The following is a 55,877-nucleotide window of genomic DNA, read 5'->3' as shown; positions in this document are numbered from 1 at the left end:
CCGCCATGAGGAGCGTCACTGATGGCCGTTCTTTGTCTGTTTTTGCTGCTGTTTGTGTTCATGTTTCTGGGTGTGCCGATTGCCATTGCCCTGGGCTTGTCGGGGGCGGTATCGATCCTGATGTTCAGTCCGGATTCGGTCAGTTCGCTGGCGATCAAGCTGTTTGAAACCTCGGATGCCTACACCTTCCTGGCGATTCCGTTTTTCCTGCTGTCTGGCGCATTCATGACCACTGGTGGCGTGGCGCAACGGCTGATCGATTTTGCCAACGCCTGCGTCGGCCACATCCGTGGCGGTTTGGCGATTGCTGCGGTACTGGCGTGCATGCTGTTTGCAGCGTTGTCCGGTTCATCGCCAGCGACGGTGGCGGCAGTGGGTTCGATTGCGGTGGCGGGCATGGTGCGTTCGGGTTATCCGAAGGAATTCGGTGCCGGGATTATCTGCAACGCGGGCACCCTGGGCATCCTGATTCCGCCGTCCATCGTAATGGTGGTGTACTCGGCGGCAACCGAGACCTCGGTGGGCAAGCTATTCATGGCCGGTGTGATTTCGGGGTTGTTGTTGGGCCTGATGCTGATGATCGCGATCTACATCGTCGCGCGTATCAAGAAGCTGCCAGCGCAGCCACGGGCGACCTTCCGTGAGTGGCTGACCTGCGCGCGCCGGGCATTCTGGGGCCTGCTGCTGTTGGTGATCATCCTTGGCGGGATCTACAGCGGTATGTTCACCCCGACAGAAGCCGCGGCGGTGGCGGCGGTGTATTCGGCGTTTGTCGCGCTGTTCGTCTACAAGGACATGAAGCTTAAGGACTGCCCGAAAGTGCTGGTGGAGTCTGGACGCCTGGCGATCATGCTGATGTTTATCATCGCCAACGCCATGCTCTTCGCCCATGTGCTGACCACCGAACAGATTCCCCAGGAAATCACTGCCTGGGTGATCTCCGAAGGACTGACGCCAATTGGCTTCTTGATGATGGTCAACGTGGTGTTGCTGGTGGCGGGCAGCTTTATGGAACCGTCGGCCATCGTGCTGATCCTGGCGCCGATCTTCTTCCCCATTGCGATGAAGCTGGGTATCGACCCGATTCACCTGGGAATCGTGATGGTGGTGAACATGGAAATCGGCCTGGTACATCCACCGGTGGGCCTGAACCTGTTCGTGACCTCAGCGGTGACCGGATTGACCCTGGGCGAGACTATTCGCGCGGCGTTGCCGTGGTTGATGATCCTGCTGGCGTTCCTGATTCTTGTGACCTATGTGCCGTTTATTTCACTGGCGTTGCCGGGATGGTTGGGGATGTAAACCCGATCCAGAGCGCACCAAAAAACAGTGTGGGCGTCGGGCTTGCCCGCGATGGCGGTATGTCAGTCAGTACATCTGGCGATTGACACGCCCTCATCGCGGCATAGGTATCTACACATCGTTGAGGCTGGCATTGCGTAGCAAGCTGTCGGCGTGCACGGTGTATCTGACACACCGAGGTATCAGGTTTACGACTGCTTCGTCGGGGCTTATTGGTCCAGCGCCTTCAAGATAGCGTGGGCCGCCTTCACCCGTTCCGCATTCGGGTAGTTCTTGTTCGCCAGGATCACGATGCCGATGCCTTTGCTTGGGACATAAGCCACGTAGGCGCCGAAGCCACTGGTGGAACCGGTCTTGTTGACCAGTGTGTCGGCCCGAGGGGGCTGCGGCGGTGTCAGCCAGTTGACCTTATGAGGTTCCAGGATCATGGCTGTCGAGTTGCCGGCGAGCAAGGCGTCCAGTGTGATCGGGTAGGGGTACATCTCCCAGCCCAGGCCTTGGGTGGTGCCGTCGACGGTATAGAAACCGGTGTGGGTGGCGGCGATGGCCTGTTGCAGCGGTTTTTCCAGATTGGCCGGGTGCATATTCACACCGACGTAGTGGATCAGGTCCGATGGGCTGGTTTTCATGCCATAGGCTTCGCTGTCCAGCGCGCCAGGGCCGACGCGCACCGGCTTGTCGTCCTTGCCATAGCCTTGGGCGTACAGGTTCATTTGCGCCTTGGGCACGGTGATGTAGGTGTGCTTGAGGCCCAGCTTCGGGAACAGGGTCTGTTCCATCAGCCGGTCGAACGGCTGCCCCAGGCTTTGCGCTGCCAAATAACCGAACAGACCCAGGCTGGGGTTGGAGTACAGGCGGTGGGTGCCAGGGGTGAAATCGGGCTTCCAGTGCTGGAAGTAGCTGATCATCCGGTCGGCGTTGTCGGCATCGCGAGGAAACTGCAACGGCAGGCCGCCAGCGGTATAAGTCCCCAGGTTGAGGACGCTGATGTGGTCAAATTTGCTACCGCGCAAGGCTGGTAAGTACTGGCTGGCCGGAGCCGACAGCTTCAGTTTTCCGGTGGCCTGGGCGTAGCCGGCCAGGGTCGCGGTGAAGGTTTTGCTGACCGAGCCGATTTCAAACAGGGTGTTTTCGGTCACCGGTTGCTGGCCGTCTTTTGACGCAACGCCGTAGTTAAAGTATTGAGCCTTGCCGTTCTGCACGATGGCCACTGACAGGCCAGGGATAGCCTGTTGCCGCATCAGCGGTTCAATGGTGTCATCCACCACCTTGCGCAGATCGGTGGCGGCCATGCAGTTGCCTGCGCCGAGCAATAAGGCGAAGATCGCGACGTTGTGCATCCGAAACAAAGTCTTTTCGTACATGATTGTGTCGCTTCCATGAGGTTGAACTTGAATACTGCTACCTGCGCAGGCGCTGCAAATCTAGGCACTTTCCCCCCGATCGACAAACGATGATATCTCGCATCAGCCATTAGAAAAATTTGGGGTTAAGTCATGCTTCGTTCTCATCTGCCCCTCAATGCCCTGCGAGCCTTTGAAGCCTCGGCACGGCATTTGAGTTTTACCCGCGCCGCCATCGAGTTGTGCGTGACTCAGGCGGCGGTCAGCCATCAGGTGAAAAGCCTGGAGGCGCAGCTCAATGTCATCCTGTTCAAACGCCTGCCCCGTGGCCTGATGCTCACCCGTGAAGGCGAAACCCTGTTGCCGGTGCTGCGCGAATCCTTCGACCGTATCGCCCACACCCTCGGCCAGTTCGAAGGCGGGCATTATCGCGAAGTGTTGACGGTGGGCGCGGTGGGTACCTTTGCCGTGGGCTGGCTGCTGCCGCGCCTGGGGGATTTTCAGGCACGCTACCCGTTTATCGACCTGCGCTTGTCTACCCACAACAACCGCGTCGATGTTGCCGCCGAAGGCCTGGACTACGCGATCCGCTTCGGTGCAGGTGCCTGGCACGGTACCGACGCGGTTGAGTTGCTGGAGGCGCCGCTCACGGTGCTGTGCGTACCGCAGATCGCTCGGCAATTACACACGCCCGCAGACCTGTTGAAGCACACCTTACTGCGCTCTTATCGTGCCGACGAATGGACTCAGTGGTTCCAGGCGGCGGGATTGCCTGCCGACACGTTAGTACCTCGTAGCGTCGTCTTCGATTCCTCATTGGCGATGATGGAGGCTGCGCTGCAAGGTGTCGGTGTGGCCCTTGCCCCGGCGATGATGTTTTCCAGGCTACTGGTCACGGATGCGATCCAGCAGCCGTTCGAGGTGGGGATCACCACGGGCAGTTACTGGCTGACGCGCTTGCAGTCACGGGCCGAGACGTCGGCGATGCTGGCGTTCAAGGAATGGTTGCAGGAGGTGGTAGAGGCGCCACTATAGGGACCCCAGAGCAATTTTTATGGCGAGCGTGCTTGTTGTGGCGAGCGGGCTTGCCCGCGTTGGGCTGCGAAGCGGCCCCAGTAAGGTCACTGCATTCCTTTAGACAGAACTAGGTGTCCGGTTTTAGGGCCGCTTCGCGCCCCAACGCGGGCAAGCCCGCTCGCCACAACAAGCCTGCCTGCCACAGATTCTGTGTCAGCATCTGATTGAGCCTAAACCAGGTACTTGCGAAACCACCCCAAGGTCCGCTCCCAGGCCAGGTTCGCGGCTGCTTCGTCATACCTGGGCGTGGAGTCGTTATGAAAGCCATGGTTGGCGCCCTTGTAGATAAAGGCTTCATAGTTCGTGCCGGCCGCTTTCAAGGCTGTTTCATAGGCTGGCCAACCCTCATTGATCCGCGTATCCAGTTCGCCGAAGTGCAACATGATCGGCGCCTTGATGTTGGGCACATCCTTCGCCTGCGGCTGGCGGCCATAAAACGACACCGCTGCCCCCAGTTCCGGATAGGCCACGGCCGCCGCATTGGTCACGCCGCCGCCATAACAGAAGCCGGTAATGCCGACCTTGCCGGTGCTGGTGTCATGGTTCATCAACCATTCGATGGCGGCGAAGAAGTCGTTCATCAGTTTGGTCGGGTCGACGGTTTGTTGCAGCGCCACGCCTTTTTCGTCGTTGCCGGGATAACCGCCTACCGAGGTCAGTCCATCAGGTGCCAAGGCGATAAACCCGGCCTTGGCCAAGCGCCGGGCGACGTCTTCGATGTAGGGGTTTAGCCCACGGTTTTCATGCACGACCACCACAGCCGCAAGCTTACCGGTGGTTTTTGCCGGGCGAACCAGGTAGCCGCGGACCTCGCCATTGCCCTTGGGTGAGGGGTAGGTGATGTAGTCGGCGACGATGTCCGGGTCAGTGAATTTAACCTGCTCGGCCAGGGCGTAATTGGGACTCAGGGAGGCGAGCAGGGCCGACGCGGTCAACCCGCCGAAGGTGAACAGCGCCGCACGGTCGAGAAACTCTCGCCGGTTGATCTTGCCGTGGGCGTAGCCGTCGTAGAGCTCCAGCAGTTCAGGGGCAAAGTCTTTGGCGGTCAGACGAGTCATCGGTGCATTCCTCTTCACAGGGACCGTTCAGCAGATGGCATTGAATGTAGACCACTATCAGGCTTGCCGAGCATGGGCCGCAGTTGCCAACTGTCCGGTATCGACCTGCACGAAGATTGAGTCACCAATCGCCGTCAGCACGCCATCGGCATACACCTCGCAGACCACCCGGCTCTTGCGCCCGACTTCGCCTTCGACTTTGGCCCGCAAGGTCAGTGGCACGCCCATGGGAGTCGGTTTGATGAACTTGATGCCGAGGTTGCCGGTCACGCAGTCGATGCGCGGCAGGCTGCCTGGGGCGCGATGTTCAGCCTGGTAGTGATAGGCCATGGCGGTCCAGTTGGAATGACAGTCCACCAGCATGGCGATCAACCCGCCGTAGACCAGGTCTGGCCAGCCGCAGTATTTGGCGTCGGGCTGGTGTTCGGCGATGACGTGGACGCCGTCTTCGTCCCAACGGCTCTTGACGTGCAGCCCGTGTGGGTTGCTGGCGCCGCAGCCATAACAGACGCCGTCCGGCGCGGTGGTGTCTTGCAGGGAAGGGGTGTGCATCGTGGTTCCTTGTTTTTGTGGGTGAATGTGACTCCCATCATCCGACGAGCCTAATGCCAGGCACTGGAATAAATCCAGCAACCTGAGCTAGCGGGCAAACTTCTTCGCCCCGGCCACGCACACAATCACCGCCACTGTCACTCCCAGCATGCCCAGGCTGACCTGCTCATGGAGCAAGGTGGCCGCCAGCGCCAGGCCGAAGAACGGTTGCAGCAACTGCAACTGCCCCACCGCAGCGATGCCACCCTGGGCCAGCCCGCGATACCAGAATACAAAGCCAATCAGCATGCTGAACAGCGACACATAGCCCAGGCTGAGCCAGGCCGGCAGGCTGATGCCCGAGAATGAGTCGGGTGCCAGCACGGCGGTCAGTGGCGCTACCACCGGCAGCGACAGTACCAGTGCCCAGCAAATCACCTGCCAGCCGCCCAGGGTTTTGGACAGCTTCGCCCCTTCGGCATAACCCAGCCCGCAGGCCAGTACCGCCAACAGCATCAGCAGGTCGCCGATGGGTGCCGCGCTGAGCCCTTGGGACACGGCGTAACCCATCACCAGCAGGCTGCCCAGTATCGAGAATAACCAGAACACCGGTCGCGGCCGTTCGCCGCCGCGCAGCACGCCGAATACGGCGGTGGCCAGGGGCAGCAGGCCGATAAAAACGATGGAATGGGCGGAGGTCACGTACTGCAACGCCAGGGCTGTCAGCAGCGGGAAACCTATCACCACGCCCAGGGCGACGATGACCAGTGGCATTAATTGGCTACGCGCAGGGCGCTTTTCCTTGAACAGCCAGAGCAGGCACAGCCCAAGCAGGGCGGCGATGGTCGCTCGGGCGACGGTCAGAAACACCGGATCGAACTCCAGCACCGCCACCCGCGTCGCCGGCAGCGAACCGCTGAAGATCAGCACGCCGATAAAGCCGTTGATCCAGCCGCGGGTGCTGTGTTCAGCGGTGCTCAGGTGAGAGGTACGTTCCATGGGAGTTGCGCTCGATAGGTGGGTTGCATTCAGTGCATCCTATGATCGAAGATTAAGACAATCAAAAAATTGTCATGGATACATCACCTATGCCTCGCGCTCGTTATAAGTCGTTGGTCGATACGTTTGCCAGGGATATCCGCAGCGGGCTCCTGGCGCCTGGCACCCGCTTGCCGACACATCGGCAGTTGGCTGCCAGCCATGGATTGGCCTTGGTCACGGCGAGCCGGGTGTATACCGAACTTGAGTCCATGGGCCTGGTCAGCGGCGAAACCGGGCGCGGCACCTTTGTCCGGGAGATATCGCTGTCGCCGGGGCAGGGCATTGGCCAGGTCGCCGTGGCAGCGGGCATGATCGACCTCAACTTCAACTATCCGTCGGTACCCGGCCAGGCCGATCTGCTGCGCACGGCGTTGCGTCAGTTGGCGCTGTCCGGCGACCTGGAATCCCTGTTGCGCTACCAGCCCCATGGCGGGCGGCCGCATGAGCGGGCAGCGATGGCGCGTCATCTGCGCAGCCGAGGGCTGACCGTTGCCGCCGAGCAGGTGCTGATCGTCAGCGGTGCCCAACATGGGCTGGCGGTGGCGATGATGGCGTTGCTCAAGCCCGGTGATGTGGTGGCGGTGGATGCGTTGACCTACTCGGGCTTTAAGGTGCTGGCCGAGACACTGCACCTTGAAGTCGTGGCCATACCAGTCACTGCGACGGGGCCTGATCTTGTCGCCCTGGAAAAGCTTTGCCGCACCCGCTCAGTGCGAGCCGTGTACAGCATGCCGACCCTGCATAATCCGCTGGGTTGGGTGATGGGGGTCGAGCCGCGTCAGCAACTGGTAGCTATCGCTCGCGAGCATGATTTGATCCTCATCGAGGATGCGGCCTACGCATTTCTGGTGGAGGATGCGCCGCCGCCACTGGCGCAGTTGGCACCGGAAAGAACGGTGTATGTCTCAGGGCTGTCCAAGAGCGTGGCCACCGGTTTGCGGATCGGGTTTGTCAGTACGCCTGCGCAGTGGGTGTCTGCTCTGGAACGCACCCTCATGGCCACCGTCTGGAATACCCCAGGGGTGATGACGGCCATTGCTGCCGCCTGGATTGATGACGGCACCGTCGCCCAGCTTGAAACGCATAAGCGCCAGGATGCCCAGGCCCGGCAAGCCTTGGCCGCCGAAGTATTGGGCGACCTGCATTACGTTAGTCATCCGTCCTCGTATTTTCTGTGGCTGCCACTGCCGGAAGACGCGCGGGCCGACCAGATCGCCATGGCGCTGATGCGCGAAAATATCTCGGTGTCGACGGCCGAGCCGTTTGCGATCTCGGCCCATGTGCCCCATGCACTACGCCTGGCGCTGGGGTCGGTGGGCATGGCTGCATTGCGAGAGGCGCTGGTAAAGGTGCGGCGGTTGGTGCAGGCGTACTAGGCCGTCTGCCGGCGTATCGTCAACAGCATCGTCCCGAAAAAGATAAAGGTGGAGCCGATCACGCGATTAACCCATTTCGAAAACTCCGGCCGGGCCAGCAGGCCTTTGGTTTGGGAGGCGAGCAGGGCGTACAGGGTCAACGACAGCGCCGACAGCGTCATGAAGATCAGGGTCAAAACCAGAAACTGCGGCACCAGGGTCGAGTGCCGGTCAATGAATTGCGGGAACAGCGCGGTGAAGAACAGCACCGCTTTAGGGTTGGTGGCGGCGGTTAAAAAGGCTGACTTGAACAACTTCATGGGTGACGGGCTGCTGACACGCATCGGGACTTGCGGGTTATCTGAAAGCGTCGAGTTTGTCTTCAACAGATTCTTCGCCCCCAGGTAAAACAGATAGCCGGCACCCAAGATCTTCACGGCACTGAAGATCCACTCGGAACTGACGATCAGTGCTCCCAGCCCCAACATCGCCGCCGCTGATATGCAAAACAGTCCGCTGACATTGCCCAGGGAAGACCACAAGGTGGATTTGGCTCCGTAAGTGAGGCTGTTATTGAGCGCCATTAGAGTCGCCGGGCCAGGGCTGGCGATGGCAATGCCGGCGACGAGGGAGTAGGTCAGTATCGAGTGAATGTCCATGTTCAGTCTCGTGGATGTTGAAGCGCAGATAGGAATAACAGATTGGCAGTATAAGTCCCTAAACGCCCCGTGGAAACGCTGTTCACTGCCCGGAGTTTCGCGTTCGTCGATATGCACGTGCGCTTCAGATCACTGACAACGCCTGCCAAAATAGCTGAGGCCGTCGTAGCGTGGGGTTAAGGCGTGTCCTTCACGAACTGCGTCTGCCCCTCGCTTTTGATTAGCCCGGCCTTGGGCACTTGCAGCGTGTGGAAGGACTGGCCCGACGGGTCTCCCGGTTCGCGTTTGAGCAGGTAGAACATGTCGTCTGATTCCGCTACCTGGCAGGCGGTGTAACGGTCCAGGTTACTGAAGGTCAGCGTGCGTTCCTGGCATTCTTTTGCTGTTTCTAGGGCTGCATTTTTACCCGACTCCAAAGGGACGCTGACGGTGAAGTACCAGGCGGAGTAAGCCACGGCGGCGAGGGCGACACACACCCCAAGGAGCTTGAAAGGTGTGCTCAATTCGCTGGCGCGTCGACGTCGGTTGTCGATCCATGTGGGCAAGGTTCTGGCCGGTGGAGGTTGTCTGCCGGGTTTTTCGCTCAGGGCGATGAGCATCGTCATGGCAAATACCAGAGCAATCATGAACAGGATGGCCGCGATGACTGAACTCAGCCCAGCGCCACCATAAACGGCCAGTTTTTGCGCGCTGAAGTTCAAGCGGTCAATGGGCACGTCCAGTACCAGGTAGTATTTTTCCAGGTGGGCATAGCCGTTCAGGATGAACGCGCCCAGCATGCCGGCGATCAGCAGCGCCGCCTCGATCTTCAGGTACTTTCTATAGCGAGCCAATACGGGTTCATCCGGACTGTCCATGTTTTTATCTCCTTGTTTAATCCGCTGGCTTGCGGCGCGCTATGATTGCCCGACTCAGGACGTAGCAGGGAAAAAAGATGGATTTTGACTGGCACAGCAGCTCTATCACTCGCGATACCGCGGTCTCCAAACACTATAAAAACACCCAGAATGTGCGCCGCTTCATGCTTGAACACTGCGGCGCAGGGTTCAAGTTCGACCGGGCGTTCATGGCGTGGATTGGCAACGATATCCCCAAGACCATGGGCGATGTCGTTGACGAGTGGCAACGGCGGAACGGCAGTCCACAACCGTCTGCTGGCCGGTAGTTCCGGCACAATCGGCATTGAGCACTCAGATTCGCAGGCTTGAAGAGTTGCTCGGCCAGCGGCTGTTGCGCAGAACCGCTGCTACAGAGTGTGTAGCAGCGGTGCCAGTCACGTTTAGAAGCTGTACTTCGCCGTCAATCCATAGCTGCGTGGGTTGCCGTAGGTTTCGGTAGACCCCCAGGTAGGGCTGGTGCCAATCGCTGCGTAATAGACGCGGTCGAAGATGTTGTTGGCGTTCAGTTGCAGGTCCAGATGCTTGTTGACCTGATAACCCGCCATCAGGTCGGCGACGGCGTAGCTGCCTTGTTCGAGGCGATAGGTGCTATCGGCCACGGCCACGTCGTTGTACATGCGGCTCTGCCAATAGACGTTGCCACCGATACGGAGTTTTTCCAGAGGGCCCTGGAGGTGGTAAACGGTCGAGACTTTGAACAGATGCTCAGGCGTGTCGGGGTCGAAACGCTGTTTGTTGTTGGCCGGGTTGGTGTCCTTGATGAAGTGGGCCCGGGTGTAGGTGTAGCCGGCACCGACTTGCCAGTTCTCGGTGAGCGCGCCTTGCAGCTCCATATCGATCCCTTGACTGCGGACCAGGCCGGACGCTTCGTAGCAGGTGAGCACCGGGCAGCCAAGCTGGGTAGCCGCTTCGGTGGCGCGGTTTTTCTGGTCGGTCTGGAACACCGCCAGGCTGGCGTTGAGGGCACCGTTGAAGTACTCGCCCTTGATGCCGATTTCGTAGTTTTCCCCCACGATCGGGTCCAGAATTTTTCCGGAGAGGTCCTGGTTTGATTGCGGCGTGAATATGTCGGTGTAGCTGGCGTACACGGAATGGTGATCATCAAGCTTGTAGATCAGGCCGGCGTAGCGCGTGAGGTTGCGGGTAACCTTGTAGTCGTTGTTGCCTGCGCGGTCATCGGAGTCATACCAGTCCAGGCGGCCGCCGAGTATCAGTGTGAGCGGGTCGGCCAGGCTCAATCGGGTCGTCAGGTAGACAGCGTCCTGGGTGGTGATGGTGTGGCTTTTACCGTCGCGCACGAAGTCCGGTTTCGGTGCGCCGATCGGCAATCCGGTGTCGTAAGGGCTGTAATCCTTGGTGGTGTTGTCGTAGATGCGCTTACTGGCGCCGACCACTACTTCATGGGTGCGACCGAGGGCTTCGACCGGGCCGCTGGCATAGGTGTCAAAAGCGCTTTGCTTTTCGTCTTGCCTCGATTGATAGGCGGTGGTCTGCATCGGGCCGTTGTAGCGCGACAGGTAAGTACCCGAGAACAGGCCGTCCAGAGTCGAGGTGGAGCCTGCTACGTGCAGTTTCCAATCGTTGTCGAAACGATGTTCCACGTCACCGAACACGGTGTCGACACGCAGCTTCTTGTTTTCCCAATCGGTGCCGGGGTAGGTGGAGCGGGGCAGATTCAGGTGGTGGCCGTCGGTGCCGATGGGCAAGCCGCCCCAGAAGAAGTTGGTCTGGTCTTCCTGACGGGAGAAGCCCATGCTCGCGGTGGTGCTGTCGCTCAGGTCGGCTTCCACGATCCCGTAGAACAGGCCGTGATCGCTTTCTTCCTTGTCGCGAAAGCTGTTGGCATCGCGATAGGAGCCCACCACTCGCCCGCGCAGGGTGCCGCTATCGTTCAGCGGGCTGGAAGCATCGAATTCGCCGCGGTAATCATCCCAGCTACCGGCGGCACCGGTCAGGGTGACCTGTTGGTCGGCAGTGGGGCGCTTGCGCACCATGTTGATGGCCGCCGAAGGGTTGCCAGCGCCGGTGACCAGGCCGGTGGCGCCGCGAATCACCTCCACGCGATCAAACATCGCCAGGTTCGGCTGCACGCCCATGGTCCAGCCCGAATAGGCGCTTGGCAGGCCGTCATACATGATGTTGTCGATATCGAAGCCGCGAGAACTGTAAGTCTGGCGGCCGGGTCCGCTGGCCTGGCTGAGAAACAGGCCGGGCGTGTTCTTGACCACATCGTTGACGCTGGTCATGGCCTGGTCATCCATGCGCTGGCGCGTAATGACCGTCACTGCCTGCGGGGTTTCGCGCATGGTCAGTGGCAACTTGGTTGCGGTCTGCATGGCGCCGGTGGTGTAGGACCCGGTGCCTTCGGTAGTGGTACCCAGCTGTTCACTGGTGATATTGGTGGCGCCCAGTTCCAGCGTGGCGGATGGTTGTCCGGATGGGGCTTGGGTAGATTGGGTTTCGGCGGCAATGGCTGCCTGAGTGCTTGCGATGCAGACGGCCATGGCCAGAAGACCAGGTGAAAAACGCATACGGCTTTGCAGTTGATGCCCCGGCATGAATCTGGCTCTCCCCGAAGCCGTCCCTGGCAAATAGCAATAGTGTTGATAAGTATTCTCATTAGTGTGGCAGATTGTTTCGGCTCAAAAAAGACTCTGCGCACAGATACTTAACAAAGTTTTCACATTTGCCGGGAGCGGTGGCCTGTTGTCGCAGAGGGGTAACTGCGTATTGACCTTGATTTCAGAGGAGAAGCAGCATGGATCGATTCACGGGTGGTTGCCTGTGCGGCAATGTTCGAATTGAGGCGGCGGGACGGCCATATCGAGTCGGCCTTTGTCACTGTCTCGACTGTCGCAAACATCATGGCGCGCTTTTTCATGCGTCTGCGGTGTTCCCTCAGGATGCTGTGACGATAGACGGCGAAACACGTGATTACGCCGGACGGTTTTTCTGTCCACGCTGTGGCTCACCAGTTTTTGGCCGCACCGGCGACGAAATCGAAGTGAACCTGGGCTCCCTGGATGCCCCGGACCAACTGGTACCAACCTACGAAAGCTGGATTGTTCGTCGCGAGTCCTGGTTGCCGCCGTTTGCACTGACGAGACGATACGATCGCGATCGTGACGCCACGGGGCGCGTTGAGGAGTAGGTCGTTGCTCAAGATCGGTCTTGCGCTAGCCATCAATGAATTGCTCAAGCGTCGCAGCGCTGCTCAGGAGCCCACGGAGCCGGTTTTTCTTACCTTGCCGTGCGGGTTACCGATTGACGTCAGGATGATACGAACCGCCATGACCACGCCTACGAGAACGGCAGCAAGACCTGACGCTTCCCAAGGCGTTGGCACGGGCCCACCAAAAATGACACCTGCGGCAATACAGGCGCTGTAACGTCGGCTTTCGACCCGAAGCAGACATCCGGCAAATCATGAGGCCGACGCCAGAAGGACTTAGACGCCTGCAGCCCCTTGCCGCAGAGTTTGCATCAGCCGTCCAACAACGATGGCTTCGACAGCACCTTCACTGGCGCCCACCTCAAAAGCAGCGCAGCAAGCCAATGCGTCGCCGTCGCTAATACGGTAAACAGCGATGGCACTGCCTGGCCCGCAGCCTGTGTGCTCGCATAGGGAATGTCTGCCATCAATCGACCCCTGCATCACACCAAGACCATAACCGGGCGTGATCCATGGGCGCCCGGGAATCGGTCCGCCCAATACCCGTGCTGTCTGCATTTCCTGGAGCAAGCCGGCGGAGAACAGGTCTCCCCGATGGAGTCGATCCAGAAACAGCGCTGCTTGCGAAATTGGGCCGATTAACAGGCCGTGATAAACCCAGGCCGGCTCACCGTTCGTAACAGCGGCGTGATACTCCGCTTCCGGGCCTTCTGATACGCCGAGGAAATCCTCGATTGCGACAATGCCACCGGGGCCAGCCCATACCAGGTCAACGAAACGACCACTACAACCGCCAACATCGAGGCGGAGGTGCTGACCGAGGCATGGGCGGGAGCTGCTGCTGAAAACACAGCGGCATAAAACGCCATCGATTTCGGATTGCCGATGTTGTTCACGATGCCCTGCAAGAAACATTTCCAGACGCGGCCAGCCGCGTCCTCAGGGCCGACGCATCGCGCAGACAATTATTCCCGATGCGGGAGCCCAAAAAATCGTCCTGATAGGGGGCGGCGGCATAGGGAGAATTCCGGATTACATGGCTGCACCCGCAGTAGCCAGCGAGCAGCTCGTGAGGATATTTCCGGACCTCAAAGGTGAACTGATCGAGATCCACGCCCTTTATCCCAGCCACCGCAGCCTGTCGGCCAAGGTGCGCGTGTTCATCGACGCATTGAGGCAACATATTGTGAGTGAACGTGCATCGCTTTGAGGATCCGCAAATCGATTGAACAGGTCTTTCGGCGTCGTTGACATATGTCGCGGCGGGCTGAGATCTGGCCCGAGGCGTCACGCATGGGTACAGCGTGTTCAGATACTTACGACAGCGCTGAGTGCCCGATCAATGCAGGCGCCTGTGCCTGGTAAAGTCAGGCACTCAAACCTCAGCTTTTCGCGCTGGCGAGGATGGCGAGCAGCAATACGTTGGCGCCTGCTTCTGCCCAGTGAGTGTGGATATGCTCAGCTTCGTTATGGCTGAGCCCATCGACACATGGCACGAAGATCATCGACGTCGGCGCTACGGTGCTGAGGTAGCAGGCATCATGTCCGGCCCCTGAGATCATGCGGCGCTGGCTGTAGCCGAGCGCCGTGGCGGCCTGCTCAACCTGTTTGATACACGCGGCATCGAAGGCAATCGGTGCGTACTGAAAGATCTGTTTGAGCGTGTGCTGCAAGCCGATCGTCTCGGCGATGGACTGAACCTCCTGGCGCAGTAGTGTGTCCAGTTTTTCCAGCGTCGCCTCGTCCGGGTGACGAAACTCGACGCTGAATACCACGCGTCCAGGCACCACATTCCGTGAGTTGGGAAAGACATTGACCCAGCCCACGGTCGCACGTCCTTCATCACCCTCGGCAATGCCCAATGCGTGCACGGCTTCAACCACACGCGACAGGCCAAGCAGGGCGTCGAGGCGATGGTTCATGGGCGTGGTGCCGGCGTGGGCACTGCGGCCGGTCAGTTCGATTTCATACCAGCGCTGCCCTTGGGCACCGGTGACCACGCCGATGGCGATGTCTTCGGCCTCCAGTATCGGCCCTTGTTCAATGTGCAGCTCGAACGCGGCATGGATGTCACGGCCGCCCATCGGTTCATCGCCTGCATAACCGATGCTGTCCAGAGCCTGGCCCAGCGTGATGCCTTGGGCGTCTGTGCGCGACAAGCCGTACTCCAGGTCGAACACGCCGGTGTACACCCCTGAAGCAATCATCGCCGGAGCGAAGCGCGAACCCTCTTCGTTGGTCCAGTTGACCACCTCGATGGCGCGGTCGGTCTGGATGTCATGGTCATTGAGCGTGCGTATCACCTCAATACCTGCCAGCACGCCGTAGATACCGTCGAACTTGCCGCCGAAGGGTTGTGAGTCTGCATGGGAGCCTGTCAGTACGGGTGCCAGGCTGTCGTCGCGTCCGGGGCGGCGGGCGAACATGTTACCCATGGCGTCGGTGCGCAGCGTGCAACCGGCGTCGGTCGCCCAGCGCGCGAACAGATCACGGCCGCGTCGATCCTCCTCCGTCAGCGCCAGCCGCGAAACGCCGCCCTTGGCCGTGGCCCCGATTTGCGCCATTTCCATCAGCGAATCCCACAGCCGGGCAGCATCAATGCGTGGCGAAATACTCATTGCCCTGGCTCCCGGTCTTTGACCTTGTAGCGAAAATTACAATGTGAGGCGCCCTGCATGAGGGTTTGCGTGCGGGTCAGCTGCACGTTGGGGTCGTAACCGACAATGAACACTTCATCGCGGTTACAGGAGAGCAGGTGCCCGATCTCGCCAAGGCCCATTTCGTGGTACATCTCGGCGTAGCGGCAGCGATGCACGTCGTAGTCGTAGTGGGAGGCGTCGCTGGCAATGATCTCGACTTTCAACGCGTCGTCTTTCTCCCAGAGTTCCTGCAGCGCAACGAAACCTTCGAGCGTCGGCCCATCGGGCTCGCGCGCGGCGAAGTATTCGCCGGCTTTCACTGCCGCCTGAGACACGGCCTCGCCAATGACGGCCTGGGCGCTCTGTTTACCGTAGTCGCGCACCAGTATTTCGTAGATGGGTTTGATGATTTCAGCTTCGATCCGCCGCCGGGCTAGGATGCCCAGTTCACCTTCGACAGCGCTCATGTCAGTACTCCTCGGTTCACTGTAAAAAGAGGCAGCGCGAACGATGCGCGCTGCCCCTGGATGACATCGGCTTCTCACGTCACGGCTTGCCGCCCGCGACGCTGACCGGTTGCCACTTGTTGGCCTTGATCTGGTACACGGTGAAGGTCGGGTTTTTCAGGTTGCCTTCGTTGTCGAAAGCGATCGGGCCAGTGACGCCCTGGTAGTCAATCGTGCGCAGCACGGGCAGATATTTTTGCGGGTCGGTGGACCCTGCTTTTTCCAGCGCCGCAATCAATATGCCGACGCCGTCGTAGGCGAAAGGCGCATGCAGCTCGATGTGGGTCTTGTAGCGGTCGACATACGCTTGCTCGAACGCTTTGCCGCCAGGCATCTGCTCGATAGCCAGCCCGGGCTCCAGCGCAGTCACGCCTTCGCCATCCTTTTGTGCGAGGGTGAGGAAGGTCTGGCTGACGAAGCCGCCGGCCCCCATCAGCGTAGCCTTGATTCTCAGCTGCTTGATGCGACGAGCCAACGGGGCGGCCTGAGCGTCCACGCCGCCAAAGAAAATCAGGTCAGGATTCTTGCCACGCACGTTGGTCAGGACCGCACTGAAATCCACGGTCTTGTCGTCCACGTACTCGCGGGAGACGACGCTGCCGCCGCCTGCTTCGATGGATTTGACGAACTGATCCGCCAGGCCCTGACCGAACGCGGTACGGTCATCGATAACCGCAATGCGTTTGGCCTTCAGCGACTCCAGGGCGTACTTGCCCGCAACCTGGCCGCCGTCGTCGTCATGGCCCATGATCCGGAAACTGGTGTCGAAACCCTGTTGGGTGTAGGCATGCCCGGTGGCGACGGGTGCTACCTGTGCAATGCCAGCGTCGTGATAGACACGGGCCGCCGGGATACTGGTCCCGGTGTTCCAGTGCCCGACCACGCCGACCACGCCTGCATCGACCAGGCGCTGGGCAACCGTTACCGCCGTGCGAGGATCTGACTGATCATCTTCTGACACCAGCTTGTAAGTTACAGCCTCGCCGCCGATTTTTGGGTGGCGCGCGTTGGCCGCATCAATGGCTAGTTGCCCGCCATTTTCCAGGTCTTTGCCGATACGCGCCGACGGCCCGGTCAATGGGCCTGCGAGTCCAATCAACACCTGTTGATCGGCTTGCGCCACGGCGGCGGCCAGGCTGGATATAACGAGGCCAGTCAGCGCGGCGTGTTTGATAAGCGCAGTGAAGTGCATATGGTGTTTCCTGAGTGTGATCGCAGCTTCTTGTGGCCGCGATGCCTGTGGTTACACGCCGGAAGCCCGGTAGCGTTGGGATTTATTCGCCCAGGTACGCAGTGCGAACCTGGGAGTCGTTGATCAAAGTGGACGAGGCGCCTGTCAGACTGATGCGTCCGCTGTCCATGACGTAAGCCCGCTCGGTCACCTTCAGGGCGATCCGGGCGTTCTGCTCGACCAACAGCAAGGTCATGCCTGTCCGGCAGACCTCGCTGATGACTTCGAAAATCTTCTCGACCATCACGGGTGCCAGCCCCATCGAAGGTTCATCGAGAATGAGCAGGCGAGGGCGAGACAGCAGTGCGCGGCCCAGAGCCAGCATCTGTTGCTCGCCACCGGACATCAAACCGGCCGGCTGCTGCAAGCGGCGTTTCAAGTGTGGAAACCAGTCCAGAATCTGTTCGATCTCGTCGTTGATTGCAGCCATGTCGCGGCGCAGGTAAGCCCCGGCCTGAAGGTTTTCCAGCACGCTCATGCGCGCGAAAACCCCTCGTCCTTCGGGCACCATGACCAGCCCCAGTGCCGTGCGTTCATGGGCGGCCAGCCCCATCAGCGAATGGCCGTCAAACCGGATGTTTCCAGCGCTGGCCGGGATGAGGCCAGTCAAGGCCTTGAGCGTCGAGGTCTTGCCGGCTCCATTGGAGCCGATCAGCGTCACGTGCTCACCAGCCTCCACCCGCAAATCCACCGACTTGACTGCCTGGATCGCGCCGTAATGCACGTCCAGCGCAGCGATGTGCAACAGGGATTCAGTCATGGGTGCCCGCTCCCAGATAGGCTTGGATGACGGCAGGATGGCTGCGCACTGTCTGGGGTGCGCCCTCGGCAATTACCTCGCCGTGATCGAGCACGGTGATGCGGTCGCACAGGCCCATGACCAGTTTGACGTCGTGCTCGATGAGCAGCAGCGTGCGCCCGTCGTTGCGGATCTTGTCGAGCAAACCGCGCAGCTGGATTTTTTCCGCGGCGTTCATCCCGGCCGCAGGCTCGTCCAGTGCCAATAGTTTTGGCTCGGTCGCCAGCGCCCTGGCGATTTCCAGGCGGCGCTGGTGGCCGTAAGACAGAGTGTCCGCGCGTCGTTCAGCCAGGTCGCCGATCCCGACATAATCCAGCCAGTGACGGGCAATGCGCCGTGTCTCGGCTTCCTCGGCGCGGGCCTGCCGGTGGCGACTCAGTGCTGCCCACAGGCCATTACGCGTGCGCACGTGGCGACCAATCATCACGTTTTCCAGCACGCTCATGGCGTTGAACAAACGAATGTTCTGGAACGTCCGAGCGATGCCCGCTTGAGCCACTTTGTGTACCGACGTCGGTTCGTAGGGCGCACCGTCCAGCACAAAACGTCCGGCATCTGCGCGGTACAAGCCGGTCATCACGTTGAAAAACGTCGTCTTGCCGGCGCCATTGGGGCCGATCAGCCCGTGTACGGTACCGGGCGCGATGCTCAGGTTCACATTCGTCAGGGCGCTGATACCGCTAAACTGCTTGCTGACGCCTTCTATCTGCAGCAAAGAAAGACTCATCGCAGGCGCTCCCGGCTTGCAGGCCACAGACCGGCGGGGCGATACAGCATCACCAGAATCAGGGCCAGGCCGTAGAACAACTGTCGGATGATCTCCGGGTCCACCAGCACCTGGCCGAACAACGACTGCTGGAGGCTGCCCATGGTAGCGCGCAGGATTTCCGGCAGTGCTGCCAGCAATAGGCAGCCCAGAATGACGCCGGGGATATGGCCCATTCCGCCCAGCACCACCATGGCCAATACCGCTACAGACTCATTGAGACTGAAGGACTCTGGTGACACGAACCCTTGGAAGGAGGCGAACAGTGCGCCGCCGACGCCGCCAAAACTGGCGCCGATGGCGAAGGCCAGCAACTTCAAGCGACGTGTATTCAGGCCCATGGCTTCGGCGGCATCTTCATCTTCGCGAATGGCCATCCAGGCCCGTCCGATCCGGGAATCCTGAAGGCGCAGACACGCCCATACAATCAGCACGGCCAGCAACGCAAACAGGTAGTAATAGAGATAGACCGAAGGCACTCGCACGCCAAATACGTCTTGCGTACGGGCCAGGCTAAAGCCGAACAGCTGAATCGGATCGACCGAGGAGATGCCTTTTGGGCCATTGGTAATGTTGACGGGCCGGTCGAGGTTGCGCAGGAAAATCCGGATGATTTCGCCGAAACCCAGTGTCACGATGGCCAGATAATCGCCGCGCAGCTTCAGTGTCGGGGCGCCCAGCAGAATGCCGAAGCCCGCCGCGATCAATCCTGCCACCGGCACGATCAGCCAGATGGAGGTGTGCAGGCCGTGGGGCAGGACGGCGACCAGCGCCGGGAATTGCGTAAGCAAATGCGGTGATGACAACAGCGCCGCGACATACGCGCCCACCGCATAGAACGCGATGAAACCCAGGTCCAGTAGCCCGGCATAACCGACCACAATATTCAGGCCCAGCGCCAGCATGATGTACAGCAGGGCAAAGTCCAGTGTGCGCACCCAAGCGTTGCCGCCGGCATGGCCGACAATCCACGGCGCCAGCAAGAGCGCAGCGGCAAACAGCAGGGCGCCCAAACGGGCACGATGAGCGGGGCGTGCAATGGCGATCATGAGGTTCATGCGCGTGTCGCCAATCGTTCGCCCAGCAGCCCGGACGGGCGCAGCACCAGCACGGCAATCAGCACCAGGAAGGCGAACACATCCTGGTAGTTGCTGCCGAAAACCCCGTGAGTCCATTCGCCCATGTAGCCGGTGCCCAACGATTCGATCAGGCCCAGCAACACGCCACCGAGCATCGCGCCCTTGAGGTTGCCGATGCCGCCCAGGACGGCGGCGGTGAAAGCTTTGATCCCCGGCAAAAAGCCCATGTAGAAATGCGCGCTGCCGTAGTTGCTCGCCATCATGATGCCGGCCAGCGCAGCGAGCGCTCCGCCGATGGCGAAGGTGAGGACGATGACTGCGTTCGGGTTGATGCCCATCAGGCTGGCCACTTGCGGGTTCTCGGCAACGGCGCGCATTGCGCGGCCCAGTCGTGTGCGATTGACCAGCAACAACAAACCGCCCATGACCACTATCGCGATGGCTACCGTCGCAATGGCCGTCAGGTTTGTAATAGCGGGGGCGTGGGTGGCGTCACCTTGGGTGACTTCAATCGGGTCCAGTGGCAGCAACTGCGGAAACGACAGGGGGTTGCGACTCCAGACCAGCATCGCCACTGTCTGTAACAGCAGCGATACCCCGAGCCCGCTGATCAGCGGAGCCAGGCGCGGTGCATTACGCAGACGTCGATAGGCCACACGCTCGATCAATCCGGCGAGCAACGCGCAGGCGATCATGGCCACCACCGTCGCGGCGATCAGCACTGCCAGGCTCGGCATACCGGGAAAGGTACTTTGCAGCACATGGATAACCGACAGGCCGATCAGCGCGCCCATCATCAGCACGTCACCGTGAGCGAAATTGATGATCCGCAGGATGCCGTAGACCATGGTGTAGCCAAGCGCGATCAGCGAATACAAGCTGCCGAGCACCAGACCATTGAGTAACTGTTGGATCAGGGTATCCATAAACGATAAAAGGCCTTGAGTCTTGATGTCGCGGTCGGCGACTGGAGCAGGGCTCGCACACTAGGCAATCATTCTATATTTATCAAATATCATTAATTCATAACCCTATAACCACAAGAGCGACGTCATGAAGTACCGGTAATCCAAGGCTTTTCATGGTGTGAAAACGGATATAAACTCAACACATGAATAAAAAAGAACAGTTAGATAATGATCCTCCGCTACGGGCAGTGCGCACGTTCGAGGCGTTCGCTCGTCATGGCGGGGTCAACACGGCGGCGCGGGAGCTGGATGTCTCGGCCTCGGCCATCAGTCATCAGTTGCGTGTACTGGAAGAGTTCCTGGGGCAGTCGCTGACTTCCCGGCAGGGGCGCAACCTGGTGCTGACAGACGAGGGGCGCGAATATTACCGTGCGATTCGTTCCGCCTTCGCGGTGTTGCGCAGTGCGACAGAGCATGTACGGGAGAAGTCGGCGACCCGGCAAATCACCATCAGCTTGATTCCGATGTTTGGCATCAACCTGTTCATTCCTCGGCTGGGCGAGTTTCTGGGCGAGAACCCCGGGGTGGACGTCAACGTGACGTACGCCAACCACCGCAGCTACCCGAGCGACGCAGCCGATATCTCCATCCGGTTTGGCACCGGGCACTGGCCGGGTTATCACAGCGAGCCGCTGATGTCGGGGGAAGTCACGGCCTGGTGCAGCCCGGCGTTCGTAGCCCATCACGGCGTGATCGAAGCCCCCGAGGCGTTGATCGATCTGCCGCTGTTGCACGACGAGGAGCGCGGTACTTGGGCGCAATGGCTGCAAAGTGTTGGCGTGAAACACCCCGCAGCACTGCAGGGCCTGTTGTTCGAAGACGGCCAGCTGGCGCTGACCGCCGCGCTCAATGGTCTGGGATGCGCGTTACTGCGCGAGCCACTGATCGCGCCGCTTCGAGACCGGGGCGAGTTGGTCAAGTTGTTCGAGCATGCACTGGACGACGGTCGCGCGTATTACCTGTGTCGCCGTGCCGACGGCGAGTTGTCACGGGAAGGCTTGAACCTGTACACCTGGCTCAAGCGGGGGCTTGTTCGGTCGGCGGTTTGAGGCGCCGGACTGTCTCTTGTCTCACCCAACGTTCAAGACCTGCCGACGCGGTATTGGCTGCCCGAGTTGGGCGTGGGTAGGCTGGTAGGCGACGATGAAGTCGCCGTCCAAGCCAGACAGGAAGCGCCAGTCAACGATAAGTCCACCTGGAGCACCCAGATCAGTGCCATACCACGTCTTCGACGCGGATCTTTTTCGGCAGCAAGTGATTCTCGAAGAACAGGTCGGCGGTAGCCTGCTGGGCGGCGATGATTCTTGCGTCAACCGGCAGGATTGGAGAGGGCGGCCGGTTATCCAGGTAGCGCGCGATCACGGCTTCGGGCAGGCCCATGGAGCGGGTCAGGATGTCGATACTTTGCTGACGCTGGCTACGCGTCGTCGCCTCGGCGGCAGTTAACTGCTCAAGAACCGCGTTTACAAATGCCTCATGGGTTTTTGCATAGTCGCGCCGGGCGGTGTAGATCGGGCCGGACAAACCCAGGCCTTCACCATTGGCCAGCAGGCGGGTATGGCCTTCGAGCAACGCCAGAGAAGCATAGGGGTCCCAGATCGCCCAGGCATCGACGCTGCCTTGTTCAAAGGCAGCGCGGGCATCGGCGGGGCTGAGGTAGATGGGCTGGATGTCCTTATAGCTCAAGCCAGCCTTGTTCAGGGCCCGCAGCAGCAGGTTGTGGGAGCTGGAGCCTTTCTGGAAAGCGACTTTTTTGCCCTTGAGGTCGGCCACGTTTTGCAGCGGACTGTCTTTGCGCACGAGGATCGTTTCGGCGGCGGGCTTGGCTGGCTCGGCACCCACATAAACCAGATCAGCCCCGGCAGCCTGCGCGAATAAGGGCGGGATATCGCCGGTGGAACCCAGATCCAGCGCGCCGATGTTCAACGCTTCAAGCATCTGCGGCCCGGCAGGGAATTCGATCCACTGCACCTTGGTGTCAACGAAGCGCTTCTCCAGCAGGCCTTGTTCCTTGGCAATGACCAGCGCGATGGAGCCTTTCTGATAGCCAATGCGCAGGGTTTGCGGGTCATCTGCCAGGGCAGCGTGGGCCGATAAAAGGCTGGTCAGGCCTGCGAACAGGAGCGTGAGGCGTTTCATTTTGGGGGTTTGCTCGTAGCGGGTTTCGGCAGCGATATAAGTCATTGTAAGTCTCGACGGGAAGCGGAAGACGGGGCCACCTGCGCGGGCCAGTGATAAAACTCCAGGCCCAGCGCGCTGCGGTTCTTAAAGCCCTTCCAATAGCTGTGATCGGGTTTTTCATGTCCGCTTTCGTCTTTCGACCATTTGCCCGCAGAGGCCAGCGGCACTAGGCTAAGCCAGGACTGGCGGTCCAGTCCCTTGAGCTGCTGGTCGAGAAAAGTGAGGACAAAGTGCTGATTGATATTGTTGATTCGGCTGGAATCCCAAACCGGTTCGGCATAGGCGGAGAAATCCTCGGGATGGCTGCTGGCAGCCTGTGGCGGCGGATTGGGCGCAATATTGTGCCGTGCATTCTGGTAAACCAGCAGGTAGCGATCGGCATTGATTGCGCCTTCTGCCAGCCGTCTGACGCCCCGGGCGTAACCCGCTACATCGTCCTGGTCACCGGCGATGAACAGGCTGGGGACACGCAGGCTTGCCAGCCCCTTTTCATCGAACAGACCTTGCTCGCCACCCCAAGGCGCAAAGGCAACCACGGCTTTGATGCGGCCATCCTGTCGGGCTTCAAAGTCGGGGTTTCCCGCTTGTCTGGCCTGCAATAGGTTGCCAGGTACAAAGCGCGACGCCGTTTGGCTGGTGCCAACGCCCGCTGCGTTCAGCACACCGTAACCCCCCATGGAATAGCCAACCAAAGCGGTGTGGGTGACATCGATTTTGCCCGCAAGGGGATTACCACTTGCCGGTGCCGACCACTGCGCGACTTGATCCAGCACGAACAGAATGTCCAGCGGGCGGTTGAGCAGGGTACTGGCAAACCCGGCCTTGTCGGCGCGGGTGGATTCCGTGTGATCGATGGCCACCACCACATAGCCATGGGAGGCTAGGAACTCGGTCAGGTAACTCATCTGTAGGCGTGAGCCCGGGTAACCATGAGACACAATGACCAGTGGATAGGTCTTGTCTGCCAGGGGCTGCGCGTCTCGTGCTGCGCGGCCTTCAAAGGTGAAAGCGGTATTGGGTCGGGCCGGGTCGTTGGCACCGGCACCCAGCACATCGTTGTAAGTGGTCAGCTCGGACTGGGTTTTGCCCAACTGCGCCGGGTACCACACCTCCAGACGCAACGGTCGGTCGTAACGGGGATCGCTGGCCGTGGCGCTGACCGCCAACACGTTGAGCTGGTCACGATGCACGACGTTCGCAGTGTGCACGCCAACCTTGTAAGGCCCCCGTGCAGCCAGCTCGGGCGCGTCCGGGCGCGCATCCCCATTGAGCGCAAAAGCACTGGACGACAGGGCCCAGGCCAGCATCAGGCAAGCGGTCTTCGAGGTTATGAAATTCACCTATACACTCCCGGCGAAGCGGTGACGCGGTCGTTGCAGGCCCAGGTTTTCCCGCAGCGTATGGCCGCTGTACTCGGTGCGGAACAAGCCACGGCGCTGCAACTGCGGCACCACATGAAAGGCAACGTCTTCAAGCCCTCCCGGCAGATGCGGCACCAGCACATTGAAGCCATCTGCGGCGCGCTCTTCGAACCAGACCTGAAGTTCATCGGCGATCTGCGTCGCGGTGCCAACCAGGCTGTAGTGACCACGGCCCCCGGCGATCCTGCGCCCCAGCTGCTCCAGCGTCAGGTTTTCATCCTGTGAGAGCCGGGTCAGCAGTTTCTGCCGGCTTTGCTGCCCACTCTCGGTCAATGGCAAGGCGGGCAGCGGTTCATCGAGGCGGTAACCGGACAGGTCAAAGTTGCCCAGCATGCGCCCCAATAAGGCGACACCGACCTTGGGCTCTACCAGCGCCTGAAACTCCTCGAACTTCTCCCGGGCCAGTGCTTCGCTGTCGCCGACCACGATAAAAACACCCGGCATGATTTTCAGCGCGTCCGGGTCGCGGTCAAAGCGCGCCATCCGGCCTTTGAGGTCGGCATAGAATTGCTGCGCATCGGCCAGAGAGGTCTGGGCCGTGAACACCACTTCTGCGGTTTCGGCTGACAGCTCGCGGCCGACTTCCGAGGAGCCGGCCTGGACAATGACGGGCCGACCCTGAGGGGGACGGGCGACGTTCAACGGACCTTTGACCCGAAAGTGCTCGCCCTGATGATCCAGCACGTGCAACTTGGCCGGATCGTAGTACTCGCCACTGGCTTTGTTGCGGATGAAAGCATCGTCTTCCCAGCTGTCCCACAAGCCGGTCACCACTTGATGGAACTCCCGCGCCCGGCTGTAGCGCTCGGCATGGCCGATGTGTTCGTCGCGCCCGAAATTCTGCGCTTCTGCTGCGGCATCGGAGGTCACCAGATTCCAGCCAGCGCGACCGTCGGACAGGTGATCCAGCGAGGCGAATTTACGCGCTACATGGTACGGCTCGTTGTAGCTGGTGGTGGCGGTGCAGATCAGGCCGATATGCTCGGTGACGGCACTGAGCGCTGACATCAGTGTCAGCGGCTCGAAGTGATCGGAGCGGGCCATGTGGCTGGCGCTGGCACCGGTGGGGGCAGCGACGCTGTCGGCGACGAACAGCGCATCGAACTTCGCCGCTTCGGCCACCCTGGCCAGGTGCTTGTAGTGTCTGAAATCCAGCCCGGCGTCGGCCGGGACATCCTTGTGGCGCCAGGCGGCCACGTGATGCCCGGTGGCCATGAGAAAGGCGCCGAGTTTGAGCTGGCGGGGCGGGGTAAGCATAGTTTGGTCCTTGTTGAATCAGTGGCAGATCCACAGGGTTTGTGTCTGACCCGGATCCTGTGGAAACGGTGCTGCCGGCGATAAAGCTGGACGCGGTTCGATGTCGATCGCGGTCTCCTTCGCGCGGGCAAGCCTCGCTTCCTCTGGGATGGCGGTGTGGTTACGTTCAAAAATCCTTGCGCACCTGCACGCCGAAATAACGCTCATCATCACGGGGCACAGAGCGATAGATGTAGCCGCTGCCGCTTGCCAGTCCGGGCGAGTAGGATTTGTCGGCGAGGTTTTTCGCCAGCAGCGCTACACGCCAGCCTTGGTTGTAGTCGGCCAGGGCGACGCTGGCATTCCAGATGCCGTAGGCGCCTTGTTTGGTGTCCGGGTTCTGGCTGATGTCGTACTGCACTTCGCTCTGCCAGTTGTAATCGGTGCCCAGTTCGATATCCAGGCCGTTTTCCAGCGGGATGCTGTAGTCGGCGCGCACGTAGCTTTTCCAGTCCGGCGAGAAGGGCAGGGTTTTGCCGTCCACATTGCAGGATGCCGCTGCACCTGCCGGGCAGGAGAAAGTATCGATACGCGCCCGGGTGTAAGCCAGGGCACCGGACAGCTTCAGGTTTTGCGTAGCCTGCAGGGCAAGGTCCGCTTCAACACCTTCAGTGCTGACGCTGCCTGCGTTGATCAGTCGGGTGACCACCTGACCGGCCACGGTATCGAAGAAGTTCGCCTGGTAGTTGTCGTAATCGCTGTGGAAGACCGCCACGTTGGTGACCAGTCGATCATTCCAGCTGGTGGCTTTCACGCCCAGCTCCCACGTATTGGAGGTTTCCGGTTTCAGCGGGTCGGTGTCCCGGGGCTGCATGTTGAAGAACACGTTATAGGCCGGGCCTTTGTAGCCACGGGAATAGGTCAGGTATGTCATCACGTTGTCGGTCAGGTCGTATTGCAGGCCTAGTCGCCCGGACCAGCCGTCTTCATCCACTGAGCCGGAGCTGCTGGTCGCGGGTTGAATGCCGCTGACGGTCGTGGCTGACGTCGACAACCTGCGGTGGTCGTATTCCAGTTCGTCGTGTGTCCAGCGCAGGCCGGCGATCCCGCGAAATGCAGAAGTGAAGTTCAGCGTGGATTCGCCAAATACCGAATAGCTGTCGCTGGTGGTGCTGTAGTCCGCTACGCCGACGTCGGTGCGGGTAGTCGTCACCAAGGCGCGGCGATAGGTTTCATCATCCTTGCCATGCATGTAATACAGCCCGCCGACGTACTCCAGAAACTGGCCTTTTGGCGAGGCCAGGCGCAACTCCTGGGAGTATTGATTGAAATCCAGATCGCCCTTGTCTTCGGTGCCGGGGAAAGTCGCACTAATGGTCGCCAGGCGGTCGCCGTCCTGCCATTGCGTGTTGTTCCAGCCGCGCCAGGCGGTGATCGACGTCAGGGTGTAATCCCCCAGGCTCCAGTCCAGTTGCGCCGATAGACCTTTGTTGATGTCTTCGACGTGGCTGCGGTAATCGCTGAGGATATCGCGGTTGTCGCTGCTGGCACGCACCGGTGCAAGGGCACCCGCGAAGGCTGGGGTCAGCGCGGAACTGATCACGCCATTGGGCGCGTCGTCATGGGACTGCATGTAATCGGCGATCACTGTCAGTGTGACGTCGTCGTTAGGGATGAACTCCAGCTTGCCCCGCGCGCCTTTGCGGTTGTAGCCATTGACTTCCTGACCATTGGCCTTGTTGTCGACGTTGCCGTCGTAGCTGCCGAACAGAGTGGTCAGCGAGGCTTTGAGGGTGTCGGGGATCAGGCTGCCACCGATACCAAACCGGGTGCGGCTTTCGTTGCCGCTGTAGTACGACTGATCGATATAGCCGTGTGTTTCGGCGCTCGGCGCCTTGCTGATGACGTTGAGCACACCTGCCGATGCGTTTTTGCCAAACAACGTACCCTGTGGGCCGCGCAACACTTCGATGCGCTCCAGGTCCAGCAGGTCCAGAGTGGCCTGGCCGGGGCGCGCGTAAACCACGCCGTCCACTACTGTAGCGACGGTCGGCTCCACGCCCGGTGAGGTGGATATCGTCCCCACGCCGCGGATGAATAGCGAGGTGTCCTTGTTTGACGCACCGGTGCGGAAGTTCACGCTGGGAATCTGCTGGACGATGCTCGACACGCTGTTGCGGTTGTCTCGCTCCAGCTGCTCGCCATCGACGACCGAAACTGCCACCGGCACTTTCTGCAGGGATTCTTCCCGGCGGGTGGCGGTTACGGTCACGGCCTGCAAGGTTGCGGTTTGCGCATCGCTGCTGTCCGCGGTGCTCTGCGCCGCCTGACCGTACAGTGACGTCAAGGCCAGTGCCGCAGCGACGGCTTGCGCGAGGCGCGTTGGTTTGATGATTTCCCCAAAGGTGTGTTGCATGTCGATGCTCACTTGAAAGATGCTCTGGTTGCCGTGACTCTTCGGTCACTGCGCCTGATAGGTGCCTTGGCTGTCCGGCGGCATTCGCTCAAGCGAGTAGCTGACAAGATCGTTCCGTTAGCGCTAACATCGCCAGTATCGATAAGGCCGTGATAGATCGTCAAATACTCAAAAATTACTTTTATATTCCTTTTTGTTAGATAGGCCGAAATCTTGAGCGATCAGAAGAACCCGCCGCGCAAACGGCGTGGGGCAGGGCGCATCACGTTGCAGACCGTCGCCACGCATGTTGGGGTTTCGACGATGACGGTTTCGCGTTATTTCAATCAGCCAGATCAGGTGTCTGAAGAACACCGGGAACGCATCGCCGCTGCTGTTGCAGAGCTGGGTTATGTGCCGAATCTCGTGGCGGGCGGCCTGGCTTCGGCGCGAGGCAGGATCATCGGCATGGTGGTGCCGAACATTTCGGGGCCGATTTTCGCCAATACCATCCAAGGGTTCAGCGACACCCTCAGCCGCCATGGCTATCAGTTGTTGCTGGCATCCAGTTACTTTTCGATGGAGCAGGAAGAAAGTGCGGTGCGGGCTTTTCTGGGTTGGTCCCCCGCGGCGTTGGTGGTCACCAGTCACTTTCACAGCGCTGCCACCGAAAAGATGCTCGCCGATGCGGATATTCCGCTGGTGGAAACCTGGGACTACCAACCGGACCGGGCACCTATTCAGATCGGTTTTTCGCACTTTGAGGTCGGGGTCACCGCTGCGCGGTATCTGCATGGCAAGGGTTATCGGCGCATTGCGTTCGTACAGAACAGCGCGGCGGGTGACTTCAGTGCGCTGGAGCGGCGCGATGGTTGTTCGGCGGCGCTGATCGAGTTGGGCCTCGAGCCCATAGAGTTTGCGCCGGACCCTGATTGCGCGCCCTTCGAAGCCGGCAAGCAAGCCATGCAGGCGCTGATGAGCCGGCCGGACAAGCCCGATGCCATCGTGTTCGCCAACGACAATCTGGCCGCTGGCGCACTGCTCGCCGGCCAGCGCGCCGGACTGCGAATCCCGCAGGATTGCGCAGTGCTGGGTTTCGGTGATTACGCCTTCGCCGAGATGCTCTTGCCGAGCCTGAGCACGATCAAACCTCCAGCGCTGGAAATCGGCGTCCTGGCCGCCACCCGTCTGCTGCAAAGTCTCGGAGTGGTCGAGCGAGAGGGTGAGTTGCAGCGCCTGAATTTGCTGGCTTGTGATGTGATTGAACGCGAGAGTGCATGATAGCCTGGCGTTTCTATCTGGTGCCTAACGGGTCGGCCACCGCCGAAGCGCTCGATTACCGCCTGCAACGCTAGGTAGCACTGACGCGCTACCTGAAAGATGGGGCAGTGCCCATTGATAACAACCAGGTCGAGAACCAGATATGCCCGTAGGCACTTGGGCGCTCCGATTGGTTGTTCGCCGGGTCGCCGCGCACTGGGAGACGGGCGGTGGCCGTCATGAGTTTGATCGAGTCTGCACGCTTGAACGTGCATGATCCGTACCTGTATCTAAAGACTCTTCCCTGTTAATCCGGCCCCCAAAGCTCCGCTAAAGAAGGGCATTTTCAAGGATGCTGAGCCACACTTGGCGCTACTCGGAATAACCCCCGAACAGCTTAAGCTGGGTATTTCTGGGGGCCTGCTACGAGTCGCTGATGTCAGGCGGCGGCCTAAAGTAACAGTCCGCTCCTGGCCGATTGCTGCCTGTCCCAAGGGGCTGTGATCGACCCTTGGCCGCCCGTCATACATAGGTACATCAACCTGCCCTCTATACAAGCAAAGGGACAAAAGCCCCGGCCCAGAATGACTACGTTGTATGACTTGCGGCTTCTAGGTTACTCAGCAACCACTTGCTGAAGCTTTGCGCATTGCTCTCACTGTCACGATGGGTCAGCAAGGCCCAGTTCGGGCCGCGAATGGTTTGCTCCACCAAGGGTTGCAACAATCCGTTGGCGCGCGCCTGGCGACTCAGTAATTGGCTGACCAGGGCGATACCGAGTCCTGCGCACGCGGCGTCCAGCAGCAGGCCGGGATCGGAGAAGTTCAGCCCCTGATCCTTCTGACCCACATCGATGCCTGCCTCCACCGCCCAGTGATTCCAGTCCATTTCACGCTCGCCGTGAAGGGTTGTGCGCTGTTCGCGTGGTAGCGCCAACAGGTTCGGGTGACAAGCCGGGTAGAGGCGGTCTGCGTGCAGCACCTTGAAGCTGCATTCGGCTTGGGAACTGATGTCATCGCGCACAGCAATGTCGATGGTCTGGCTGGCCATGTCCGGGACTTCATCGGTACTGAAAATCCAGAGATCGACTTGAGGATGCTGACGGCGAAAATCCCCCAGGCGCGGCAGTAGCCAGTGACGGGCGAACGCCGGGGTGGTGTTGAGGACCAGTTGGTTGGGTTTCTGATATTGCCCAAGGCGGCGAATGCCAACGGCCAGTTGCTGTAGCAGCGCCTGGGTGGTGCTGAGCATGTCGTGACCCGCATCGGTCAGGCTGACGCTGCGCCCACTGCGAAAGAACAAGGGTTGTTCAAGGTACGCCTCAAGGCCGCGGATCTGCTGACTAATGGCCGACTGGGTGAGGTGCAACTCGGCGGCGGCCTTGTGGAAACTGCCCAGCCGGGCGGCGGCTTCAAAGCCGCGAAGGGTGCCGAGCGGTGGCCAGTGTTTGAGCATATTGATAAGTTCTCCTAATCATTTTTCTGCAAAATCCATCGTTTGTCCCCCCTGTATTTACAGCCGTAGCATACATGCCAAGACCGCCAAGGCAGTTTTCATTGAACACAATTACTTAACTTAAAGGGCTTTTTATCATGCCGCAGAATGAAATTCAAAACAGTGGTTGGTGGATGCCGGCAGAGTGGGTCAGGCACGCCGCGACCTGGATGGTTTGGCCACATAACAAGGCTCTTTGGGAGTCGGGTTGGGGCGTGACATTGGCGCTGGTGCAAGAGGACTTCGCTCGCGTGGCCAACGCCATTGCCCGTTTCGAACCGGTGAAAATGGTTGTCGACCCCTCTGCTGTCGCGAGTGCCAAAGCGTTATGTGGACCCAACATCGAACTGATCGAGTTGGCAGTGAACGACAGTTGGTGCCGTGACTCCGGCCCGAGCTTCGTCTGCCACCCGCAACAAGGCTTGGCCGGTGTGAGTTGGCGTTTCAATGCGTGGGGCGGCAAGTCGGCGCATGACTTGGATGAAAGCCTGGCGCGCCGTGCACTCAACCACCTGGGCGTACAGTGCTTTGGCACACCCTTGAGTAACGAAGGCGGCGCCATTCATGTCGACGGCGAGGGCACGCTGATCACCACCGAGTCGGTACTGCTCAACCCCAATCGCAACCCGGGCATGAACAAGGCTGAGATGGAGGAAATCTTTACGCGTCTTCTGGGCGTGAAGAAAACAATCTGGCTGCCGGGCGATCCGGACTATGTGACTGGCGATATGACTGATGGCCATGTCGATGGCGTGTGTGCGTTCGCGCGCCCTGGGGTTTTGCTGGTGGACGCCACCCACGACAGGAGTTCGGTGTATGCCGAAGTTGTCCGGGAAAACCGTCGCGCGCTTGAACTGGCCACTGATTCCCTGGGCCGACATTTTGACCTGATCGAGTTGTATGAAGCCTCCGAGGCCGTGGACACCGACGCTGAAGTGTTCTGTGCCTCCTACACCAACTTCTATATTGCCAACGACGCCATCATCATGCCGGCCTATGGCATTGATGCCGACCAGGCGGCTGCCAAAGTTTTGGGTCAGGCCTTTCCGGGCCGTGAGGTGGTGCCGGTGCGGATCAATCATCTGGCGCATGGCGGCGGCGGTGTGCATTGCATCACCCAGCAACAGCCTGCATGGCTATTGGAGGGTTGATGCCGATTGCCACCGCGAAATGGATGCAGGCCGATGTCCAGACTTCGCAAACCATGTAATAGCAACAAACATTCAGGGAACAACACATGTCGACTCGTCGCGAGTTCATTAAGCAGGTCTCGATGGATGTGCGATATCGGGGCCAACTTTGTCATCGATGGGGAAGGCGGGCTCAGCGCCGTGGATTTCAACTTCAACGGCTGGGGCAACAAACAGCAGCATAGCGAGGATGCGCAGTTGGCCGCTTTGGTTGCCAGCACCGTGGATGCCCGTTATCTGCGTAGCGAGTTGGTGGGCGAGGACGGTGGTATCGAAGTCGATGGTCACGGAACCGGGATCATGACCGAAAGCAGCTGGATCAATACCAATCGCAACCCCGACTGGAGCAAGGCCGAAGTCGAGCAAGAGCTGAACGCGCGCCTGGGCTTGCGCAAAATAATTTGGCTACCTGGCATTAAAGGCAAGGACATCACTGATGCCCACGTCGATTTCTACGCCCGGTTCGTCAAGCCAGGCGTTGTGATCGCCAACCTCGACAACGACCCCGAGTCATACGACCACAGAGTGACGCTGGCCCACCTGGATATTCTCAAAAATGCCACGGATGCCGATGGCCGCAAGCTACAGGTGCATACCGTGTCGCCACCGCTCAATCCGCGTAAGAGCACGTTCAGCAACAACAACCCGGACTTTGCGGCTGGCTACATCAATTATTTTGTAATCAATGGGGCGGTCATTGCGCCCGAGTTTGGTGACAGGGCGGCAGATACAAGAGCCTTTGATCTGTTGTCTGAACTCTACCCGGACCGTGATGTGGTGCAGCTCAACATCGACGCAGTCTCGGCCGGTGGTGGCGGTATCCACTGTGTGACCAGCCACCAACCGTTGGTTTAGCCTGTTTCAAGGTTTCTTCCTCTGGAAACGCAAGTGCCAGAAGCGAACAAAGCATGCAAGGTGCCTTGTTACCCAAAGCAGACAATTAGACTGCCTTACAAACATGGCCATTACGCCACCATCAACGGGTATGTTTGCAATGCAGCGTCAGACTGCGTCTCGGTAACTCGCTATAGGGTGTACCATCAGGCTCTGTCCATCAGATATTAGGCAGTCATGCCCACGCTAAGCGAAGAGAGCCGCCAGATCGTAGCTTCTCTGGCGCACCGTGTTGGACCCAGCGCTGATATTGCAAGAATCGCCGATGCGATCGTTTCGATATTGCAGGATATGGACGCAGCACTTGCGCCCATCATCGGCCAGCCAGGGGTTGTCGCGCTGTATCGCCGCAGCTTCCATCTGTGCGCCTCTACCCATCCCCGACTGGCCCGCACTTACGACAGTGCGCAGGCCGTGCTGGACCTGATTGCCCTTAAATCCGTACTGGTCAAGCAAAGCGAAGTCGATGCACTGTTTTTCGGTGAAGTGCTGCTGACGACGTTTTACGAGTTACTGACCTCGCTGATTGGGCCATCTCTCACTGCCCGTTTGCTTCGTGGCGTGTGGGAACTCTCTTTGAGCGACACCCCTTCGCAGGAAAAAACGCCATGAGCACCAAAGTGACTATCAACCGCCTGGCCACCGGCGTGCCAGGATTGGACGAGGTGCTGGGCGGAGGATTGCCAGAGTTTTCGTTCAACCTGATCGCTGGCCCCCCTGGCTGCGGCAAGACCACCCTGGCGCATCAGATGATGTTTGCCCTTGCGACGCCTGAACGCCCCGCGCTGTTCTTTACCGTACTCGGCGAGCCGCCGCTGAAGATGCTGCGTTATCAGCAGCAATTCGACTTTTTCGACAGCGAAGCGATCAACCAATCGATTCGCTATATCAACCTGGCCGACGATACCCTGGCTGGGAATCTGGACGAGGTATTGCGGCGCATCGTCAGTGAGGTGGAGGCTCACTCTCCGTCGCTGGTGTTTGTCGATTCGTTCCGCTCGGTGGTGCTGGCCAGCCAGACTCAGGACAACCCCAACAACAACCTGCCGCAGTTCGTTCAGCAACTGGGTATGTTGATGACCTCCTGGCAGGCGACGACTTTCTTGATTGGTGAGTATTTCACCGAAACCGATACGAACCCGATTTTTACCGTGGCCGACGGCCTGATCTGGCTGCGTCAGAGCGTTGAGCGCAACTCGATGGTGCGTAAGATGGAAATCATGAAGATGCGTGGCCAGCCGACATTGCCAGGCCTGCACACCTTTCGCATTGCAACTTCCGGGATCAAGGTTTTTGCACCCGCAGTACTCAGCCCGGCTGAAACGCGGCTGAAGTTCCCGATCAGTCGCCTGAGCGTGGGTGTGCCGAAGGTTGACGAGATGCTCGGCGGTGGCTTGCCTAGAGGTTATTCGTTGCTGGTGGCCGGGCCGTCGGGCTCGGGCAAAAGTATTCTGGCGGCGACCTTCCTGGCTGAAGGCGCGCGCAATGGCGAAACCGGTGTGATCGCGGTATTCGAACAACGCCCCAACCACTCGCAAAACGCCACGCTGGCCAATTTGATCAAGAGCGGCAAGGTAGGCTTGGTGGATAGCCGGGCACCAGACTTATCCATTGACGAAATCGTTCACTTGCTGATCAGCGAGATCACCCGACTGAAAGCTACTCGTGTGGTGATCGACTCGTTGTCGGGCTTTGAACTGGCGTTGGCGCCAACTTTCCGTGAAGACTTCCGTGAGTCGCTGTCGCGCATGGTCACCGCGTTGACCCGTGTCGGGGTCAGCGTGTTGATGACCTCGGAGCTGGAAGACCGCTACACCGACCTGCGTTTCAGTCCTTATGGCACGGCGTTTCTCACCGACGCGATCATCGTCCAGCGCTATATTGAAGTACAGAGCCGTTTGTTGCGGATCATGGCCGTGGTCAAGGTGCGCGCCAGCGCCCACTCCGATGAGTTGCGCCAGTATCACATCGACGATAATGGCCTACAGGTCGGCGAAATGCTGCCGGATCAGGAGGGCTTGCTCGGTGGTCGACCAACAACAGGGAGTTTAGGTGTGGTATGCACAGGAGATAAAATATTTGAGCATAACGCATGAGTAAAATCGACGACAAGAATGAGCGTGAGGTGGCCAGTGCCGCTCACGAACTCTTCCTTCTGGGCCAAAAAACTGTTGAAGCGCGCGCCATATTAGCCGCACTGCAAAAGCAGTTAAGCGACGCCAGCAGCCGGTTGGTGGATACCCAGCAGGTCGAGCAAGTGATCGAGGCCAATCAGCAGTTGGTGTTGGCGATGCTCCTGGCGCAATCAGACGCTGTAACACCCCCTCACGTGGAGGAGCAGCGTTTGTACCAGGAACTGCGCGAGGCAAACGCGCAACTGGTCATCGCTGCGCTCAGCGCTCAAGACCTTCAGGCTACCGCCGAGCTCGCACTGAGCCAGCAGAAAAGCATACTTGCGATGGTGGCCCATGAGCTGCGAAACCCACTAACACCCATCAGCATGATTGCAGAACGTATGGTACGACTGCCTAGCGATCAGCTGCCGCGGATGCGTGAGTTGATCGAGAGCCAGGTACAGCATATTTCACAGCTGGTCGATGATCTGCTCGATGTCTCCCGCGCCAGCACTGGCAAGCTGCGAATCAATCGCTGCGATGTCGACATGATGAAAATTCTGAGTGGCGCTATTGATGCGTGCGGCCCTGTGATGGTTGCGCAAAAGCAGCATTTCGACGCCCATCTTCCCGATGGTGTCTTGATGGTGAGTGGTGACCCAGGACGCCTGGCTCAGATTCTCCAAAACCTTCTGGCCAATGCGGCCAAATACACGCCAGCCAACGGCAGAATCAAGCTGTCTGTAACCGTAGAAACCGACGTTTTGAGGATAAGTATTTCCGACAATGGAATCGGCGTTACGGCTAAAGCACTCCCTTTTATTTTTGACCCTTATGTTCAAGACGCACACGCCATAGGTTTCAACGGGGCCGGCTTGGGCATTGGGTTGACCGTAGTTCGGGAGCTGGTCGAAGCTCACGGTGGCACTGTGACCGGCATGAGCGAGGGGGACGGTAAAGGAAGCGAGTTTGTGGTGACGCTACCGCTTCTGATCGAATACGCCGGGCGGACCTAACCGGCGTCGTCCACTCTTGGCCAGGTCAGCCGCGCAGACAGGCGTTACCAGCCTTTCACTCCGCTCATATCCGGCAGCTTGTGAGCGATGCCCTTGTGGCAGTCGATGCAGGTGGCCTCACCGCTGGCCAGAGACGTCGAGTGCATGGCCGCGGCGCGCTTGCTCTGGCGGGTGAAGTCCATGAAGTCGAAGTTGTGGCAGTTGCGGCACTCGCGAGAGTCGTTGGCCTTGAGCCTGGCCCACTCATGTTCGGCCAGTTCGCGACGCAGGGTAAGAAATTTATCGCGCGTATCAATGGTGCCGAAAATTTTGCCCCACACCTCCTTCGAAGCCTGCATCTTGCGCGCAATTTTATGGGGCCATTCGTGGGGGACGTGGCAGTCTGGGCAACTGGCGCGCACGCCGGAACGGTTGGTGTAGTGAATCGTGTCTTTCAACTCGACGAATACGTTGTCCCGCATCTCATGACAGGAGATGCAGAATTTCTCGGTATTGCTCAGCTCAAGCGCGGTGTTGAATCCGCCCCAGAAAATAATCCCGGCAACAAAACCCCCAAGCGTTAGAAAGCCCAGGCTGTAGTAGATGCTCGGACGACACAGGATGCCCCAGTAATCCTTAAGCAGGGCGAACAGTGCTTTCATGTTGCCTCCTCATGGTTTCTGTGCAGCGTTGGCGTCGTCCTGCAGTATTTTGTCGATGGTCTCGAAGTTGTTGCCCACCAGGGGTTGCACGTCTTTTTGCGTCACATGGCATTGGTTACAGAAGTACCGGCGCGGTGAAACCGCCGCCAGCGCCTGGCCGTCGCGGTCCATGTAGTGGGTGATGCTGATCATCGTCGCCTGGCTCCGCGCGCTGTTGGCACGGCTGTGACAGGAAAGGCATTTGTTGCCGTTCTTGTCGATCTGATAACCGCGAATGCTGTGGGCGATGGTGGGAGGCTGGTCGGGGTAGTTGCGTTCGCGCTTCAGGTCCTTGTTTTCATCGTTGGCAATGGGCGGGGCCGGCATGCTTTGAGTCAAGGTGCCGCCGGGTCGACGCCCATCCGGCCCGGACGCATCGAGGGGGTAGTCGATTTCTGCAGCGATCACCACGCCAATCGCGGCGAGCAGGAGCAACGGCAGGATTCGAAAAGGCATGACGGTTCTCCTCAGGCCACGCTGATCAACTCAATTCGTATCGCGCATTTTTTGTAGTCGGTCTGCTTGGATATCGGGTCGGTGGCATCGAGCGTGACCTTGTTGATCAACTTGTTGGCATCGAAAAACGGCACGAATACCAGCCCTTGAGGGGGTTTGTTACGCCCGCGAGTTTCGATGCGTGCACGGATTTCACCGCGCCGGCTGATCAATTTCACTTCACTGCCGCGCCGTGCCTTCAATGCCTTGGCATCTTCGGGGTGCATGTAGACCAGCGCGTCCGGCACCGCTTTGTGCAGTTCTTCGACGCGTTGGGTCATGGTGCCGGTGTGCCAGTGTTCGAGGACGCGCCCGGTGCTTAGCCAGAACGGATAGTCGGCATCCGGGGCTTCGGCTGGCGGCTCGTAGGGGAGGGCGAAGATGATCGCCTTCTTGTCGGGGTAGCCGTAGAACTGCACCTCGCTGCCTTTCTCCACATAGGGGTCCAGCCCCTCGCGGTAACGCCAGCGGGTTTCCTTGCCGTCGACCACCGGCCAGCGCAGACCTCGTTCGCTGTGGTAGCGATCGAATGTGGCAAGGTCATGACCGTGGCCGCGACCGAACTGGGCGTACTCTTCGAACAAGCCTTTTTGCAGGTAGAAGCCAAAGGCCTCGGCTTCATCGTTTTTGTATCCGGCTTCCATTTGCTCGACCGGGAACTGGTCGACCTGGCCATTCTTGTACAGCACCTCGAACAGGGTCTTGCCCTTGTGCTCAGGCGTCTTGGCCAGTAACTCGGCGGGCCAGGTTTCATCGGTGGTGAAACGCTTGGAAAACTCCAGCAATTGCCACAGGTCCGATTTGGCGTCTCCCGGCGCGGTCACCAACTGATGCCAGAATTGCGTACGCCGCTCGGCGTTGCCAAAGGCGCCTTCCTTTTCCACCCACATGGCGCTAGGCAGGATCAGGTCGGCGGCTTGAGCAGAAACGGTGGGGTAGACATCGGAGACAATCACGAAGTTATCCGGGTTGCGCCAACCCGGCAGGACCTCCTGCATGATGTTGGCCCCAGCGTGCATATTGTTACTGGCCAGGGTCCAGTAAACGTTGAGCACGCCGTCCTTGAGCATGCGGCTCTGTTCTACCGCGTGAAAACCAGGCTTCTCCTGAATGGTGCCAGCGGGCAGCTTCCAGATTTTTTCGGCGATGGCGCGGTGCTTGGGGTTGGTCACGACCATGTCGGCGGGCAACCGGTGGGAGAACGTCCCGACTTCGCGCGCCGTTCCACAGGCCGACGGCTGTCCGGTCAACGAAAAAGGGCTGTTGCCCGGCTCGCTGATCTTGCCCGTGAGCAGGTGGATGTTGTAGATCAGGTTGTTGGCCCAGACGCCACGGGTGTGCTGGTTGAACCCCATGGTCCAGAACGACACGATCTTGCGCTTGGGGTCGGCATACAGCTCGGCCAGGGCCTTGAGCCGTTCAGCCGGAACTCCGGTTTCCCTGGCGGTTCGCTCCAGGGTGTAAGGCTTGACGAAGGCGGCATATTGTTCGAAGGAAATATCAGTCCAGGTGTTGGCCTTGCCGGCATTTTTTGCCTTCATTTCCCGCGGATCGTCAGGGCGCAGGCCGTAGCCGATGTCGTCAGCGCCTTTGGCGAACCGGGTGTGTTTAGTGATGAAGTCCTGGTTCACCGCGCCGCTTTCAATGATGTGATTGGCGATGTAGTTGAGGATCATCAGGTCGGTTTGCGGCTTGAACACCATGGGGATGTCGGCCAGCTCGAAACTGCGGTGCTCGAAGGTGGACAGCACCGCCACTTTCACGTGAGGCTGGCTCAGGCGCCGGTCGGTGACCCTGCTCCAGAGCACCGGGTGCATCTCGGCCATGTTCGAGCCCCAGAGCACGAAGGCATCGGTGGCTTCGATGTCGTCGTAGCACCCCATCGGCTCATCCATGCCAAAGGTTCGCATGAAGCCCATCGCCGCCGAGGCCATGCAGTGGCGAGCGTTGGGGTCGATGTTGTTGCTGCGAAAACCGCCCTTCATCAGCTTGTTGGCGGCATAGCCTTCCCACACGGTCCATTGCCCCGAGCCGAACATGCCTACCGATTCGGGGCCTTTGCTCTTCAAGGCTTCCTTGAATTTCGTTTCCATAATGTCGAAGGCCTTCTCCCAGCTAATCGCCTGGAATTCGCCCTGCTTGTCGTACTGGCCATTCGTCATGCGTAAAAGCGGTTGGGTCAGGCGATCGACGCCATACATGATCTTTGAAAGAAAATAGCCCTTCACGCAGTTCAGCCCGCGATTGACCTCTGCCTTGACGTCGCCATGGGTGGCGACCACCAGGTTATCCCTGGTCGCGACCATCACGCTGCAACCGGTGCCGCAGAAACGGCACGGCGCCTTGTTCCAGTCCAGGGTGACCATGTCCGCTTCAGTCACCAGGTTACTGGCGGTGGTAAAAAACGGCAGGCCGGCAGCGGCGGCTGCAATGGCGGCGGCCTGGGCCTTGGTGAACTCGCGGCGCGTCATACTCATTCGATATCTCCTGCGGGGTCGAGGAGTTCGTGATAGATCAACGCGGCGTTGAGTACGCCCGGCATGCTATTGATCTGTTCGATGCGTTGCAGTATCTGGTTTTCGTGTGTGGCCTCAAGTACCACCACCAGTTTTCCGGCAGCACTTTCCTGATGCAACTCCAGGCCGTCCAACAGGCGCAGGTTTGCTTTAACCGCGTCAAAATATTCAGGCCGGGCAAGTACTACCAGGCTGGCGATATGCAGGGCTTCGTCCATGCGCTGGCTCCAGGAGATTTCAGGAGAAGGGCTGTCAGCTGGGTGGCCCGTAGAGCATTTGGGAAAACCAGATGATAAAACCGTAACTGCCGACGATAGCGACTGACAGCAACGGAAAGAGGCAGGCGACAAGAAAGACGAACAGCCGGGTCTCCTTGCGGCGCTCAGATTTTCGTTCTTTATCCAGTGACATGGAGTGATCTCCAGCCGAACTTGCATTGATACTAGATCACGAGATTTTGTAGAGGTCCCTGTCATGATCTTTCTCGACCGACGGTTAACCTTCATGCCCCGGTGCGAACCACGTAAAGGCTATGTACGAGTGGGATCATGTTCGGGCTGGACGCGATTGCTCTGCCTATGGCAAGGTCGAAAAATAACAGGGCATATAACAGCTGAGACCAGAACGATGTTGGGAGGTGATGAGTCCGGAGCAAGGACGTCGATGGGAACGCTGAAAGCATTCAATCTTTGCGTACTCCAGCTTGCTCGTCTCGCTCGAGAGCGTGGCGGGTCTCATTTCATTGCAGACGGCCTGCAGGTATTTCGCCAACTGGTGCCCTTCGTTTCAGCGTGGTGGGGCGAGATGTCTGTGTCAGATGCCAGTATTCCCCCAAAAAGCTGGATGCATGGGCGTATTGATCTGCCCGAGTCGTTTGCCAGCGAATGGCACAAGGTGGCGAGCAGTGACAGCTTCTCCCATGACACGTTGACTCAACCAGGTGAGGTCGTGCGCGCAAGTGAGTACACCGACCCCTGCGAGGAGGTGAACGAGTTTGCACGGCGCCACGATCTTTACCACTTGATGTGCATCACCTTCGAGTTGCCCGAAAGCGGCTTGATGTTCTTCGTCTGTCTCTATCGTGGCATGCATGCACCGGCGTTCAATGACAGCGAAGCTGATTTGTTTTCGGCCTTTTGCGACCATCTTTTGCAATTGTGGCGATTCCAGGTGCAAGACATGATTCGGTTCGACACCGACAACGGGGTGACAGACTTCGGTGTCGCACGTATGGACGGCAGTCTGCTGTACGTGGGGGCAAGGCTGTGCGCAGCAATCCAGCGCGAGTTGCCCGGGTGGAATGGCTCAGTCCTTCCCGCAGAGGTGATCGCGCAACTGCAAAAGGCTCCCTGCGTGATACGCCTGGGCCGCTCTGCACTGACACTGTGCCCTAACGCAGAGCATGTGATCCTGTCACTCGAAGTGCAGTCGCGCGGCGCGGTGCTTGCACCGCGCGAGAGAACGGTAGCCCTGCTGTTCGCCGCCGGCCATTCCTACAAGGAAATTGCCAAAATCCTTGTGCTGAGTCCTGCGACAGTGCGCACCTATCTGCGCAACTGCTACTTGCAACTCGGCGTCAAGAGCAAGGTGGAGCTCGGTTCGGCCCTGCGATCGCCGACCCCACCTGCGGATGCTACGCGCCGCGATTAATTGCGGCGGCCTGGGCCTCCAACTAATTGCCTCACCCTCCTCATTTGCAGAGGTCCATACGACTCCTGCGCTCTATATGGTGTGCCTTGCATATTGAGGGGTTGTACGGCACAGGCTCATACCCGTGTGAGTCGTAATCGGCGATGCGTAGCGAGGACTCACTCATCTCGTCGCTAGCCCAATAAAAACAATAAGGGGTTTCGATGCAACGATTTATTCCAAGCGTGTTGGCTGCTGCACTGGCCTATTCCTCGCTGCAAGCCATGGCCGCTGCCGATCTGGTACTCACCAATGGCAAGATCTTTACCGGTGTCCCCGGTCAAGGCCTGGTTCAAGCCGTTGCGGTGGAAAACGGCAAAATTCTTGAAGTTGGCACCGATGCACAGATCAACGCACTCGCTGATGCACAAACTCAACGGATCGATCTTGCCGGCAAGGTCTTGATGCCGGGCATGATTGACACCCACAGCCACCCGGTGGTGGCGGCCTTCGACGGTCTGGGGGCCACACTGCTGGATGAGGAAAAACCGTTGCCCGAGCTTGAGCAATGGATCATCGAACAGGATAAAGCCGGTAACGCACGCGCCGGGGACGTCATTGTTATTGCCGGCACCAGCTCGGCCTATTGGGATAAAAGCCGTGACCTGGGCAAGATTTTCAACCAGGGCCGCTGGGCCGACCAGCCGCTGGTGCTGAGCGGTATTGACGGTCACACCGGCTGGGCCAACAACGCCATGCTCAAACGGGTAAAAATCGACGCTGCCAGGGTCAAAGGCCTGCCAGAAAACGAGCGTGCCTATGTGGGCCATGAAAAAGACTTTACCCCCACCGGTTATTTTGCCGAGTCTGTCTGGGACCAGGTACGCAGCCAGATTCCAACGCCAACCAAAGCAACCATGATGAAGGCCGCCCGCGAAGCGGTGAAAGTCAATAATGGTTATGGCGTCACCGCCTGGATGGATGCCGCGTCGAACGCTGGCGGTTCCGACTCGCTGTTCGACTTCACCGCAACGGAGCAGAGTTACGGCGTACTGCCGTTCTACCGTGAACTGGCAGAGAGCGGCGAACTCAGCGCCCACGTCGCCGCCTTGATGCTGACCAACTCCAAGAGCAAGCCGGCTGACCTGGAAGTCCTGGCCAAGGTGGTGAAAAAATTCGAGGGCGTGCCCAATCTGACGTTCCCTGGTATCAAGATATTTGGCGACGGCGTTCTGGAGTTTCCAGGACAGACCGCAGCCGTCATCGTCCCTTACAAGAACAGCAATAAAAACGGGCAGTTGTTGATCGAACCGGAGCATTTTGGCGAACTGGTGGTCGCGGCTGAAAAGCGCGACTGGATCGTGCACGTGCACGCGGTCGGCGACCGTGCCGTACGTGAAGCACTCAACGGCTTTGAATACGCGCGCAAGCTAAATCCTGTGCCAATGGCCCATAGCATCAGCCACCTGCAACTGGTCAATCCAAAAGAGTTCCCGCGCTTCAAGGAGCTCGGCGTCATCGCCTCCATGCAACTGCTGTGGGCCACCAGCGAGAGTTATACCGAAGCGCTGGTAAAGCCTTATATCAGCGCGTTTGCCTACGGCTACCAATACCCCGCCAGGTCGCTGCATGACGCGGGCGCAATCATCGCGGGCGCCAGTGACTGGCCGGTGTCGAGCCCCAACCCATGGAACGCCATTGCTCAGGCCAGCACTCGCAAAGGTCCATTGGGCGTGCTGAATGCCAAGGAAAGCATTGATCGCCAGAGCATGTTCTATGCCTACACCATCAACGCGGCCAAAACCCTGCGTCTGGATAAGCAGATTGGTTCCTTGGAGCCCGGCAAACAGGCTGATCTGATCGTCCTCGATCGGGATGTGTTCAACGTCAGTGACGATGATCTGTACGAAACCAAGGTCCTGAAAACCTTCTTCGCCGGCAAGCAGGTCTACGCCCCCGACGCCTGACCCCTTACGCCAAGCAACCTGCCTGACGCCGCTCTCTGCGCGGCGCTGGGCACTGCTGTGCCTGAAATACCCCACAAAACTCCATAACAATAAGAGAAACCCCATGAAAGCACTTTCCATCTTCATGCTGGCCGGTCTCGCCCTGACGCCACTGATAAGCGCCCAGGCCCTGGAGCTCAATGACAACTTCGAGCTCATCATCACGCCAGCGCTGACCACTGACTATCGCGTCAGCGGACTCTCGCAAACCCTGGGCGACCCTGCCGCGCAACTGGCGGTAACCCTTAGCCACTCCAGCGGTTTGTACGCTGGCATCTGGACCTCGAATGTCAACTTTGGCTACGGCTCGAAAGCGCGCCAGGAGATCGATTATTTCGCAGGCTACTTCTGGCAGATCAACGACAACATCAGCCTGGACACCTTCTACACTCAGTACGAATTTCCCCGTGAAAGCGGATACAACCAGAGCGACATCCGGACCCTCCTTGATGTGTACGGCGTCCTGCTCGGCGGCAAATACGTCAAGAACATGAAAGGCCCTGACTACGAAGATGAGGAAGGCAACTTCCACAAGGGCAAAAAAGATGAAGACCTATCTTCGATACTGATTGGCTACCGCACCGTACTGCCCTCCGAGTTTGGCCTGGAAGCACGCTATGAATACGTCGACTATAAGGACGACGTATTTTTCAAGGAGAACGGCAAAAGTCGCGCCGACTACTACAACTGGGAAATCAAACTCAGCCGTGAGTTTGTCGGCGTGAACTGGGCGCTGAGCTATATCGACACCGATCTCTCAAAAGAAGAGTGCTTGAGCTTTACCGGCTTCGACGACACCTGTAACGCTACCGTCGTGGCCAGCGCCAGCAAGACCTTCTAACAACAAAAACACCCGTCTGCCCCTTAAAGGAAAGCACCGTTATGACCAAGGCCTGCGATAGTCAGCAGCGAAGTTCGCTGATCGAGACCCGTTCGATCGATTACATTCCCGAGGCCGAGCGCCACGGCAGTCTGTACAGCCAGTTCACCCTGTGGCTCGGCGCCAACCTGCAGATCACGGCGATCGTCACCGGCGCCCTGGCCGTAGTACTGGGCGGCGATGTGTTCTGGTCACTTATCGGCTTGCTGATTGGCCAGCTGTTTGGCGGTGCGGTGGTTGCTTTGCACGCCGCACAAGGGCCCAAGCTTGGACTGCCGCAGATGATCTCCAGTCGCGTGCAGTTTGGCGTCTATGGTGCGGCGATCCCGATTGTGCTGGTGTGCCTGATGTATCTCGGCTTCAGCGCCACCGGTGCGGTCCTGTCGGGGCAGGCCATTGCTCAGTTGATCGATGTCAGCGATAGCACCGGCATCCTGATGTTCTCTGCCGGCATCGCGTTTCTGACCATCTTCGGTTACCGGGTCATCCACCTGGTGGGGAAGGTGGCCAGCGTGCTGGGCATTATTGCCTTCGCCTATCTGTTTACCCGGTTGATAACGCTCAACGATATCGGCCTGTTGCTGGAGAACCGCCACTTCGGCTGGAGTTCCTTCCTGCTGGCGGTGTCGCTCTCCGCGTCCTGGCAGATCGCCTTTGGCCCCTATGTAGCCGACTACTCACGCTACCTGCCGAGCAAGACCTCGTCCTGGAAGACCTTCACCGCCGTCGGCCTTGGCACGGTCGTGGGCGCCCAGGCGTCCATGGTGTTGGGGGTGTTCGCTGCGGCGTTGGCGGGTGCGAATTTCCGCGGTCATGAAGTGGCCACCATCGTCGGCCTGGGCAGTACCGGCGTGATGGCCTCCTTGCTGTATTTGAGCATCATCTTCGGCAAGGTCACGGTGTCGACCCTCAATGCCTACGGCAGCTTTATGTGCATTGCCACCATCCTTAGTGGCTTCAGGAGTCGCCTTGAAATCACCGCCAGACAGCGCATGGTGTTTGTGCTGGTGATTGTCGCGGCGTCCACCACCTTCGCCCTGTTGGGCCAGGACTCGTTCCTTAACACCTTCAAGTACTTCATCCTGTTCCTGCTGACCTTCTTCACGCCCTGGAGCGCGATCAACCTGGTGGATTACTACTTCATCAACAAGGGCCGTTATGACATCAAGGCATTATCCGACCCACAAGGTCGCTACGGTCGCTGGAATGTATTGGGGATCAGCGTGTATGCCGCCGGCGTATTGATTCAACTGCCCTTCGTCGACAGCCACTTCTACTCCGGGCCGATGGTCGCGCAGCTCGGCGGTGTGGATATTTCCTGGATTGTGGGGTTAGTGGTGCCTGGTGTTCTCTATTACCTGCTGGCCAGGACATCAGTCCAAGCCGTGTCGCCCAAACTCGTAAAGCAGCCTGAATGAAGCACAGGTTGTAAAGCTCACTCGCTGAGGCCAAGGCAAGTGGTGTTACTCGATTATCGGGCAGCGTCATCGCGGCGGGAGGTTTTCCTGGGCGCTTAGTGGATATTTTAACTAGCATTCCTGCTGAGACCGTTTGAATGATTGCTTTTGGCCGATTGCTGCCTGTTGTGAAGGGCTACTTTCGGTCAGAAGCGGGCACTCACGGGCGGCATTTGTTGTTCGCGCTGTCGAACCTGTGGATGGCACGCCGATACTTGTTGGCGTGCGCAGTAAATGGCTGCTGCGAAGCGCTTTTCTGTGGCCCGGAGGGCTGAAAAATGAAGAGGTTGGATCAAGTTTCGACATGCGTCTTTTTTTGAAAATTGCTGGCGGCTCGATAGCCAGAAAATATCCGGCTACTTCAGAACATCCTTAGCCGCCTGAATTTCAGTGGGTAAGGGAGCCTGCGACCTTACCTTATTGATTCACCAACGCCGATAGGGAGCTTAAGTTCGCTATAATCGGCAGGCATTGGCGTTTTACTTTCAGGCATGCCTTTAATCTTGTGTAACATATCTTTGGTTGGCAATATAAATTGCCCATCGTTTCGGGACAATATCAATTTATCGATACTTTCACCCTGTTTTAAATGCTGAATGACCTCGTCAATGCCAAATGCGCGCGACTAATTTAAGGGATGATCCCCTTTGTTTACCCAAATATGCAGATGCAAGGTAGCAGTTGAAGGTGCTACCGGGAAATGGAAAAATAAATTAACCTTGTCTTTTTCAGCAGATACCCCGTAGATATCAACTAAATGCTGAAAGCTATCCAGCTTTAGTTTTTCCAGCATCCCGACATCACCCTGCTCTAAATCCAATATAGAAGTTAATGATTTCGCGCCTGATGTTAACTCAGCGCGATGTTGATTTAGCTCTTCCTTCTGGTTAGTCGGTGTTTTTCCTATTGAAAGATCACCATTAATTTCCTGGATTAAATCATGTGGCACTGTAGGGTGAACGGCCCAGGCCGTCAGCTGGATGCCTTCTGACCTAGTAGCCAAATCCGTGATTTGTCCAGCGGTGTAGGTTTGCGACATGTAGGGAATATTCGGGTAAATTAGAAACCCATTACCCGTTCCCAATGGGGCAGAGTAATGGAAGATATTAGGATTTTCTTTATACACCTCATTATATACCTTGTCGCCTGGTTCTCGACTGTTACCGCGTAGCAGTTCAACCAAAAATTGGGTGGCATTTGTATTTTTGTATGTTTCCTGGAGTTGTGCCAGGTTTGTTGTTGTCAGTGTTACCTGAGCCAGGTCGTTAGTTTGATATTTTTGCAAACCTTTTGGGTTTAGCCATCTAAAACTGCCATAGTCGTCTTCAGATTGTTTGGATATATAGACGCCATGGGTCAAGTCGGCGGTACCTGATTTGTTTTGTTTGATCAATACATGATATTTGTCTTGATTTAGCTGGCTCAGGGTTTTCCGATTATCATCTATACCATAAACATCCAATGTTCTGCGGATCGCAGAGCTTTCGTGTTGCTTCAGGTTGACCTGAGAGTTACGTACTGCCTGTACATCCAGGGTCTGATGGCGTGAGTGACCCGAGTCAGCGGGCATAGTCGCAGCAGAACGCTGTAATGCCTGAATTGAAATCATTAGTTATCTCCTGTAATTGTCATACTGCAAGTTTCAGGTACGTTGGCTGCGCTCAGTAGCTAAGGCCTGCCTGATCGTACTGCAACGTGCAAAAGAACGGGCATAATCGATTACAAGGGCAGGTTTAGAATATTGTCGTGCACACCTTTAAATGGAATGCCGCTAATATTCTTAATGGAATCCGAGGTAGGTAAAAAATAGGATCCTTCATTTCGGTTAAGGACAAGATCGCTGATCTCTTTTCCAGACTTAAGTTGCGCAATAATCGTATCGAGATCGAAAGACCTAGGCTCATTTAGCGGATGATCGCCTTTGTTAACCCAAGTGTGCAAGTGGAGCGTGGCGGTTTTTTCTGCGACGGGAAAATGAAAGAACATTCTGGTATTACCATGTTCATCTACAGCATAGACATTTCGAAGATGTTGCAATGTCCCTTGCCGCAATTTTTCGAGCTGCGGAAGATGTTCTTGTTTTAAACTTAAAATGCTGGTCAAGGAGTCAATCTGTGTTTTTTTATCGATCGTCTTTTGTGGTGTCTGCTGGCTTGCTTCAAGCCTTTCGGAGCCAGATTGATGATGTCGCGCCTCCAGAAACGAGGACTGGATCCCGGATGAATCGCGTAGGTACACAAAATGATGCCATGTTTGCTATTTTTGAGTGTCTCGGGAGCATTGACATAGGTATCTAACACTTTTGCATCACAGTACGGTGTATTGGGGCTAATGAGATAGCCATGCTGCGTGTGATCGATCGGCGAGATAAACTGAGCCAGACTCGCATTCCGGCGATAAAGATGAGTATCCAGACAGGCTTCTGCATTGAGTGTCCTAATGAGAAAATCCGGCAAGGGAGTCTCCGAGTAGGTATCGCTGAGCTGTGTTAGCTGATCTTTATTCGTAAAGGTGATAACAGCGACATCTTTGGTTTGATATTTCATCAGGCCCTTTGGATTTAACCAGTTAAAGTTGCCATAGTCATCTTCACCCTGTTTAGATACATAGGCGCCGTGGGTTAAATCAGGGGTGCCTGAGCGGTCTTTTTTAACCAATACATGATACTTCTCCTGATTTAGCTGGCTTAACCTTCTCCGATTATCATCTATACCATAGGCGTCCAGCGTTCTGCGCATCGGCGAGTTTTGAGTGTTGTGCACCGCCTGTACCTTTAGGGTCTGATTGCGCTGATGACTTTGCTCAGTCGGTATAATAGAGGTAGAACGATGCAATGCATGGATTTGGGTCATTGCCTATATCCTTGATAAATATAGTTGAGTTGATTGGATTTGTATTATTAGGTGCCTTCTTGGTAAGCAGCAGAGTTAGCGAGAATACTGCCTCACTAGTGCTTTTATATCATTCTGCGCGATATGCTTGGCGTGGATATCGAGTTCGTTGATATTGACGCCTTGTGCCGCCAATCGAGCTAAAAGATGTTCGAGTTGAGGTCGCTGCGGCATATAGTGGCCGGAATCCAGATAAAATGATTTCGCTTTTCCTTGCTCAATGAGTATCATACCCGCTGATAAAACCGGCTTACCTTCTGTCGTCGAAGTATGTTGCCATTTCCCTTTTTCATACGGGTGAACAAAGATATTTCCGTCGCGATGGATAACGATAGCAGCGTGGCCCTCCATCCCGGCCTTGCTTGGTAGATGTGTCGTATTCAATAATTTATTCCCGGTTTTCCATTCACCTTGTGAAATAGTTACCCAATAGTCAGTGGCCTGGTCTGGGGACAGATAATTGATATAGCCGACATCCAGAGATAGAGGGTGCTTAGGTTTATTCTTGAGCGTATTGATTTCAACATCGGGATGTTGATCAATCCATTGGAATAGCCCAGTCTTGTTATTAACGTCTTCCAACCATGCACTTAATGCACCGGACTGTGCATCAAGGCCGTTCAGCGAAATACGATCGCGATGCTTTGGATCTTTAATTTCCAGCCAGTACTTTTGGCTAGCACCTGCTTCCCCATAATTTTTTCTTGGCATCATTTCTATTATGAATTGTGCGGTCTCTTTGAAACGCATCATGCTTGGGGAATTTTTTATAGTTTTAACCGGTAGTGATGGTGGTTTATCCTGCTGTTCTGCTTGGTGTACGCTGACCTGAGCGATGTGATTGACTTTAATTTCCAGCATTAAATATCCTCTTTCATCGGTGGTTAGATATTATCTTCAGTGCGCTATGGAAGTTATAGATGACTTGGCTGAGTTTGTTTTCAACTAATGCAAGCGGATTAACTAACGCTTTTAATTCGAAGCCATCATTGCATTTACCTAGCGTTAAGTGGCCCGTTTCAATGTGCTCCATTGCGGTTGTAATGACGGGTATGATGCTCTTGGAATTGTCTATTAATAGCTCTTCGCTAATCGGGATAAATGACCAAATGAAGAGGCGATCGTCGACCAGTGAAATATTAATAGATCGCTCTTCATTCATATCAATAGCTATGGTTGAGTGTGAGTCAAAATCGTGCAATAAGCGGTCTGGAACTCCCAGTTCGGTCAGTGCATCGCGAACCAACAAACTAAGTTCATGATGAATATTTTGAGAGAATGATAATGGGTTGTAGGTCATGAACTTCAACGACCTGCCCAAGGAGTGGGTTTGACGATCAATTTTTCTGTTCATGGTATTACCTTTAAGAAAAAATATGCCATATATTTTGACCCGATAAGCATGAGAGGTCTTACGGAAATTGTTTTTTTCTATTGAAATCGGTACAAAGGTTGGCCTTCCGTAACTTAGGTGATCCTGTTTGCAATAGTGTGCTGTTCTCGAAATAATTTACCCATTAGCCTGCAAGGCCATTGCCTCTCGGGCTCGCTGTATCTTGTTCAAGATATCCTCTCCCTTTGCATTCCAGATGTAGTGGCCAACTAACCCCGGACACGATGTTGAGTTTTTCCTCGGCCCACGCTGGCGCCAGCCCGCCGTTGAACTGATGCGGTCGAATCCAGTTGTACCGATGCATAAAAAAATGGCTTATGTCGCGCTGTGCTTCCTGCGTAGCTCTATAACCTAAGGTCGGTATCCATTCAGTTTTCAAACTCCGGAATACCCGCTCCATCGGCGCATTGTCCCAGCAATTTCCCCGGCGACTCATGCTCTGACGTATGCGGTATCGTCACAACCGCTGGCGAAATAACCGGCTTGCATATTGCGATCCTTGATCCGAGTGGAACAGCAGATCCGAAGGTCTGCCACGCTGCTCGTAGGCCATATGCAGGGCCCGGATCACGAGTTAGGCGTCCGGTTTTTCCGACAGCGCCCAACCCACTATCCGGCGCGTACAAAGATCCAGGACGACGGCCAAGTAATGCCACCTTCCTTGCACCCAAATGTAGGTAATGTCTCCACACCAGACTTGATTGGAAGCCGGCACATCAAACTCTCGGTTCAAGGTGTTTGGGATATCGAGTCTTTCTACTGTCGCTCGTTTATAGGTATGTGAGCCGGGTTGTTTACTGACTAAATCAAGCTCACGCATCAAACTGCGCACTTTGAATCGACCGAGTTGCTCACCGTCTTCAGTCCGTTCGACAGCTCGGCAACCGATTGCCGAGTGGCATGGAAAATAGCTTGGCCATCTCCTGGTTGTGCAGTTCGGAGGGTAAACTCCTATTTCATGTCCACTACTCTTTTTTGTTTGGATTTATGGTGCCCTCGAATCTTGTCCGAGTATCCGCTTCTGGCCGAAAGCCGCCCCTCAATAAAGGCAGCCTTCAACCATCCCTCAGATCCGTGCCAGTGCCTGAGCCAAGTCCGTCCGCAAATCCTCAACCGCTTCCACGCCCACCGACAACCGCACCAACCCATCGCCGATGCCCAACTGCGCCCTGGTTTCGGCCGGGATGCTGGCATGGGTCATGATAGCTGGATGTTCGATCAAGCTTTCCACGCCGCCCAGGCTCTCGGCCAAGGCGAAGATCTTGACGTTTTCGAGGAAGCGCCGGACCCCGGCCAAATCGCTGTTCAGGTCCACCGAAATCATCCCGCCGAAGCCGCGCATCTGCCGGCGAGCCAGTACGTGCTGCGGGTGCGAAGGCAGGCCCGGATAGTAGACGCGTGCTACCTGCGGCTGCTGCTCCAGCCATTGCGCCAGTTCCAGGGCGTTGCTGCAGTGGCGCTCCATGCGCAGCGCCAGGGTCTTGACCCCGCGCAGGGTGAGGAACGCGTCGAAGGGGCCGGCGATGGCGCCCACCGAGTTTTGCAGGAAGCCCAGACGCTCGGCCAGTTCCGGGTTTTGTCCGACTATCGCGATGCCACCGATGACGTCGGAGTGGCCGTTAAGGTACTTGGTGGTCGAGTGCACCACGATGTCGAAGCCTAGTTCCAGCGGGCGTTGAATCCACGGGCTGGCAAAGGTGTTGTCGGCGACACAGAGGATGCCCCGGTCGCGGCAGATGCGTGAGATGGCGCCAAGGTCGGTGAGGCTCAGCAGGGGATTGCTCGGTGTTTCGACCCAGACCATGCGCGTGTCGGCCTGCAATGATGCTTCGAAAACCGCCAGGTCCGTCAGGTCGACGAAGCTGAAGTGATGCCCGGCGCTGCGTTGGCGCACCTTGTCGAACAGGCGGAAGGTGCCGCCGTACAGGTCATTGCCGGAGACGATATGCGAGCCTGCATCAAGCAGCTCAAGCACGGTGGAAATCGCCGCCAGCCCGGAAGCAAAGGCGAAGGCCTGGGTGCCGCCCTCAAGGTCGGCCACGCAATGCTCCAGGGCAAAGCGCGTGGGGTTGTGGGAGCGACCGTAGTCAAAACCCTTGTGCACGCCGGGGCTCTCTTGCAAATAGGTGGAGTTGGCGTAGATCGGCGGCATCAGCGCGCCGGTGGTGGGGTCTGGCGTTTGCCCTGCGTGGATGACGCGGGTGGCGAAGGCGCTTTTATCGTGCTGACTCATGCAAGGGATCTCCGTAAATGATTAAGCAGGTCGACGCGGGTAATCAGGCCATGGAAGCCTGTAGCGTCGGCGATGATTGCCACCAGGCCGCGGTCCAGTTCTGCCTGCAGTTGCGCCAGGCTGGCGCTGGGGGCCAGGGTTTGCAGGGTGTTGGTCATGGCGCTGGCCACGGTCATGTGAAAGTGCGAGGCGTCGTGGTGGATGCCGAGCAAGATGTCTGACTCGTCGATCACGCCTACCAGCCGCTGGCCGTCCACCAGCACTGGCAGTTGCGAAACATCCGCCAGGCGCATGCGCTGAAAGGCGGTGAGCAGGGTGTCGTCCGGGCCTACGCTGATCACCCGGCCATCCTCGAAGCGCCGGGCGATCAGGTCGCGCAGGTCGCCGTAGTGCTTGTACTGCAACAGCCCCTGATCGTTCATCCATTGGTCGTTGTAGACCTTGGACAGGTAGCGAGTGCCGGTGTCGCAGACGAAGGTCACAACACGCTTGGGCTCGGTTTGCTCGCGGCAGTAACGCAGTGCGGCGGCGAGGAGGGTGCCGGTGGAAGAGCCGCCGAGAATGCCTTCGGCGCGCAACAGTTGGCGGGCATGGTCGAAGCTTTCTTCGTCGCTGATGGAGTAGGCCTGGCGCACACTGGACAGGTCGGCAATCGACGGAATGAAGTCTTCGCCGATGCCTTCTACCGCCCATGAACCTGGCGTGCCGAGGGTGGCGCTGCGGCTGTATTCGGCAACCACTGAACCCACCGGGTCGGCCAGTACCATGGCCAGGTTCGGTTGCACGCGTTTGAAGAAGCGGGTCAGCCCGGTTAGCGTGCCGGCTGAGCCGACACCGACGACGATAGCGTCCAGGTCATGCTGAGTCTGCGCCCAGATCTCCGGCGCGGTGCTGGTCTCGTGGGCCAGCGGGTTGGCCGGGTTATTGAACTGGTCGGCGAAAAATGCGTCGGGAATGCCCCGCGCCATCCGCGCCGCCACGTCCTGGTAGTATTCGGGATGGCCCTTACCGACGTCGGAGCGGGTAATGTGCACCTCGGCGCCCATGGCCTTGAGGTGCAGGACTTTTTCCGTGGACATTTTGTCCGGTACCACCAGCACCACTCGATAACCCTTGGCCCGGCCCACCAGGGCCAGGCCCAGCCCGGTGTTGCCAGCGGTGGCCTCGACGATGGTGCCGCCGGGGCGCAGCCGACCATCGCGCTCGGCGGCATCGATCATCGCCAGGCCGATGCGATCCTTGATCGAGCCGCCGGGGTTCTGGGATTCGAGCTTGAGGAACAGGGTGCACGGGCCAGTATCGAAACGGCTGACACGCACCAGCGGCGTATTACCGATCAGTTCGAGCACGGCGGGGCGGGAATCGTTCGGCATGTCTTTACCTCACTACGGGGGTAATCGTATTGGATCGACAGCAGCCTGCGGGTGGTGGTTGCAGACAATGCACTGTCTGGAACATAGGCCGGTATCGCGCCACCTGCAACCGTATGGGTTCTCCATGCTGCACCGAAAGCAGGCCTTACTGTTTCATTAGGGGGCTTTACCTGAGATGCCAACGTTCTTTAGTCTGGCCAAAGCCTGTATTCATTGACTGTTTAGCCGTTGGCCACGGCTTGCTTTAGAGGACTCCAGCTTGGATACAAGATGGAGTCCACCATGCAGAACGAACAGTGCCCCTTTTTTGGTCGGAGGTGAACCCATCTTGCTTTTTATCGTCGTGGGTTCGCAGCTTCAGAGATAGCCAAAGCAGCGCTTTCTGCAGTCGCGAAAAAATGGCTTAAGATAATCGAAGGCTGGAATGGAACATCTCGACTAAAGGACGCGACATTTATGGAAACCCCCTTTTCTCAAATCAGCGAGCGTTTGAACAATCGCCGATTTACGGTAGCGGACAACACCCACGGGCTATCCGGTGCAGGCACAGTATTTCATTACCATGTCGAGGAAAATGCCATTTCGGGCACTTACCAAGGCGGCCGGATCCGCATGGGTAATCAAGTCGGGCGTGCAACAGGCCCCGATACCATTGAGCTTCTTTATCAGTGCTTAACTACGGATGGCGAGATTCTTGCCGGCTGGTCTCGTGGCAAGGTAGGCGTTGATCACGCAGGACGTACCACTCTGACCTTCATATGGGGTTGGTTGTCGGGCGCGACTGGAGGAGGGGAGTCAAGCTACGTCGAGCTTGCCGCATAGCGGTTAACGGACTAAAGGGGACAGTCCGTGCTCAAACGGGCGTATATGTCGAAGGTGCCTGGGTTGCCGCGAACCATACGAAATGACCTAAACCTCCCTTCGTAGTGGAATTTGCAGCGTCCAGCACCCGAAGAGAGCGACGTTGACTGCATTGTTCGGCCGCGTTCTCGCGGTACGTGCCATCGCAATACCTAAGATCAGCTCTCAGAGGAAATGATTGAGTCGTGACTGGATTCAGCAGCTAGTTTCAATTGGTCAGCTTTACTAATGTATTTAGACTTGCTTGGCGGTGCCAATTTGGCACTAGCCTTTTTGGCGTGAGCCTTTAATAGCTGCTTTATTTTTTTACGACGATTCATGTTTTTCTACTCAGCTTGTAAGGTCTTGATTGACTGGTTAGCCGGCATTAGTAAGGGCGAAATTCTTCTCGGTTCTTAGTGCATCGGCATCGATCTTGGCAGCGCTCGTTTCGAGGGGACTGATGTATGCCTCGGGAAGCCCATGCTCTTTGATCCCGTAGAACAGTACCAAGGCCGGCAGTCGAGGTTTATCGGCTGCCAGCCGCAGATTTCTCAGCAACCGCCCAACGCCAATTACCGACGCTCGGCCCCAAAGAAAAACGGCCGCAGACGCACGCCCACGCTATTACCGATAAACGCAGCCACTAACCACAGCCAGCCATGCAGGCTGCCCGAGGCGATGCCACTGAAGTACGCGCCGATGTTGCAACCGTATGCCAGGCGCGAACCATAACCGAGCAGCAGGCCACCAATCACCGCCGCGAACAGCGAACGGGCCGGAATTTTCAGGTTGGGTGCAAAACGCCCGGCCAAGCCTGCGGCCAATAGCGCACCGAGGATGATGCCGATGTCCATGACGCTGGTGATGTCTTCCCACACCGGCGCGGCCAGGGCTTTGGCATTACCCGGGATCTGCCAGAACACCCAACTGCCGACATCGACGCCCAACCCGCTAGCAGCCTTGGCGCCCCACAGCGCGAACGCCGAAGTAATGCCCCACGGCCGCCCGGCCAGCGCCAGAGTGGCGTAGTTGAGCAGGGCCAATCCAATTGCACCCCATACCAATGGCCACGGCCCGCGCAAGAAGCGGCGCAGACCTTGGTGCTCGCTGGTCACGCCCTTTTCAAGCTGCCCATGACGGCCCTTTTCCAGCCGTACGGTCACAGCCGCAATCATCCCGAACACGGCCAGGCTCACGAGCAATGCCGGAACCACGCCGAAACTTTTGACGATGGAAGTCGCCGGGAACGAGGGCAGAGAAAACCACCAGTCAACGTGGTGAGTGGCGATCAACGAACCGCAGATAAAGAAGAACAAGGTCACCAGCATGCGCGCATTACCGCCGCCCACGGTGAACAAGGTGCCTGACGCACATCCGCCGCCCAACTGCATGCCGATGCCGAAAATGAACGCACCGAACACCACCGAAATCCCGGCCGGCGCCACCAACCCGACCACTGGCTGACCGAACAGAGTGCCCGCCCCCAGTGCAGGGAAGAACAGCAGCACCGCCACCGCCAGCATCACCATTTGCGCACGCAAACCCGCGCCACGCCGATCATTGATGAACACCCGCCAGGCCGACGTAAAACCGAAGGCTGCGTGATAAAGCGTCAAACCCAGCGCCGCGCCGACCACCAGCAACAGCACTTGGCGCGAGCCGACGCTGTTTTGCAGGAACGCGGCGCCAACTAACAGGAATACAAAAGCCACCAGTGGCGCGACCAGCGTAAGCGCCTCATAAACCCCACATACCAAACGATGGGCTTAATGGTTACCGTGGCATTTCTGGCGAGCAGTTCCACGGCAGCAAGGCTTCGAAGTCTTCTACCGAAGTAGCTTGCGGTAGGCGTTCA

Annotated in this window: 53 protein-coding genes and 5 pseudogenes (1 of these 58 running past the window's edge); 22 read left to right on the top strand and 36 right to left on the bottom strand. The window is 58.0% G+C overall.

Annotation, left to right across the window (positions count from 1 at the left end):
* Positions 1–22, top strand: partial view of a TRAP transporter small permease gene (locus tag FQ182_RS20325; protein WP_149412357.1) — the end only. Its footprint begins 611 nt before the window's first position; 22 of the gene's 633 nt are visible here — the last part of the coding sequence; its start codon lies off the left edge, out of view; its stop codon occupies positions 20–22.
* Positions 22–1,302: a C4-dicarboxylate TRAP transporter large permease protein DctM gene (gene dctM, locus FQ182_RS20320; RefSeq protein ID WP_149412356.1), complete on the top strand. Its 1,281-nt coding sequence runs from the start codon at positions 22–24 to the stop codon at positions 1,300–1,302. Before FQ182_RS20325 ends, dctM begins: the two co-directional genes overlap by 1 nt.
* Before the next feature lie 209 nt (positions 1,303–1,511).
* Here dctM and ampC read toward each other — a convergent pair whose 3' ends face one another.
* The gene (ampC, locus tag FQ182_RS20315) at positions 1,512–2,666 is read right to left on the bottom strand and encodes a class C beta-lactamase (protein WP_149412355.1); all 1,155 of its coding nucleotides are present in this window, start codon (positions 2,664–2,666) and stop codon (positions 1,512–1,514) included.
* 132 nt (positions 2,667–2,798) lie between these two features.
* On the opposite strand from ampC, the gene FQ182_RS20310 reads away from it, so the two are divergent.
* Complete coding sequence (locus FQ182_RS20310; protein ID WP_149412354.1) at positions 2,799–3,680, top strand: LysR family transcriptional regulator; 882 nt, start codon at positions 2,799–2,801, stop codon at positions 3,678–3,680.
* 212 nt (positions 3,681–3,892) lie between these two features.
* Here the strand turns inward: FQ182_RS20310 and yghX are convergent, their stop codons facing one another.
* The 3 genes from yghX to FQ182_RS20295 form a co-directional block, all read right to left on the bottom strand.
* A complete protein-coding gene (yghX, locus tag FQ182_RS20305) occupies positions 3,893–4,780 on the bottom strand; it encodes a YghX family hydrolase (protein WP_149414516.1) in 888 nt (295 codons plus the stop codon).
* Between the two features lie 57 nt (positions 4,781–4,837).
* Entirely contained in the window at positions 4,838–5,332 is a 495-nt protein-coding gene (locus tag FQ182_RS20300; protein WP_149414517.1) for a PaaI family thioesterase, read from the bottom strand.
* A gap of 87 nt (positions 5,333–5,419) precedes the next feature.
* Positions 5,420–6,310, bottom strand: coding sequence for a DMT family transporter (locus FQ182_RS20295; RefSeq protein ID WP_149414518.1), 891 nt, complete (start codon positions 6,308–6,310; stop codon positions 5,420–5,422).
* 89 nt (positions 6,311–6,399) lie between these two features.
* Here FQ182_RS20295 and FQ182_RS20290 point away from each other — a divergent pair, with 89 nt between their 5' ends.
* On the top strand, positions 6,400–7,728 hold the full coding sequence (locus tag FQ182_RS20290) for a PLP-dependent aminotransferase family protein (RefSeq protein ID WP_149414519.1): 1,329 nt from the start codon (positions 6,400–6,402) through the stop codon (positions 7,726–7,728).
* Here FQ182_RS20290 and FQ182_RS20285 read toward each other — a convergent pair.
* Both FQ182_RS20285 and FQ182_RS20280 read right to left on the bottom strand, forming a co-directional pair.
* Complete coding sequence (locus tag FQ182_RS20285) at positions 7,725–8,366, bottom strand: LysE family translocator (protein WP_149414520.1); 642 nt, start codon at positions 8,364–8,366, stop codon at positions 7,725–7,727. The genes FQ182_RS20290 and FQ182_RS20285 overlap by 4 nt on opposite strands.
* A gap of 176 nt (positions 8,367–8,542) precedes the next feature.
* Complete coding sequence (locus FQ182_RS20280; RefSeq protein WP_149414521.1) at positions 8,543–9,223, bottom strand: hypothetical protein; 681 nt, start codon at positions 9,221–9,223, stop codon at positions 8,543–8,545.
* 77 nt (positions 9,224–9,300) lie between these two features.
* Here FQ182_RS20280 and FQ182_RS20275 point away from each other — a divergent pair, with 77 nt between their 5' ends.
* Positions 9,301–9,531: a DUF6434 domain-containing protein gene (locus FQ182_RS20275; RefSeq protein WP_149414522.1), complete on the top strand. Its 231-nt coding sequence runs from the start codon at positions 9,301–9,303 to the stop codon at positions 9,529–9,531.
* Positions 9,486–9,704, top strand: coding sequence for a LysR family transcriptional regulator (locus tag FQ182_RS31025; RefSeq protein WP_256666345.1), 219 nt, complete (start codon positions 9,486–9,488; stop codon positions 9,702–9,704). Before FQ182_RS20275 ends, FQ182_RS31025 begins: the two co-directional genes overlap by 46 nt.
* Here the strand turns inward: FQ182_RS31025 and FQ182_RS20265 are convergent.
* Entirely contained in the window at positions 9,646–11,823 is a 2,178-nt protein-coding gene (locus tag FQ182_RS20265; RefSeq protein ID WP_149414523.1) for a TonB-dependent siderophore receptor, read from the bottom strand. The genes FQ182_RS31025 and FQ182_RS20265 overlap by 59 nt on opposite strands.
* 200 nt (positions 11,824–12,023) lie before the next feature.
* Here FQ182_RS20265 and FQ182_RS20260 point away from each other — a divergent pair, with 200 nt between their 5' ends.
* A complete protein-coding gene (locus FQ182_RS20260) occupies positions 12,024–12,416 on the top strand; it encodes a GFA family protein (RefSeq protein WP_149414524.1) in 393 nt (130 codons plus the stop codon).
* Positions 12,417–12,713: 297 nt separating this feature from the next.
* Here the strand turns inward: FQ182_RS20260 and FQ182_RS20250 are convergent.
* Positions 12,714–13,112: pseudogene (locus FQ182_RS20250) on the bottom strand (serine hydrolase); the annotation flags it as partial.
* Positions 13,076–13,402 carry a LysE family transporter gene (locus FQ182_RS20245; RefSeq protein WP_371923898.1) on the bottom strand — a complete coding sequence of 109 codons (327 nt, stop codon included), beginning with the start codon at positions 13,400–13,402 and terminating at the stop codon, positions 13,076–13,078. The gene FQ182_RS20245 and the pseudogene FQ182_RS20250, both read right to left, overlap by 37 nt.
* On the opposite strand from FQ182_RS20245, the gene FQ182_RS30735 reads away from it, so the two are divergent.
* Positions 13,309–13,647 carry a LysR substrate-binding domain-containing protein gene (locus tag FQ182_RS30735; RefSeq protein ID WP_371923900.1) on the top strand — a complete coding sequence of 113 codons (339 nt, stop codon included), beginning with the start codon at positions 13,309–13,311 and terminating at the stop codon, positions 13,645–13,647. The genes FQ182_RS20245 and FQ182_RS30735 overlap by 94 nt on opposite strands.
* A 172-nt stretch (positions 13,648–13,819) precedes the next feature.
* Here the strand turns inward: FQ182_RS30735 and FQ182_RS20235 are convergent, their stop codons facing one another.
* The 7 genes from FQ182_RS20235 to FQ182_RS20205 all read right to left on the bottom strand — a co-directional run bounded on the left by FQ182_RS20235 (position 13,820) and on the right by FQ182_RS20205 (position 20,383).
* Entirely contained in the window at positions 13,820–15,055 is a 1,236-nt protein-coding gene (locus tag FQ182_RS20235) for a Zn-dependent hydrolase (RefSeq protein ID WP_149414526.1), read from the bottom strand.
* Positions 15,052–15,543 carry an L-2-amino-thiazoline-4-carboxylic acid hydrolase gene (locus FQ182_RS20230; RefSeq protein WP_149414527.1) on the bottom strand — a complete coding sequence of 164 codons (492 nt, stop codon included), beginning with the start codon at positions 15,541–15,543 and terminating at the stop codon, positions 15,052–15,054. Before FQ182_RS20230 ends, FQ182_RS20235 begins: the two co-directional genes overlap by 4 nt.
* 79 nt (positions 15,544–15,622) lie before the next feature.
* Entirely contained in the window at positions 15,623–16,774 is a 1,152-nt protein-coding gene (locus FQ182_RS20225; protein WP_149414528.1) for a branched-chain amino acid ABC transporter substrate-binding protein, read from the bottom strand.
* 82 nt (positions 16,775–16,856) lie between these two features.
* Positions 16,857–17,573, bottom strand: a complete 717-nt coding sequence (locus FQ182_RS20220) for an ABC transporter ATP-binding protein (RefSeq protein WP_149414529.1) — start codon at positions 17,571–17,573, stop codon at positions 16,857–16,859.
* Positions 17,566–18,339 carry an ABC transporter ATP-binding protein gene (locus tag FQ182_RS20215; protein WP_149414530.1) on the bottom strand — a complete coding sequence of 258 codons (774 nt, stop codon included), beginning with the start codon at positions 18,337–18,339 and terminating at the stop codon, positions 17,566–17,568. The genes FQ182_RS20220 and FQ182_RS20215 overlap by 8 nt, the downstream gene beginning before the upstream one ends.
* On the bottom strand, positions 18,336–19,436 hold the full coding sequence (locus tag FQ182_RS20210) for a branched-chain amino acid ABC transporter permease (RefSeq protein ID WP_149414531.1): 1,101 nt from the start codon (positions 19,434–19,436) through the stop codon (positions 18,336–18,338). Before FQ182_RS20210 ends, FQ182_RS20215 begins: the two co-directional genes overlap by 4 nt.
* Complete coding sequence (locus FQ182_RS20205; protein ID WP_149414532.1) at positions 19,433–20,383, bottom strand: branched-chain amino acid ABC transporter permease; 951 nt, start codon at positions 20,381–20,383, stop codon at positions 19,433–19,435. The genes FQ182_RS20210 and FQ182_RS20205 overlap by 4 nt, the downstream gene beginning before the upstream one ends.
* A 185-nt stretch (positions 20,384–20,568) precedes the next feature.
* Between FQ182_RS20205 and FQ182_RS20200 the strand changes: the two genes are divergently transcribed.
* Complete coding sequence (locus tag FQ182_RS20200) at positions 20,569–21,474, top strand: LysR substrate-binding domain-containing protein (RefSeq protein ID WP_149414533.1); 906 nt, start codon at positions 20,569–20,571, stop codon at positions 21,472–21,474.
* Between the two features lie 160 nt (positions 21,475–21,634).
* Here FQ182_RS20200 and FQ182_RS20195 read toward each other — a convergent pair whose 3' ends face one another.
* The 4 genes from FQ182_RS20195 to FQ182_RS20180 all read right to left on the bottom strand — a co-directional run bounded on the left by FQ182_RS20195 (position 21,635) and on the right by FQ182_RS20180 (position 27,679).
* On the bottom strand, positions 21,635–22,564 hold the full coding sequence (locus FQ182_RS20195) for a sulfonate ABC transporter substrate-binding protein (RefSeq protein WP_149414555.1): 930 nt from the start codon (positions 22,562–22,564) through the stop codon (positions 21,635–21,637).
* 41 nt (positions 22,565–22,605) lie between these two features.
* Complete coding sequence (locus FQ182_RS20190; protein ID WP_256666346.1) at positions 22,606–23,946, bottom strand: dienelactone hydrolase; 1,341 nt, start codon at positions 23,944–23,946, stop codon at positions 22,606–22,608.
* Positions 23,947–25,284 carry an LLM class flavin-dependent oxidoreductase gene (locus tag FQ182_RS20185; RefSeq protein ID WP_149414534.1) on the bottom strand — a complete coding sequence of 446 codons (1,338 nt, stop codon included), beginning with the start codon at positions 25,282–25,284 and terminating at the stop codon, positions 23,947–23,949. It lies immediately after the preceding gene.
* Positions 25,285–25,450: 166 nt separating this feature from the next.
* On the bottom strand, positions 25,451–27,679 hold the full coding sequence (locus FQ182_RS20180) for a TonB-dependent receptor (protein ID WP_149414535.1): 2,229 nt from the start codon (positions 27,677–27,679) through the stop codon (positions 25,451–25,453).
* A 213-nt stretch (positions 27,680–27,892) separates the two neighbouring features.
* On the opposite strand from FQ182_RS20180, the gene FQ182_RS20175 reads away from it, so the two are divergent.
* The 3 genes and pseudogenes from FQ182_RS20175 to FQ182_RS30400 all read left to right on the top strand — a co-directional run.
* Entirely contained in the window at positions 27,893–28,939 is a 1,047-nt protein-coding gene (locus tag FQ182_RS20175; protein WP_149414536.1) for a LacI family DNA-binding transcriptional regulator, read from the top strand.
* A 17-nt stretch (positions 28,940–28,956) separates the two neighbouring features.
* Positions 28,957–29,214, top strand: a pseudogene (locus FQ182_RS20170) (transposase); the annotation flags it as partial.
* A gap of 4 nt (positions 29,215–29,218) precedes the next feature.
* Positions 29,219–29,332 (top strand): annotated as a pseudogene (locus FQ182_RS30400) (ProQ activator of osmoprotectant transporter prop); the annotation flags it as partial.
* 174 nt (positions 29,333–29,506) lie between these two features.
* Here the strand turns inward: FQ182_RS30400 and FQ182_RS20160 are convergent.
* Entirely contained in the window at positions 29,507–30,373 is an 867-nt protein-coding gene (locus FQ182_RS20160) for a LysR substrate-binding domain-containing protein (protein WP_149414537.1), read from the bottom strand.
* A 137-nt stretch (positions 30,374–30,510) separates the two neighbouring features.
* On the opposite strand from FQ182_RS20160, the gene FQ182_RS20155 reads away from it, so the two are divergent.
* The 5 genes and pseudogenes from FQ182_RS20155 to FQ182_RS20135 all read left to right on the top strand — a co-directional run bounded on the left by FQ182_RS20155 (position 30,511) and on the right by FQ182_RS20135 (position 35,626).
* Complete coding sequence (locus FQ182_RS20155) at positions 30,511–31,563, top strand: agmatine/peptidylarginine deiminase (RefSeq protein WP_149414538.1); 1,053 nt, start codon at positions 30,511–30,513, stop codon at positions 31,561–31,563.
* Positions 31,564–31,686: 123 nt separating this feature from the next.
* A pseudogene (locus FQ182_RS20150) lies at positions 31,687–32,457 on the top strand (agmatine/peptidylarginine deiminase); the annotation flags it as partial.
* Between the two features lie 216 nt (positions 32,458–32,673).
* Positions 32,674–33,108: a hypothetical protein gene (locus FQ182_RS20145; protein ID WP_256666347.1), complete on the top strand. Its 435-nt coding sequence runs from the start codon at positions 32,674–32,676 to the stop codon at positions 33,106–33,108.
* A complete protein-coding gene (locus tag FQ182_RS20140) occupies positions 33,105–34,592 on the top strand; it encodes an ATPase domain-containing protein (RefSeq protein ID WP_149414539.1) in 1,488 nt (495 codons plus the stop codon). The genes FQ182_RS20145 and FQ182_RS20140 overlap by 4 nt, the downstream gene beginning before the upstream one ends.
* The gene (locus tag FQ182_RS20135) at positions 34,589–35,626 is read left to right on the top strand and encodes a HAMP domain-containing sensor histidine kinase (protein ID WP_149414540.1); all 1,038 of its coding nucleotides are present in this window, start codon (positions 34,589–34,591) and stop codon (positions 35,624–35,626) included. Before FQ182_RS20140 ends, FQ182_RS20135 begins: the two co-directional genes overlap by 4 nt.
* A gap of 44 nt (positions 35,627–35,670) precedes the next feature.
* Here FQ182_RS20135 and FQ182_RS20130 read toward each other — a convergent pair whose 3' ends face one another.
* The 5 genes from FQ182_RS20130 to napE are packed head-to-tail and all read right to left on the bottom strand — an operon-like array spanning position 35,671 to position 39,728.
* Entirely contained in the window at positions 35,671–36,267 is a 597-nt protein-coding gene (locus FQ182_RS20130) for a cytochrome c3 family protein (RefSeq protein ID WP_133103418.1), read from the bottom strand.
* 9 nt (positions 36,268–36,276) lie between these two features.
* Positions 36,277–36,762 carry a nitrate reductase cytochrome c-type subunit gene (locus FQ182_RS20125; RefSeq protein WP_149414541.1) on the bottom strand — a complete coding sequence of 162 codons (486 nt, stop codon included), beginning with the start codon at positions 36,760–36,762 and terminating at the stop codon, positions 36,277–36,279.
* Positions 36,763–36,773: 11 nt separating this feature from the next.
* Positions 36,774–39,278 (bottom strand): nitrate reductase catalytic subunit NapA, encoded by a 2,505-nt coding sequence (gene napA, locus FQ182_RS20120; protein WP_149414542.1) that lies wholly within the window; start codon positions 39,276–39,278, stop codon positions 36,774–36,776.
* On the bottom strand, positions 39,275–39,535 hold the full coding sequence (locus tag FQ182_RS20115) for a chaperone NapD (RefSeq protein ID WP_133103415.1): 261 nt from the start codon (positions 39,533–39,535) through the stop codon (positions 39,275–39,277). The genes napA and FQ182_RS20115 overlap by 4 nt, the downstream gene beginning before the upstream one ends.
* Before the next feature lie 34 nt (positions 39,536–39,569).
* Entirely contained in the window at positions 39,570–39,728 is a 159-nt protein-coding gene (gene napE / locus FQ182_RS20110) for a periplasmic nitrate reductase, NapE protein (protein ID WP_133103414.1), read from the bottom strand.
* A 216-nt stretch (positions 39,729–39,944) separates the two neighbouring features.
* Between napE and FQ182_RS20105 the strand changes: the two genes are divergently transcribed.
* The 4 genes from FQ182_RS20105 to FQ182_RS20090 all read left to right on the top strand — a co-directional run bounded on the left by FQ182_RS20105 (position 39,945) and on the right by FQ182_RS20090 (position 45,250).
* Complete coding sequence (locus FQ182_RS20105) at positions 39,945–40,967, top strand: helix-turn-helix transcriptional regulator (protein WP_149414543.1); 1,023 nt, start codon at positions 39,945–39,947, stop codon at positions 40,965–40,967.
* A 203-nt stretch (positions 40,968–41,170) separates the two neighbouring features.
* On the top strand, positions 41,171–42,913 hold the full coding sequence (locus tag FQ182_RS20100) for an amidohydrolase (RefSeq protein WP_149414544.1): 1,743 nt from the start codon (positions 41,171–41,173) through the stop codon (positions 42,911–42,913).
* A 103-nt stretch (positions 42,914–43,016) separates the two neighbouring features.
* On the top strand, positions 43,017–43,793 hold the full coding sequence (locus FQ182_RS20095) for a TorF family putative porin (protein WP_149414545.1): 777 nt from the start codon (positions 43,017–43,019) through the stop codon (positions 43,791–43,793).
* 41 nt (positions 43,794–43,834) lie between these two features.
* Positions 43,835–45,250: a cytosine permease gene (locus FQ182_RS20090; RefSeq protein WP_149414546.1), complete on the top strand. Its 1,416-nt coding sequence runs from the start codon at positions 43,835–43,837 to the stop codon at positions 45,248–45,250.
* 664 nt (positions 45,251–45,914) lie between these two features.
* Here FQ182_RS20090 and FQ182_RS20085 read toward each other — a convergent pair.
* The 8 genes and pseudogenes from FQ182_RS20085 to FQ182_RS20050 all read right to left on the bottom strand — a co-directional run bounded on the left by FQ182_RS20085 (position 45,915) and on the right by FQ182_RS20050 (position 53,179).
* Positions 45,915–46,898, bottom strand: a complete 984-nt coding sequence (locus FQ182_RS20085; RefSeq protein ID WP_149414547.1) for a hypothetical protein — start codon at positions 46,896–46,898, stop codon at positions 45,915–45,917.
* A gap of 110 nt (positions 46,899–47,008) precedes the next feature.
* Positions 47,009–47,392 carry a hypothetical protein gene (locus FQ182_RS20080; protein WP_178114493.1) on the bottom strand — a complete coding sequence of 128 codons (384 nt, stop codon included), beginning with the start codon at positions 47,390–47,392 and terminating at the stop codon, positions 47,009–47,011.
* Positions 47,389–48,141, bottom strand: coding sequence for a hypothetical protein (locus FQ182_RS29845; protein WP_178114492.1), 753 nt, complete (start codon positions 48,139–48,141; stop codon positions 47,389–47,391). The genes FQ182_RS20080 and FQ182_RS29845 overlap by 4 nt, the downstream gene beginning before the upstream one ends.
* A 75-nt stretch (positions 48,142–48,216) precedes the next feature.
* Positions 48,217–49,041 (bottom strand): hypothetical protein, encoded by an 825-nt coding sequence (locus FQ182_RS20075; protein WP_149414549.1) that lies wholly within the window; start codon positions 49,039–49,041, stop codon positions 48,217–48,219.
* 13 nt (positions 49,042–49,054) lie between these two features.
* Positions 49,055–49,534 carry an SPI-1 type III secretion system chaperone SpaK gene (locus FQ182_RS20070; protein ID WP_149414550.1) on the bottom strand — a complete coding sequence of 160 codons (480 nt, stop codon included), beginning with the start codon at positions 49,532–49,534 and terminating at the stop codon, positions 49,055–49,057.
* Between the two features lie 247 nt (positions 49,535–49,781).
* Positions 49,782–50,435: pseudogene (locus tag FQ182_RS20065) on the bottom strand (IS3 family transposase); the annotation flags it as partial.
* Positions 50,436–50,639: 204 nt separating this feature from the next.
* The gene (locus FQ182_RS20055; RefSeq protein WP_149414551.1) at positions 50,640–51,806 is read right to left on the bottom strand and encodes a PLP-dependent aspartate aminotransferase family protein; all 1,167 of its coding nucleotides are present in this window, start codon (positions 51,804–51,806) and stop codon (positions 50,640–50,642) included.
* Positions 51,803–53,179, bottom strand: a complete 1,377-nt coding sequence (locus FQ182_RS20050) for a cystathionine beta-synthase (RefSeq protein WP_149414552.1) — start codon at positions 53,177–53,179, stop codon at positions 51,803–51,805. The genes FQ182_RS20055 and FQ182_RS20050 overlap by 4 nt, the downstream gene beginning before the upstream one ends.
* A 456-nt stretch (positions 53,180–53,635) precedes the next feature.
* On the opposite strand from FQ182_RS20050, the gene FQ182_RS20045 reads away from it, so the two are divergent.
* Positions 53,636–54,001 (top strand): hypothetical protein, encoded by a 366-nt coding sequence (locus FQ182_RS20045; protein ID WP_149414553.1) that lies wholly within the window; start codon positions 53,636–53,638, stop codon positions 53,999–54,001.
* Between the two features lie 197 nt (positions 54,002–54,198).
* Here the strand turns inward: FQ182_RS20045 and FQ182_RS20040 are convergent, their stop codons facing one another.
* Together FQ182_RS20040 and FQ182_RS20035 are read right to left on the bottom strand one after the other, a co-directional pair.
* Positions 54,199–54,360 (bottom strand): DUF2986 domain-containing protein, encoded by a 162-nt coding sequence (locus tag FQ182_RS20040; protein WP_133103395.1) that lies wholly within the window; start codon positions 54,358–54,360, stop codon positions 54,199–54,201.
* 234 nt (positions 54,361–54,594) lie between these two features.
* On the bottom strand, positions 54,595–55,779 hold the full coding sequence (locus FQ182_RS20035) for a YeeE/YedE family protein (protein ID WP_149414554.1): 1,185 nt from the start codon (positions 55,777–55,779) through the stop codon (positions 54,595–54,597).
* Positions 55,780–55,877 lie beyond the last annotated feature (98 nt).

This window comes from Pseudomonas sp. ANT_H4, assembly GCF_008369295.1.
In the GTDB taxonomy this organism is placed as follows: Bacteria; Pseudomonadota; Gammaproteobacteria; order Pseudomonadales; family Pseudomonadaceae; genus Aquipseudomonas.
Note: the sequence above shows the minus strand (reverse complement) of the source record. Positions and strands in the feature narration are given on the sequence as shown.

What these genes read in the sequence shown, in the direction of transcription:
- dctM (WP_149412356.1), top strand. Translation starts at nt 22, where the DNA reads ATGGCCGTTCTTTGTCTGTTTTTGCTGCTGTTTGTGTTCATGTTTCTG.
- ampC (WP_149412355.1), bottom strand. Translation starts at nt 2,666, where the DNA reads ATGTACGAAAAGACTTTGTTTCGGATGCACAACGTCGCGATCTTCGCC.
- FQ182_RS20310 (WP_149412354.1), top strand. Translation starts at nt 2,799, where the DNA reads ATGCTTCGTTCTCATCTGCCCCTCAATGCCCTGCGAGCCTTTGAAGCC.
- yghX (WP_149414516.1), bottom strand. Translation starts at nt 4,780, where the DNA reads ATGACTCGTCTGACCGCCAAAGACTTTGCCCCTGAACTGCTGGAGCTC.
- FQ182_RS20300 (WP_149414517.1), bottom strand. Translation starts at nt 5,332, where the DNA reads ATGCACACCCCTTCCCTGCAAGACACCACCGCGCCGGACGGCGTCTGT.
- FQ182_RS20295 (WP_149414518.1), bottom strand. Translation starts at nt 6,310, where the DNA reads ATGGAACGTACCTCTCACCTGAGCACCGCTGAACACAGCACCCGCGGC.
- FQ182_RS20290 (WP_149414519.1), top strand. Translation starts at nt 6,400, where the DNA reads ATGCCTCGCGCTCGTTATAAGTCGTTGGTCGATACGTTTGCCAGGGAT.
- FQ182_RS20285 (WP_149414520.1), bottom strand. Translation starts at nt 8,366, where the DNA reads ATGGACATTCACTCGATACTGACCTACTCCCTCGTCGCCGGCATTGCC.
- FQ182_RS20280 (WP_149414521.1), bottom strand. Translation starts at nt 9,223, where the DNA reads ATGGACAGTCCGGATGAACCCGTATTGGCTCGCTATAGAAAGTACCTG.
- FQ182_RS20275 (WP_149414522.1), top strand. Translation starts at nt 9,301, where the DNA reads ATGGATTTTGACTGGCACAGCAGCTCTATCACTCGCGATACCGCGGTC.
- FQ182_RS20265 (WP_149414523.1), bottom strand. Translation starts at nt 11,823, where the DNA reads ATGCCGGGGCATCAACTGCAAAGCCGTATGCGTTTTTCACCTGGTCTT.
- FQ182_RS20260 (WP_149414524.1), top strand. Translation starts at nt 12,024, where the DNA reads ATGGATCGATTCACGGGTGGTTGCCTGTGCGGCAATGTTCGAATTGAG.
- FQ182_RS20235 (WP_149414526.1), bottom strand. Translation starts at nt 15,055, where the DNA reads ATGAGTATTTCGCCACGCATTGATGCTGCCCGGCTGTGGGATTCGCTG.
- FQ182_RS20230 (WP_149414527.1), bottom strand. Translation starts at nt 15,543, where the DNA reads ATGAGCGCTGTCGAAGGTGAACTGGGCATCCTAGCCCGGCGGCGGATC.
- FQ182_RS20225 (WP_149414528.1), bottom strand. Translation starts at nt 16,774, where the DNA reads ATGCACTTCACTGCGCTTATCAAACACGCCGCGCTGACTGGCCTCGTT.
- FQ182_RS20220 (WP_149414529.1), bottom strand. Translation starts at nt 17,573, where the DNA reads ATGACTGAATCCCTGTTGCACATCGCTGCGCTGGACGTGCATTACGGC.
- FQ182_RS20215 (WP_149414530.1), bottom strand. Translation starts at nt 18,339, where the DNA reads ATGAGTCTTTCTTTGCTGCAGATAGAAGGCGTCAGCAAGCAGTTTAGC.
- FQ182_RS20210 (WP_149414531.1), bottom strand. Translation starts at nt 19,436, where the DNA reads ATGAACCTCATGATCGCCATTGCACGCCCCGCTCATCGTGCCCGTTTG.
- FQ182_RS20205 (WP_149414532.1), bottom strand. Translation starts at nt 20,383, where the DNA reads ATGGATACCCTGATCCAACAGTTACTCAATGGTCTGGTGCTCGGCAGC.
- FQ182_RS20200 (WP_149414533.1), top strand. Translation starts at nt 20,569, where the DNA reads ATGAATAAAAAAGAACAGTTAGATAATGATCCTCCGCTACGGGCAGTG.
- FQ182_RS20195 (WP_149414555.1), bottom strand. Translation starts at nt 22,564, where the DNA reads ATGAAACGCCTCACGCTCCTGTTCGCAGGCCTGACCAGCCTTTTATCG.
- FQ182_RS20185 (WP_149414534.1), bottom strand. Translation starts at nt 25,284, where the DNA reads ATGCTTACCCCGCCCCGCCAGCTCAAACTCGGCGCCTTTCTCATGGCC.
- FQ182_RS20180 (WP_149414535.1), bottom strand. Translation starts at nt 27,679, where the DNA reads ATGCAACACACCTTTGGGGAAATCATCAAACCAACGCGCCTCGCGCAA.
- FQ182_RS20160 (WP_149414537.1), bottom strand. Translation starts at nt 30,373, where the DNA reads ATGCTCAAACACTGGCCACCGCTCGGCACCCTTCGCGGCTTTGAAGCC.
- FQ182_RS20155 (WP_149414538.1), top strand. Translation starts at nt 30,511, where the DNA reads ATGCCGCAGAATGAAATTCAAAACAGTGGTTGGTGGATGCCGGCAGAG.
- FQ182_RS20145 (WP_256666347.1), top strand. Translation starts at nt 32,674, where the DNA reads ATGCCCACGCTAAGCGAAGAGAGCCGCCAGATCGTAGCTTCTCTGGCG.
- FQ182_RS20140 (WP_149414539.1), top strand. Translation starts at nt 33,105, where the DNA reads ATGAGCACCAAAGTGACTATCAACCGCCTGGCCACCGGCGTGCCAGGA.
- FQ182_RS20135 (WP_149414540.1), top strand. Translation starts at nt 34,589, where the DNA reads ATGAGTAAAATCGACGACAAGAATGAGCGTGAGGTGGCCAGTGCCGCT.
- FQ182_RS20130 (WP_133103418.1), bottom strand. Translation starts at nt 36,267, where the DNA reads ATGAAAGCACTGTTCGCCCTGCTTAAGGATTACTGGGGCATCCTGTGT.
- FQ182_RS20125 (WP_149414541.1), bottom strand. Translation starts at nt 36,762, where the DNA reads ATGCCTTTTCGAATCCTGCCGTTGCTCCTGCTCGCCGCGATTGGCGTG.
- napA (WP_149414542.1), bottom strand. Translation starts at nt 39,278, where the DNA reads ATGAGTATGACGCGCCGCGAGTTCACCAAGGCCCAGGCCGCCGCCATT.
- FQ182_RS20115 (WP_133103415.1), bottom strand. Translation starts at nt 39,535, where the DNA reads ATGGACGAAGCCCTGCATATCGCCAGCCTGGTAGTACTTGCCCGGCCT.
- napE (WP_133103414.1), bottom strand. Translation starts at nt 39,728, where the DNA reads ATGTCACTGGATAAAGAACGAAAATCTGAGCGCCGCAAGGAGACCCGG.
- FQ182_RS20105 (WP_149414543.1), top strand. Translation starts at nt 39,945, where the DNA reads ATGTTGGGAGGTGATGAGTCCGGAGCAAGGACGTCGATGGGAACGCTG.
- FQ182_RS20100 (WP_149414544.1), top strand. Translation starts at nt 41,171, where the DNA reads ATGCAACGATTTATTCCAAGCGTGTTGGCTGCTGCACTGGCCTATTCC.
- FQ182_RS20095 (WP_149414545.1), top strand. Translation starts at nt 43,017, where the DNA reads ATGAAAGCACTTTCCATCTTCATGCTGGCCGGTCTCGCCCTGACGCCA.
- FQ182_RS20090 (WP_149414546.1), top strand. Translation starts at nt 43,835, where the DNA reads ATGACCAAGGCCTGCGATAGTCAGCAGCGAAGTTCGCTGATCGAGACC.
- FQ182_RS20085 (WP_149414547.1), bottom strand. Translation starts at nt 46,898, where the DNA reads ATGATTTCAATTCAGGCATTACAGCGTTCTGCTGCGACTATGCCCGCT.
- FQ182_RS29845 (WP_178114492.1), bottom strand. Translation starts at nt 48,141, where the DNA reads ATGACCCAAATCCATGCATTGCATCGTTCTACCTCTATTATACCGACT.
- FQ182_RS20075 (WP_149414549.1), bottom strand. Translation starts at nt 49,041, where the DNA reads ATGCTGGAAATTAAAGTCAATCACATCGCTCAGGTCAGCGTACACCAA.
- FQ182_RS20070 (WP_149414550.1), bottom strand. Translation starts at nt 49,534, where the DNA reads ATGAACAGAAAAATTGATCGTCAAACCCACTCCTTGGGCAGGTCGTTG.
- FQ182_RS20055 (WP_149414551.1), bottom strand. Translation starts at nt 51,806, where the DNA reads ATGAGTCAGCACGATAAAAGCGCCTTCGCCACCCGCGTCATCCACGCA.
- FQ182_RS20050 (WP_149414552.1), bottom strand. Translation starts at nt 53,179, where the DNA reads ATGCCGAACGATTCCCGCCCCGCCGTGCTCGAACTGATCGGTAATACG.
- FQ182_RS20045 (WP_149414553.1), top strand. Translation starts at nt 53,636, where the DNA reads ATGGAAACCCCCTTTTCTCAAATCAGCGAGCGTTTGAACAATCGCCGA.
- FQ182_RS20040 (WP_133103395.1), bottom strand. Translation starts at nt 54,360, where the DNA reads ATGAATCGTCGTAAAAAAATAAAGCAGCTATTAAAGGCTCACGCCAAA.